This window comes from Sphingobacterium deserti (assembly GCF_000757725.1).
Taxonomy (GTDB): Bacteria; Bacteroidota; Bacteroidia; order Sphingobacteriales; family Sphingobacteriaceae; genus Sphingobacterium; species Sphingobacterium deserti.
In genome coordinates this window covers 57,672-101,567 of the sequence record NZ_JJMU01000062.1, presented here as the reverse complement: position 1 = coordinate 101,567, position 43,896 = coordinate 57,672, and the positions used below count along the sequence as shown (strand labels likewise).

General features: G+C 42.7%; 42 protein-coding genes and 1 other RNA gene (1 of these 43 cut by a window edge). 22 read left to right on the top strand and 21 right to left on the bottom strand.

The genetic code is table 11. The annotated features are described in order from the left end of the window. The first annotated feature begins 860 nt into the window (after positions 1-860). From DI53_RS16550 to DI53_RS16530, 5 genes are all read left to right on the top strand, one after another. Entirely contained in the window at positions 861-1,604 is a 744-nt protein-coding gene (locus DI53_RS16550) for a hypothetical protein (protein ID WP_037502321.1), read from the top strand. Between the two features lie 3 nt (positions 1,605-1,607). After that, the gene (locus DI53_RS16545; protein WP_037502318.1) at positions 1,608-2,864 is read left to right on the top strand and encodes a hypothetical protein; all 1,257 of its coding nucleotides are present in this window, start codon (positions 1,608-1,610) and stop codon (positions 2,862-2,864) included. Between the two features lie 81 nt (positions 2,865-2,945). Continuing rightward, a complete protein-coding gene (locus DI53_RS16540; RefSeq protein ID WP_037502313.1) occupies positions 2,946-5,354 on the top strand; it encodes a TonB-dependent receptor domain-containing protein in 2,409 nt (802 codons plus the stop codon). Positions 5,355-5,368: 14 nt separating this feature from the next. Continuing rightward, a complete protein-coding gene (locus DI53_RS16535; protein WP_052072499.1) occupies positions 5,369-6,601 on the top strand; it encodes a hypothetical protein in 1,233 nt (410 codons plus the stop codon). Between the two features lie 89 nt (positions 6,602-6,690). Further along, positions 6,691-7,833, top strand: a complete 1,143-nt coding sequence (locus DI53_RS16530; RefSeq protein ID WP_037502311.1) for a PepSY-associated TM helix domain-containing protein — start codon at positions 6,691-6,693, stop codon at positions 7,831-7,833. A 212-nt stretch (positions 7,834-8,045) separates the two neighbouring features. Here the strand turns inward: DI53_RS16530 and DI53_RS16525 are convergent, their stop codons facing one another. From DI53_RS16525 to DI53_RS16510, 4 genes are all read right to left on the bottom strand, one after another. After that, positions 8,046-8,315 carry a hypothetical protein gene (locus DI53_RS16525; RefSeq protein ID WP_037502308.1) on the bottom strand — a complete coding sequence of 90 codons (270 nt, stop codon included), beginning with the start codon at positions 8,313-8,315 and terminating at the stop codon, positions 8,046-8,048. A 319-nt stretch (positions 8,316-8,634) separates the two neighbouring features. Next, positions 8,635-9,186 carry a hypothetical protein gene (locus DI53_RS16520; RefSeq protein WP_037502305.1) on the bottom strand — a complete coding sequence of 184 codons (552 nt, stop codon included), beginning with the start codon at positions 9,184-9,186 and terminating at the stop codon, positions 8,635-8,637. A gap of 271 nt (positions 9,187-9,457) precedes the next feature. Continuing rightward, a complete protein-coding gene (locus DI53_RS16515; RefSeq protein WP_131555333.1) occupies positions 9,458-9,742 on the bottom strand; it encodes a hypothetical protein in 285 nt (94 codons plus the stop codon). Positions 9,743-9,765: 23 nt separating this feature from the next. Next, on the bottom strand, positions 9,766-10,050 hold the full coding sequence (locus DI53_RS16510) for an SH2 domain-containing protein (RefSeq protein WP_037502298.1): 285 nt from the start codon (positions 10,048-10,050) through the stop codon (positions 9,766-9,768). Positions 10,051-10,557: 507 nt separating this feature from the next. On the opposite strand from DI53_RS16510, the gene DI53_RS16505 reads away from it, so the two are divergent. The 4 genes from DI53_RS16505 to DI53_RS16490 all read left to right on the top strand — a co-directional run bounded on the left by DI53_RS16505 (position 10,558) and on the right by DI53_RS16490 (position 14,623). Next, complete coding sequence (locus tag DI53_RS16505) at positions 10,558-11,403, top strand: helix-turn-helix domain-containing protein (RefSeq protein ID WP_052072498.1); 846 nt, start codon at positions 10,558-10,560, stop codon at positions 11,401-11,403. A 183-nt stretch (positions 11,404-11,586) separates the two neighbouring features. After that, the gene (locus DI53_RS16500; RefSeq protein ID WP_037502295.1) at positions 11,587-12,642 is read left to right on the top strand and encodes an NAD(P)-dependent alcohol dehydrogenase; all 1,056 of its coding nucleotides are present in this window, start codon (positions 11,587-11,589) and stop codon (positions 12,640-12,642) included. 232 nt (positions 12,643-12,874) lie between these two features. Next, entirely contained in the window at positions 12,875-14,209 is a 1,335-nt protein-coding gene (gene gdhA / locus DI53_RS16495) for an NADP-specific glutamate dehydrogenase (protein WP_037502292.1), read from the top strand. A gap of 165 nt (positions 14,210-14,374) precedes the next feature. Next, a complete protein-coding gene (locus DI53_RS16490) occupies positions 14,375-14,623 on the top strand; it encodes a hypothetical protein (protein ID WP_037502288.1) in 249 nt (82 codons plus the stop codon). 194 nt (positions 14,624-14,817) lie between these two features. Here DI53_RS16490 and DI53_RS16485 read toward each other — a convergent pair whose 3' ends face one another. Beyond that, positions 14,818-15,504, bottom strand: a complete 687-nt coding sequence (locus tag DI53_RS16485) for an SIR2 family NAD-dependent protein deacylase (RefSeq protein WP_037502285.1) — start codon at positions 15,502-15,504, stop codon at positions 14,818-14,820. A gap of 43 nt (positions 15,505-15,547) precedes the next feature. On the opposite strand from DI53_RS16485, the gene DI53_RS16480 reads away from it, so the two are divergent. Continuing rightward, entirely contained in the window at positions 15,548-15,742 is a 195-nt protein-coding gene (locus tag DI53_RS16480) for a hypothetical protein (RefSeq protein ID WP_037502282.1), read from the top strand. 86 nt (positions 15,743-15,828) lie between these two features. Here DI53_RS16480 and DI53_RS16475 read toward each other — a convergent pair whose 3' ends face one another. Then, the gene (locus tag DI53_RS16475) at positions 15,829-16,164 is read right to left on the bottom strand and encodes a YgaP-like transmembrane domain (protein ID WP_241462455.1); all 336 of its coding nucleotides are present in this window, start codon (positions 16,162-16,164) and stop codon (positions 15,829-15,831) included. 70 nt (positions 16,165-16,234) lie between these two features. Between DI53_RS16475 and DI53_RS16470 the strand changes: the two genes are divergently transcribed. Both DI53_RS16470 and DI53_RS16465 read left to right on the top strand, forming a co-directional pair. Then, positions 16,235-17,074 (top strand): ATP cone domain-containing protein, encoded by an 840-nt coding sequence (locus DI53_RS16470; protein ID WP_037502280.1) that lies wholly within the window; start codon positions 16,235-16,237, stop codon positions 17,072-17,074. Positions 17,075-17,217: 143 nt separating this feature from the next. Further along, positions 17,218-17,406 carry an LPXTG cell wall anchor domain-containing protein gene (locus DI53_RS16465; protein ID WP_037502277.1) on the top strand — a complete coding sequence of 63 codons (189 nt, stop codon included), beginning with the start codon at positions 17,218-17,220 and terminating at the stop codon, positions 17,404-17,406. A gap of 36 nt (positions 17,407-17,442) precedes the next feature. Here DI53_RS16465 and DI53_RS16460 read toward each other — a convergent pair whose 3' ends face one another. The 5 genes from DI53_RS16460 to argS all read right to left on the bottom strand — a co-directional run bounded on the left by DI53_RS16460 (position 17,443) and on the right by argS (position 23,437). Then, positions 17,443-18,831: a sigma-54-dependent transcriptional regulator gene (locus tag DI53_RS16460; RefSeq protein ID WP_037502274.1), complete on the bottom strand. Its 1,389-nt coding sequence runs from the start codon at positions 18,829-18,831 to the stop codon at positions 17,443-17,445. 57 nt (positions 18,832-18,888) lie between these two features. After that, positions 18,889-19,270, bottom strand: an RNA gene (gene rnpB / locus DI53_RS19740) — RNase P RNA component class A. A gap of 111 nt (positions 19,271-19,381) precedes the next feature. Then, a complete protein-coding gene (locus DI53_RS16455; RefSeq protein WP_037502271.1) occupies positions 19,382-20,575 on the bottom strand; it encodes a BaiN/RdsA family NAD(P)/FAD-dependent oxidoreductase in 1,194 nt (397 codons plus the stop codon). Then, positions 20,575-21,651 (bottom strand): Gfo/Idh/MocA family oxidoreductase, encoded by a 1,077-nt coding sequence (locus DI53_RS16450; protein ID WP_037502267.1) that lies wholly within the window; start codon positions 21,649-21,651, stop codon positions 20,575-20,577. The genes DI53_RS16455 and DI53_RS16450 overlap by 1 nt, the downstream gene beginning before the upstream one ends. Before the next feature lies 1 nt (position 21,652). Further along, positions 21,653-23,437, bottom strand: coding sequence for an arginine--tRNA ligase (argS, locus tag DI53_RS16445; protein WP_037502264.1), 1,785 nt, complete (start codon positions 23,435-23,437; stop codon positions 21,653-21,655). 109 nt (positions 23,438-23,546) lie between these two features. Between argS and DI53_RS16440 the strand changes: the two genes are divergently transcribed. Next, positions 23,547-24,938, top strand: coding sequence for an arginine decarboxylase (locus DI53_RS16440; protein ID WP_037502261.1), 1,392 nt, complete (start codon positions 23,547-23,549; stop codon positions 24,936-24,938). 177 nt (positions 24,939-25,115) lie between these two features. Here DI53_RS16440 and DI53_RS16435 read toward each other — a convergent pair whose 3' ends face one another. Continuing rightward, positions 25,116-26,552 (bottom strand): dicarboxylate/amino acid:cation symporter, encoded by a 1,437-nt coding sequence (locus tag DI53_RS16435; RefSeq protein WP_037502257.1) that lies wholly within the window; start codon positions 26,550-26,552, stop codon positions 25,116-25,118. 137 nt (positions 26,553-26,689) lie between these two features. After that, entirely contained in the window at positions 26,690-27,040 is a 351-nt protein-coding gene (locus DI53_RS16430) for a 4Fe-4S dicluster domain-containing protein (protein ID WP_037502254.1), read from the bottom strand. A 138-nt stretch (positions 27,041-27,178) separates the two neighbouring features. On the opposite strand from DI53_RS16430, the gene DI53_RS16425 reads away from it, so the two are divergent. From DI53_RS16425 to DI53_RS16395, 7 genes are all read left to right on the top strand, one after another. Beyond that, complete coding sequence (locus tag DI53_RS16425; protein ID WP_037502251.1) at positions 27,179-28,192, top strand: acyl-CoA reductase; 1,014 nt, start codon at positions 27,179-27,181, stop codon at positions 28,190-28,192. A 55-nt stretch (positions 28,193-28,247) separates the two neighbouring features. Next, complete coding sequence (locus DI53_RS16420) at positions 28,248-28,451, top strand: hypothetical protein (RefSeq protein ID WP_037502366.1); 204 nt, start codon at positions 28,248-28,250, stop codon at positions 28,449-28,451. Positions 28,452-28,460: 9 nt separating this feature from the next. Further along, the gene (locus DI53_RS16415) at positions 28,461-29,141 is read left to right on the top strand and encodes a cell division ATP-binding protein FtsE (RefSeq protein ID WP_037502248.1); all 681 of its coding nucleotides are present in this window, start codon (positions 28,461-28,463) and stop codon (positions 29,139-29,141) included. Between the two features lie 142 nt (positions 29,142-29,283). Next, the gene (locus DI53_RS16410; RefSeq protein ID WP_117624906.1) at positions 29,284-29,835 is read left to right on the top strand and encodes a nucleotide exchange factor GrpE; all 552 of its coding nucleotides are present in this window, start codon (positions 29,284-29,286) and stop codon (positions 29,833-29,835) included. A gap of 5 nt (positions 29,836-29,840) precedes the next feature. Then, on the top strand, positions 29,841-30,989 hold the full coding sequence (gene dnaJ / locus DI53_RS16405) for a molecular chaperone DnaJ (protein WP_037502244.1): 1,149 nt from the start codon (positions 29,841-29,843) through the stop codon (positions 30,987-30,989). A gap of 453 nt (positions 30,990-31,442) precedes the next feature. Continuing rightward, positions 31,443-32,030: an outer membrane beta-barrel protein gene (locus DI53_RS16400; RefSeq protein ID WP_037502241.1), complete on the top strand. Its 588-nt coding sequence runs from the start codon at positions 31,443-31,445 to the stop codon at positions 32,028-32,030. Positions 32,031-32,384: 354 nt separating this feature from the next. Continuing rightward, complete coding sequence (locus DI53_RS16395) at positions 32,385-33,689, top strand: DEAD/DEAH box helicase (protein ID WP_037502238.1); 1,305 nt, start codon at positions 32,385-32,387, stop codon at positions 33,687-33,689. Here the strand turns inward: DI53_RS16395 and coaD are convergent. From coaD to DI53_RS16380, 3 genes are read right to left on the bottom strand one after another with little or no spacing between them, the layout of a single operon-like run. After that, positions 33,686-34,162, bottom strand: coding sequence for a pantetheine-phosphate adenylyltransferase (coaD, locus tag DI53_RS16390; protein WP_338056459.1), 477 nt, complete (start codon positions 34,160-34,162; stop codon positions 33,686-33,688). The two genes, DI53_RS16395 and coaD, sit on opposite strands and share 4 nt — an antisense overlap. 9 nt (positions 34,163-34,171) lie before the next feature. Further along, positions 34,172-34,708 carry a 16S rRNA (guanine(966)-N(2))-methyltransferase RsmD gene (gene rsmD, locus DI53_RS16385; protein WP_037502235.1) on the bottom strand — a complete coding sequence of 179 codons (537 nt, stop codon included), beginning with the start codon at positions 34,706-34,708 and terminating at the stop codon, positions 34,172-34,174. Further along, positions 34,696-35,487 (bottom strand): DUF3822 family protein, encoded by a 792-nt coding sequence (locus DI53_RS16380; RefSeq protein WP_037502232.1) that lies wholly within the window; start codon positions 35,485-35,487, stop codon positions 34,696-34,698. The genes rsmD and DI53_RS16380 overlap by 13 nt, the downstream gene beginning before the upstream one ends. 82 nt (positions 35,488-35,569) lie before the next feature. Here DI53_RS16380 and DI53_RS16375 point away from each other — a divergent pair, with 82 nt between their 5' ends. Further along, positions 35,570-36,994, top strand: a complete 1,425-nt coding sequence (locus tag DI53_RS16375) for an ATP-dependent DNA helicase (protein ID WP_037502229.1) — start codon at positions 35,570-35,572, stop codon at positions 36,992-36,994. Further along, a complete protein-coding gene (locus tag DI53_RS19735) occupies positions 36,984-37,535 on the top strand; it encodes a hypothetical protein (protein ID WP_052072497.1) in 552 nt (183 codons plus the stop codon). Before DI53_RS16375 ends, DI53_RS19735 begins: the two co-directional genes overlap by 11 nt. A 99-nt stretch (positions 37,536-37,634) precedes the next feature. On the opposite strand, the gene ruvB is transcribed toward DI53_RS19735, so the two are convergent. The 5 genes from ruvB to DI53_RS16345 all read right to left on the bottom strand — a co-directional run. Continuing rightward, positions 37,635-38,657, bottom strand: a complete 1,023-nt coding sequence (gene ruvB / locus DI53_RS16365) for a Holliday junction branch migration DNA helicase RuvB (protein ID WP_037502226.1) — start codon at positions 38,655-38,657, stop codon at positions 37,635-37,637. A gap of 28 nt (positions 38,658-38,685) precedes the next feature. Further along, positions 38,686-39,411, bottom strand: coding sequence for a polyprenol monophosphomannose synthase (locus tag DI53_RS16360; protein WP_037502223.1), 726 nt, complete (start codon positions 39,409-39,411; stop codon positions 38,686-38,688). A gap of 93 nt (positions 39,412-39,504) precedes the next feature. Next, positions 39,505-40,989: a peptide MFS transporter gene (locus DI53_RS16355; RefSeq protein WP_037502220.1), complete on the bottom strand. Its 1,485-nt coding sequence runs from the start codon at positions 40,987-40,989 to the stop codon at positions 39,505-39,507. A 65-nt stretch (positions 40,990-41,054) separates the two neighbouring features. Next, positions 41,055-42,824, bottom strand: a complete 1,770-nt coding sequence (locus DI53_RS16350; protein WP_037502354.1) for a peptide MFS transporter — start codon at positions 42,822-42,824, stop codon at positions 41,055-41,057. A gap of 112 nt (positions 42,825-42,936) precedes the next feature. After that, positions 42,937-43,896: the 3' portion of a peptide MFS transporter gene (locus tag DI53_RS16345; RefSeq protein ID WP_052072496.1), read on the bottom strand. It continues 612 nt past the right edge of the window; 960 of the gene's 1,572 nt are visible here — the last part of the coding sequence; its start codon lies beyond the right edge, outside the window; the stop codon is at positions 42,937-42,939.

The following is a 43,896-nucleotide window of genomic DNA, read 5'->3' as shown; positions in this document are numbered from 1 at the left end:
AAGCTTTCGAGGCGACATGTCGTTTAATAATGGTCAGAAGCAATAAATATAGAATACCTTTCGCATTACGCACTACACATTACTCAATACCAATCCTACCCCTCATCCCTTCCGCCGCATGCCGCGGCAAAGCAAATACTTTTGTAGGGCAAAAGTATTCAAAACCCCGTCGCTTGAAACCTTTGCAGGGAGGGTTTGTGCAATGGCAAATGTCTACATATTGCAAAGCTTTCGAGGCGACATTTCGTTTAATAATGGGAAGAAGCAATAAAGTATGGGAAACTTAAACTGCTCGCACTACGCGATACGCAATACTCAATACGCATTACGCAATACCTCTTCAAATGCGACATGTCGTTTAATAATGCCCCCTGCAATAACTTATCGACCAAAACTTTTCTAAATACTAAGTACTACATACTATCATCTATAAAAGGAAACATTTCGTTTAATACTGGTTAGAAGCATTAAAGTATGGGAAACTTAAACTTCTCGCACTACACAATACGCATTACTCAATACTCAATACTCAATACGCATTACGCAATACCTCTTCAAATGCGACATTTCGTTTAATAATGCCCCCTGCAATAACTTATCGACCAAAACTTTTCTAAATACTAAGTACTACATACTATCATCTATAAAAGGAAACATTTCGTTTAATACTGGTTAGAAGCAATAAAGTATGGGAAACTTAAACTGCTCGCACTACGCGATACTCAATACGCAATACTCAATACGCATTACTCAATACGCATTACTCAATACGCATTACTCAATACGCAATACCACTCCCAATGCGACATAAATACGATCTACTAAATACCAAACTTATAAATATATAGTATCTTTGTTCTGTGGATAAGTTGAAGATCAGCAAAGAACTACTGGAACGCTATGAACTTGGTCAATGTACCAAGGAGGAGGAGGCTACGGTAAGACTTTGGCTGGACGCTGATGATTTAATGCTTGAGGAATCATTAGCTATTGAAGAGGACATTGATACGACGGTTGATCCAGCCATAGCAAGCGTAGAGGCTGACAAAGATTTGGCAATTAAACAGCAACTTTGGCAAAACATCAGTAGCCATACGCTGCACGCCACACCCTTTACGCAAGCAAACGATGCCCCACCTCCCCGCTCTACAAGTCCGCGTGCACTCCGCAAGCAGCCTTTTCAGGCCGCGCAAAAATGGCTCTCCATTGCTGCTGCCGTAGCACTATTTCTTTGCATAAGCTGCTGGACACTTTTCAGCAGAAACAGCCAAGCTGGAAATTTTAAAGCGAGCAACTCCGAACAGCCGCTGATGCTTTGGGAGGAAGATGGCTTCGCGTTGACGTTGAGCCAAAATAGCTCGGCTTCAATTAACCTGCAAAGCGAGAACATCGCCGTATCTGGCGACATACTCTTCACACCTAAACGCGACTTCGTGCTGCACGATAAAAATGGTAAAACAGACTTTGATTTCCGCGAAGGCCAGGTGTATTACATATCTACCCATCCAAATACCAGCAAATTGATGGTATTCTCGCAAAAGGAACTGCAATATTTACCGCCTATCCTGCGCAAACATATTCGCAAGCAGTTTAATCTAACCTAGACTATGCGCTGTACCCGCTCCTTGCCTACCTATCTCATTTCCGTAATCGTAGTCTTTGCGCTCATTAGTCTCAGTGTTTCGTGCAATCCTTCTGGAAAAAAATTAGATCAGAAAGAAGGACAAGATATACTAGCGTCCGACACAATCAATTCCTTTGTACCTGCGTATGCATTGTTTACCAGTAAAGAAGGCAAGAACAAGTTTATTTTTATAGACAGCGGTTGGACACATATAAGCACCGCCCCGATACCTCATGCGGATTTTAACCGGGAGTATATTTTGCGGAAAGGCTACCTCTACCAAGTAAACCCTAAAACGGATTATCTGGTTCAATATCGGATCCATTCGGATGGCTTGCAGGCATTGGATTCTATTCGACTGGTAAATGATAATATAGAGCAGTACCATTGGAAAAATAACTCAGATACCCTATTGCTATGTAACGTAGTACACCAGGGACAGGAATCTGCCCGGCTGTATGAAATAGACACGAAAAACTTCTCGCTGCTTCGCGAAGTGGAATTACCTGTGCCACACGCCGTGAATGATTTCGACATCCTGAGCTTAGGCTTCCTGCAATACCGAAACGATATGTTATGGACAGCCTATGCCTATAGCAAGATGCTTGGCCACACAGCATACACAACAGTAGACACGATGTACTACCGCACACTGGATTTTTCATCGCTTCGCGTGCTTTCCGAAGAAAAAGACACCCGATCGGCCTACCCCGGAGGAATCAATACTATACAATCTTACAGCGGCTTAGCAGAAAATGGCGACTTCTATTTCATGAGCGGACCGGGAATAGCCGCCGGAAACACGATTCATCTGCCTACAGCGATATTTCGACGAAAACATGGTGCGGAAAAAGTTGATAGGCAGTACATGATCAACGTATCAAAGCAAATTTCCAATCATGCCTACGGCTTTTGGTACATAGGCAATAACCGCGCGCTTGTGCGCAGTGAGCAGGCAGATAAGTATGCTGATTTCTCTAATCATCACCTTGTGCATCAATTTGATTATTTTCTGACCGATCTGCATACGGGAAAAATGGAGAAGTTGCCGCTGCCGCTGGATAAGGGGACGCGCAAGGAAAACATGATTCATCAGGGCGACCACTTGTACATCGCCATTGATGATGCAGAAGATAGGCATAGCATATGGCGCTATAATTTAAATAGCAAAGAAGCTACTCGCTTCTTAACTCCTAAATTCCCAATCGATTACCTCCTGAGATTGGATCAAGTTCAATAAATTCCCCTTTTTTTTATCCCTTACCTTCGGGAGAGACACCTATAGGCTACTTTCTTATGTGTCATTAATCTAAATAAGTATATGTTAGGTCTTAAATGGAGACTGAGTCTCCTCCTGTGTATCGTCGTATGCGGAACATACGGTCAGGTCGCGGGCGTAAATGGGTGGGTAAAAAGTAAGGATAATCAAGCACTGGAGGGTGCTACAGTACGCGTTCGGCAGCACGAAATACGAGCTACGCGCACTGACGCCTCCGGACAATATGCTATCGCGAATTTACCCCCTGGGCAATACAGCGTCGAAGCCCAGCTAATGGGCTATAAAAGTCAGCAAAGAACTATTCGAGTTGTTGCGAATGCCCCGATCACGGTAAATTTCAACTTGGAAGAGGCTGCGGAGCATATCGAGCAGGTGGAGGTAACAGGGCAGAGTAAAACGAAAGAAATGCTACAATCTGGCTTTAACGTCAATGTCATCGAGACCAAGCAGTATGCGAACACCAATGCCGACATCAACCAAATATTGAATCGAAGCACGGGTGTTCGTGTACGGGAACAAGGCGGGCTGGGCTCCAATTATTCCTTTTCCATCAACGGAATGTCGGGCAATCACATCAAATTTTTTATCGATGGTGTGCCTATTGAAGCCTATGGCAGCGGTATGTCTTTTAATAATATTCCGGTAAATATTGTGGAGCGTATTGAAGTCTACAAAGGTGTTATTCCAGCGCATCTCACTTCGGACGCACTAGGGGGCGCCGTCAATATCATCACAAAACGCGATCGCCGCAAGTCTATTGATGCCAGCTACAGCTATGGTTCGTTTAACACCCATCGGGCTGCACTAAGTGGCAGCTACACCGATCCGAAAAAAGGGCTACATGTAAATGTAAATTCTTTCTACAATTATTCAGACAACGACTACCGCATGTATAGCAACCCGGCAGCGCGCGTGTACCTGGATGTGGTGAACCCAAGTAACTCCAACCAGTTTGATACCATCGCCTCGGCAAAGCGCTTTCACGATGCTTACCGCTCTTATATGACGCAGGTGGAAGCCGGAATATCCGGTAAACGTTGGGCGGATGTCTTTGTATTGGGCCTCACCTACAATAATGTTTATAATGAAGTACAGACAGGTGCCACGCAGCAAAAAGTATATGGCCACGTGTTTGAAACAAGCCGAAGTATCGTCCCGAGCCTGCGTTACCGCAAGGAAAATTTGTTTACAGATGGCCTGTCCGCTACAATATTTGCCAACTTTGCGAATGATCGCTCTATAGTAACGGATACCAGTTCGTACCGCGTATACCGTTGGGACGGCCGGCCGGACAACTATTTCCCGGAAGCTGGAGAGATTAACCTGACCAAATCCATACAGCATTACAACGGCTATAATAGTCTCGTACAGACAATGCTAAACTACGCGATAAACTCCAAACAAACCGTTAACCTGACGCATTCCTTTACGGGTAACCATCGTAAAAGCTATAACGAGATCGATCCTTTTAACCATACCTTTCGGCAGAACAACCGTGTTAACAGGCATGTGGCGGGATTGAATTACATGCATGATTTCTTTGACAAGAAGTGGCGTAACCAGCTTTTTAGTAAGTATTACCATTTCAGCGGGCAGGTTGAAAATGCAGACAGCTCGAACACTCGGCAGGCTAAAAGCTACCTGGGCTACGGCGCTGCTTCCAGCTACATCTTTAGTAACGGACTGGGTCTTAAAACATCGTATGAACATGCCTACCGTTTACCCACGCTGGTGGAACTTTTCGGAAATGGTGTGGATGTATACCCAAATGCCGGACTCGTGCCGGAAAGTAGCGACAATTATAACTTGGGTGTTTTCTATAACGCCGTCATGCAGGACAAACACGGAATTTATGCCAGCGCGGCAATATTTTACCGAAATGCGGACAATTACATTCACCGCACTCCGCCGGGTGTCGTTTCTGGTTCTTCAGAGAGCTTTAGCCAGTACTACAATTACGGCGGCATTCAGGTAGAAGGTGCAGAAGCAGAGATCACCTATTCCTATGGCAACCTATTGAAATTGACGGCCAACGCCAGTTATGAGAGTGCAGTAGACCGAGAGCAATATGTACGCGGTACAAACCGTGTCAAAGTGACCTACGGCAATCGTCTTCCAGATAAGCCTTGGTTATATGGAAATACCGATTTCATTATTGGTAAGAACGACCTGTTAGGCGCAGGAACCCGTTTAGAATTTAATTGGTTCATGCAATATGTGAACGAATATTCGACTACGTGGTCCAAACTCGGCGACCGTTCCACCAACTATTACATCCCCACGCAGTGGATTCAGAATGTAGGGCTTACCTATTCACTGAAGCAAGGCCTGTATAACTTCACGCTAGAATGCCGCAACCTAACTGACCAGATTGCCTACGATAATTCTAAGCTCCAGAAACCGGGGCGGTCTATCTCAATGAAATTCCGTTACAATTTAAATATTCATTAATTAACACATTTGATATGATCAAATTAGCACACACCAAAAAACGTGTATGGGCGATCGCATTGGCTTTCGCCGCTGTAAGCTTGACAGCAACCTCTTGTAAGAACGACGATGCGCCCGCAGTAGATGAGGTAGTAGATCCTGAATTTGCCGTGATCGTCGGAACTGACAACGGACGCTACATGCTACCTATTGAGAATTTGATGAGTGGCATCATCTCGCCAGTGGGCAAAGGCACAAATGTATCGGACATCTTGACATGGGAAGAAAACCTGATGCAAAAAGGCCGTGATATGTACCACGTAAACCCCGAAGCTAATAAATTTGGAAAATACCGATTCGAAGATGGCGTATTGAAAACCATCCGCGAGATACCCTTTTCTCAGCTCCCTAGTTTGTATCTAGGCTGGCATGCCTGGCTCAGCGACACAGAATTGATGTTTGGCGCACGCTCTAACAATTACTATGCTATCGTTGATGTGGAAAACATGGTGGTGACCAAAAGTGGCGAGTTTGATAAAACCGGTCTTCCAGCTAACCATAGTCGTCGTGTATTTTCGGTGATTCCCCAAGGCAACAAACTATTCTTAGCCTATGGATTGTACAACGAGGAAACAAAAGTACATTATGATAAGTCGTACACCGCAGTAATAGACTACCCAAGCCTGAGCAATTTGCAGGTGACAGGTGAAGATTCCCGATCTGCACCGCTGGGCACGGTACGTAATTCGTACTTCAGCAATTTTCACGATAATGGGTATACCTATATCCTGACGATTCCGATGCCAGTCCTCGGCGGTGGGAAAGCAGCGATGCCAACTGCTATATACCGGGTGAAAGATGGCGAAAGTAAACTTGATCCAAATTACTTCTTTAACATAAGCGCGCAGCGTGGCGGCGACAATCAATTAGGGGTAACTTACATCGGCAACGGAAAGGCTATGCTGATCAGCGCACATGACACGCAGACAAACATCAAAGAATTTAATGACTGGTGGTATGCCGCTATGTGGGAATATCTCATCATTGACGTAAACACCCAACAGGTGGTGAAAAAACTGGATTTCCCACTAGTCGGCAATTCTCGGTCCGGCGTAGTACATAATGGCAAAGCCTACATTGCCGTAAACGATCCGAAAGCAGATGGTGTGTACGTTTGGGAATATGATTCGGCAGCGGATAAACTAACGCGCGGAGCACGTATTGATGGTGCGGATGGTGATACGCCTATGCTCTATCGCCTGAAATAACATATCGTACAACTGACTTAGTATCCTCCTTCCCCGTCCATGGGCAGGAGGATATTTTTTAACACCTATCCTGAAGAGATTTTGTAAACATGAAAAAAATAATAGTAAAGATCAATGCTTGGCTTCATCTTTGGCTGGGACTGGCATCGGGAATTATTGTCGTGATACTCTCTATCACTGGCTGCGCACTCGTATTTGAAGAAGAGATTAAGTACTCTTGGCTATATAGCGTCTCACCGACGAATGGTGCTGCAAATGAATTATTACCACCTAGTGTGCTCTACCAGCGACTTAAGGCGTCACATCCGGATAGGGAAATGGAGAGCTTTTGGTATTATGGGCATGGAAAACCGGTTAAGATAAGTGTGAACCACGGCGATACGCTGCTGTTTGTGAACCCATACAATGCGCGTATTATAGCAGAAGTAGACCATGAAGATTTCTTCCATTTTATGGATGAAGGACATAGGCATTTGTGGCTTCCCCGCGATATCGGGCGGCCCATTGTAGGATGGGCGACACTGCTGTTCTTTGTGATCACCCTCTCGGGCATCGTGTTATGGTGGCCAAAACGTTGGAACAAGCGCATGGTAAAACAAAGCTTAACTATAAATTGGAAGGCAAAATGGAAACGTATCAACTACGACCTGCATAATGTATTGGGGTTTTACTCACTCATATTGGCACTCGTCATGGCTTTTACAGCAATGATGATGTCTTTCCCTTGGTTGCGGAAATCTGTTGTTGAACTAGCCGGCGGCTACCCACGACCGCCGAGACAAACGACCACAGCTGTTGAAAATAAACTCCAAGCTAAAACCGATGCACTCGTGGTTGCAGACGCTATATGGAGCAAAGTTCGCACAAAAATCGCTAGAGAAAACAAAGATGCCGTGATTGTACACATTCCTGAAGAAGACGAGGATGTAGTTTATGCTTGTACAGATATGTATCGAGGTAGCTGGCGCGATCTGCGTTTCGACCGGCATTCGATGGAATTGCTACCTTCCTCGCAAAAACCGATCGGCGAAGCTACTAACGGCGAATGGATCTCCCGTTTAAACTTCGGGCTCCACACGGGATACATCGGCGGCCTCACCACTAAGATTTTATACTTCCTGGCTAGCCTGATCTGTGCGACATTGCCTATTACTGGTTTTTACGTGTGGTGGCATAAACGTAGAAAAACGACTAAAAGCATAAAAAAGTTTAACAAAGCTGTACTGACCTGACGATGCAACCCACTAAAAAGAGCGATAATAGCATGGTTAAGAAGGTGATTATGTTTGAAAAAGGCGGCTTCAGGAAAGTATGGAAACGAAATGTTAGTAAGAGGAAATCTTCGGTTGGTCACTCCGCGTTATCCTGCCTTGATGTTCGCTAACGGTTTTGCCTTAACGCGCACTAACAACTAGCTACTTTTCACTGGAATCAAAAAGCGGAGTTAGTCTATAGCAGAAAGGCCGCTCTCAACAGGATGCTTGCGTTTCGTTTTAATTTCTTGACCTACAAAACTTTTTGCGACGAAGCCCAGCCAAAAAGCATCTTCGGCGCATACGGGTTCTTTATCTTTGCGTTTGAACTCCACAACGCTATCGAGGTCATTAAATTCGAAAGCAATATTGTGCGATGTCTTTATGCCAGCGCCAAATACACTATCATCCAACGCATCTAAAATACCACCTATAATGTCTTCGCTTCCCGTAATTTTCATACCATCCGAACACTATCAAACCGATTTGGTTTTATCAAATGCAGTATTTGTTGTAGAAAGATCCCTGGTAAGCTGCTTATATTATCCGTTGGGTGGAGAATCTTATCCAATTTAAGATGAGAAAAGGTGCAAGCTATCCAGCAGGTTGAAAGACATTCCTGGGATGCCGTGTCTCCCGATAAGCAAAAATCTAATGTCGTGTAACAAACATATAAGCATTTTACTAGTTCTAGGAAGATGGTATATGGAGCGTAAAAAATAGGAAATAGCAAATGGCGCCTAAACAGTGGCGCCATTGCTATTGAGACCAATTTGGTTCTTAATTGCCAAATGAGGCATTTATATTATGTTTGGAGGCATACTGTTCTCCAAGCCCTATCAGATTAACATATTTCTCTTCAAAAGTAGGGGCATAAGTTTGGATGATATTGTCTGACTTTTCACTAATTTCGTTCTCCGATTGCTTTTTATCACACATAGCAGCGAGTTCGAGATAGTCCTTTTTGTATACGGGCAAAACGTAATTAAAAAGCTCCAACGATTTTTGTTTAATAACTTCCCCGTCCTCATCGGGTGCTTCATTATCTTCGATCTTTTTAATAGTTTGTTCGATGTATGCTATTTTTAATTCTACAACCTGCTGTGCCTCATTTCCTTTTTTCTTACTGTCGGGCATATCGGCAAACTCAACTGTTTCAGCAAGCAGGCTTTTTGTATACCGTTCAGAACCAAACTCATGCAAAATATTGGTGTTTAAGATAGTGGTTTGAAAAAACTGATCGGGAGATGGTCGGTTGCAGCTTGTAAAAAATGCGAATACTAAAATGGTAAGGATTAATGGCAACTTAAAAATGGTGTACTTGTTCTTCATGGTAATAAATAATAAATGTTAAGGTGTTAATGTATAGCGATACTTCAGCATCAGAAGCCGTAGGAATTCTGGATTTGGCTTCAGTGTCTATCTGCTATACGGCAAGGCAAACCTTATACAAAAATCAGTCCCGTCGCCAATATTTGCATCGAAAAATCACAAAAAAATACAGCTATCGTTTAGAATGCGAAAATCCCTATCTGCAGTTCGGAGAGTCCCAACGCAATAAGGTAAGCAATTTTAAGGAAAAGCCGTATCCGAGAAGGCTTAGTTACTTCTTCAAAAAGAATATGAGAATAGCCGAAAGCAGTAAAGCCGCAAAGATGCCTATGGACACTATTAGATATAACGCGGCGCCCATTCCTGCTTGCGGATCCGCATTGTTCGCTACCTGCTGCATCGTGCTCGCCAGGTGGTATATCACGCCAAGGTTTCCCAAGAGCATAAGGATAAAAAATACGACAGAACGATGCGTTTTAACACATACCCACAGGATGGGCGTGTATACCACTAGGGTCATCAAGAGCATCAGGCAAATCAATCCTTTATTTGACATATGAAAATGTTTTCGTTATATAATTATAATGCCTCTAAAAGTAGAGCCTTACCTTCTACGGTGATTAGCGAATCTCCTTCACGCTCGTCCAACGTTGTCAGTTGCAGGTGCTCTTCGTTATCCAGCGTATATCGATAATGGTATGCAGAGTCGATTTTGTATAGCGCAAAAGCAGGTTGTGATTTTCCATTCAGCATTATACTCAGTATACGTTCTTCGTTATCGAGTTCATAAGAGCCGATGAGCTTTCCGTTGAACTTTAATCCTTCATTAAGAAATTGCAACGTGTCGGCCACAGGCAGGTCCATATACGCTTGCGTGAAAGTATCGAATTCCTTTCGTAAAATCCAACGTGTGTTTTTCTATGGAGCAGGCTGGATAGCGTCCTGAGAGAAGCGTTCTGGCTCCTTCAGTGATGTAAGATATAGGCAAAATAAAAACGGTAGTAGCAAAATGTGATGTATAACCATTCGTGTTTATTTGATAACAAATATTGCAAGTATAATGATAAATAGACTAAACCTAAATTTAAGTGTGTAAGTTTGTCTAAAACCCACATTCTACAAATGTTTAATTAAGATACTATATCCACTCTTCCAAACATATCATCGCCTTAAGTATAGGTATACTTGCCATTGGAGTTACTATCATCTGGTTTCTAATACAAAGTGTTGAAAAATAATAAGTAAATTAGACTAGCTCTTTGATCTAATTTCCTGCGGGCTCTTCGTCCTTAACAATAACAATTTTTGAGCCGCTCGGCAAACCACGTTTCCTATTCATTTGCTACATTTGCATTTTATTATACCCAAAGAATGGCGACAGCATCTAGTAATAGCCTGACGACAAACACGATAAGTCAGTCAGGTATTTTTCTCTCCTGTTTTACAGAGTACCAAAAAAAATGCTTTCATGCCGTGCCCGAGCATGTGCTGCTCTATCTGTATTCTGGTGAGCAAGTCATCGAAGATGGAAGTAAGATAACAACGATAAAAGCTGGCGAATGTGCTTTTATAAGGCGGAACCATCGTATGCTCATGCACAAGAACAATGTAGGCGAAGAGCATTACAAAGGCATATCCCTAGTGCTTAACCGCAAAGTGCTGCGCGAGATGCACAGCAGAATGAGCAAGAGCGAGATCCCAAAGAACATCGTCTTGATGGAAGACAATGTCCTTAAACTGGAATCTGGCCCGGCAATAATTAGCCTGTTTCAATCGTTATCGCCCTATTTCGATGATCAAACTAAACTCAGTGCGCATGTTGCACAATTGAAAATCCAGGAAGGTATATATGCCCTGCTAAATAATGCAGATAGCTTCTTCCCTATTTTGTTTGATTTTACGGAACCTTGGAAAATCGACATCTTGGAGTTCTTGAACGAAAGCTATATGGACGATCTCCGTATCGAACAAATTGCCGCTTACACAGGACGTAGCCTAGCTACATTCAAGCGAGATTTCAAAAAGATAAGCAACCTCAGCCCACAACGCTGGTTAATCAAAAAACGGTTAGAAGCAGCCTATTTAAAATTGAAGGAAGAAAATAAGAAAGCAAAGGAAGTCTTTGTCGAAGTGGGTTTTAAAAACTATTCACATTTTTCCACCGCTTTCAAGAAGCAATACGGCATTTCGCCCACATCCGTTAGATTTTCCGCATAACTGAGCTTTTAAACAACAGACTTTGAGCCGCAGAGCAATGTGATTATAGGCAGTTAATTGTAAGTTTGATGTTAAATAACTGCGCCCGTTGATGCTGATGAAAACAGTTCAGAAAAATAAGTGTTTCCATAATAGCGCTGTCAACGGGCAGGAACAAACAACAAAAACATAAAAACTATCCTTATGAGTACATTTTCAGTAAAAGCATTCGGGACGGATGCGGCGGAAGCAGATTTAAAGGAAATTAACATTGAACGCAGAGCAGTAACAGCCACTGACGTTGAAATTGAAATTCTGTTTTGCGGAGTCTGTCATTCAGACTTACACACCGCGCGTAACGAGTGGCATAATACCATCTACCCAAACGTTCCGGGTCATGAAATCGTCGGCCGCGTAACCAAGGTTGGTGAGAACGTAAACAAGTTTAAAGTCGGAGACCTTGCGGCCGTGGGCTGTATGGTAGACAGCTGCCGCGAGTGTGAAAGTTGCAAGGAAGGCTTAGAGCAGTATTGTGAGAAGGGCAACATTGGAACGTATAATTCACCGGATGCACATTTAGGTGTGCAAACCTTTGGCGGCTACTCGCAAACCATCGTAGTTGACGAAAGCTACACGCTGCGTGTGCCTGAAAACCTTGATCTTGCAGCTACGGCGCCGCTCCTGTGTGCAGGAATTACAACCTACTCCCCGCTACGTCACTGGAACGTTGGGCCAGGAAAAAAAGTAGGTATCGTTGGCATTGGCGGTCTAGGACATATGGGCGTGAAGCTAGCAAAAGCTATGGGTGCACATGTGGTGGTTATTACAACATCCGCTGCAAAAGTTGAGGACGCCAAACGTCTGGGCGCTGATGAAATTATCTTATCTACCGATGCAGATCAGATGCGTAAAAATGCTGGAAGCCTACACTTTATATTAGATTGTGTATCGGCATCGCACGACATCAACGCGTATTTAAGCCTATTGAAGCGAGATGGTTCCCTGACATTAGTTGGTGCGCCGGAAAACCCGCTACCTGTAGCACCATTTAGCCTCATCCCGGCACGTAAAAGCTTCTCTGGATCCATGATCGGCGGCATCAAGGAGACGCAGGAAATGTTAGATTTTTGCGGTGAGCACAACATCACTTCGGATATTGAACTTATAAATATGCAGGACATTAATAGCGCTTACGAGCGATTACTTAAAGGTGATGTCAAATACCGTTTTGTGATTGATATGGCTTCACTGAAAAATTAAGCATTCTTAAGCATTTAACTATTATTCAACAGCAATATCAAAAAGTCCCTGCTCCGCGGTAAAACCGACGGGCAGGGACTTTGTCAGTTTAGGCTTCTTGGCATTATGCTTTTACGCGTTTGATTATTGGCAAAACTTACTGCTATTTCTCATAAAGATTCTTTCAGGAAAACCCGTCAAAAATTAATACTTTAGCAAGATAAGTCTATGTCTGAACCAAAACTTTTACTATATGTCGCTTGATTTTAAAAGCTTTATTGAATACGTTGGAAAGAGAAATCCCAACGAACCCGAATTTTTACAGGCCGTAACTGAGGTAACCGAAGACGTTATCCCCTATTTAAATGAATATCATCCAGAATGGAATGATCTTAAAATATTAGAACGTATGGTTGAACCTGAACGCGTTATTTCCTTTCGTGTCAGCTGGTTGAATGACAATAACGAGGTACAGGTGAACCGTGGCTACCGCGTGCAAATGAATAGCGCTATTGGACCGTACAAAGGAGGACTGCGTTTTTCTCCTACTGTCAACCTCAGCATATTAAAGTTCTTAGCCTTCGAACAGGTTTTTAAAAACAGCTTGACAGGCATCCCTTTGGGCGGCGGCAAAGGTGGATCCGACTTTGACCCCAAAGGAAAGTCGGATGCAGAAATTATGCGTTTTTGCCAAAGTTTTATGACAGAGCTCTTTCGCCATGTGGGCTCCGAAACAGATGTTCCAGCAGGCGATATTGGAGTTGGTGAGCGCGAGATAGGCTATCTCTTTGGGCAATACAAACGTCTTCAAAATGCTTTCACTGGAGTATTAACTGGCAAAGGGAAAGCTTGGGGCGGGTCCAATATTCGTCCAGAAGCAACGGGCTATGGATTGCTCTATCTTGTGCAAGAGATATTAAAACACAACAACGATGCGCTCACCGGTAAGCAGGTTGCTATTTCCGGTGCTGGAAATGTCGCTTACTTTGCTGCGGAGAAGGCGCTGCAGCTTGGCGCAAAAGTTATTACCCTATCGAACAGTACGGGTACACTTTACGACCCAGAAGGTTTTGATAGCGATAAACTGGCACATATCAATACATTAGGGCGCGATATAAACGAGTATACTAAAAGATACGGTTCAGCTTCGTTCCACACCGATAAGAAACCATGGCATTTTGCTTGTGATATCGCACTACCTTGCGCCACGCAGAATGAGCTTGATGCGAAAGATGCCAAGTTGTTGCTCGAGCAAGGATGTATTTGTATAGCGGAGGGCGCAAACATGCCTTCTACAGCTGAAGCTATCCATATCTTTCAGGACGCGAAAGTCTACTTCGCCCCTGGCAAAGCAGCTAATGCTGGTGGTGTAGCCGTATCAGGATTAGAAATGTCACAAAACTGGATTGGCGAGCAATGGACACGCGAAGAGGTGGATAGCAAACTGCAGGGAATTATGGCACGTATCCACGAAACATGCGTGGAATATGGTAAGGAAAAAGGCCAGCATATCAACTATCTTAAAGGAGCGAATATCGGCGGATTCATTAAGGTAGCCTCCGCGATGAAAGCACAAGGGCTAGTTTAGTAATAGATCAATCAATTTTGATTCTTCGATTTTGACATCTGACTTATAACTTTTGACTTTTTAATTTGTCATTTTTGACTTTTCAATTTTGACTTTTCAATTTTGACTTTTTAATTTGTCACTTTTGACTTATTACTTTTGAATTTTTACTTTTTACTTTTTAAAATGCGCATCATAGCTGAACTTCCCCATCCCGATTGTAAAATATCCATTTTCGCCATGAATCAAAAGTTTATTATAAAATTTGAGCAGGGCACGTTAGAGCAGTCTTACAAAGTTGCAGAGACAGATGTTATCGGTGGAGTGAACGGTGTATTCGAGCTTTTAGATGATACATTCATCCAAGCTGTACTAGACAGTTTTAACGTAATGCGGGCATCATTTATAGAAGCCTATAAACGTTATGAATCTTGATTTAGTATCTATACACATAATCATCACAAGTATTTGATTAACAATAAGTAATATAAGATTAAAGAAGGGAGCAGAATAATATTCTGCTCCCTTCTTTATTGACAAACGAATCGGAAAGATTTACATGAATAAAATATTTAGATAATATTTCATAAATCACTCGTAACCAACGATAAAAATGTACATTCCGAATATTATTCTGTCAACAATTTGCGCAAAATTGCGACCCCTTCCGTAGCCGTTGCTGCTATGCGCTTGATACCGGAGTCAAAGCCTAATGCTTCTGCGTTTGGATCGATTAAGAACACCTCACAGCCCGGTCGGACTTCATACAGCAAATTTGCAGCTGGGTATACCTGCAAAGAAGTCCCAATGACGACAAATATATCGGCTTCTCTAGTCAAGCGCGCAGCCCGCTCCAAATTTGGAACAGCTTCACCAAACCATACAACATGCGGCCGCAGTTGTGAACCAAGTTCGCAAGTATCGCCTATGCTGATTGTATCAGTATCCATCTCGTATACGAAACGCGGATTGAGGGAAGATTGGGCCTTACGTATCTCGCCATGTAAATGCAATACATTTTTACTACCAGCACGTTCATGCAGATCATCTATATTCTGTGTGATGATCTGTACTTGAAAATCATTCTCCAATTCCCGAAGTGCCAAGTGTGCCGCATTCGGATTTGCTGCGATACATTGCTGCCGTCTGGTATTGTAAAATTCCAAAACCTTTTTGACGTCTTTCTTCCAACCGTCAGGAGTTGCTACCTCTTCTATATTGTACCCTTCCCAGAGTCCGCCCGAGCCCCTGAAAGTTTTCAATCCGCTTTCTGCCGATATACCGGCACCAGTAAAAACTACTAAATTTTTAGCCATAATTTTTGTATAACAACAAAGTTAATAATTTGCTACAGCAACAATGACTATTGCATCGGCGCCGCTAATATCTATAGCACGTTATCCCACGCCCTTCTTTTTCACGAAGCAGCAAGGTACATCTATTGCAGCTAAAGTAGCAAGAACGCATCACTCCCTACTACCGAATGAAAACCTAGCCAAGCGCTTCGAAAGACAGATCCTATTTTACGAAGCCCCTCCCAAATACTACTTCTAACGCAAAAAGGGCGACCATTATATATGGTCGCCACATCCTTATTCTTTCACGATTAACGCAAAACAAATGATTTCACACTACATTTACTATTTAACGAAGTGTCTGTGTTCGATGATTGTGACATCCTTTTCATCGCTCTCACCGGATGCGTCCAAAGCGCCCTTTACGGCACACTTACCCGTGATTCCGCGCGTAACTAATGCCGCTCCCAAGGTGAGACATGATACTGCAGTTAGAGGCTTCTTCAAAACACGCTTAACCGCACATCCCAAAATAAAGCCGCCGGCTACTACAGACAGGACACGTTCTGAATTCGATATTTGACCGTGCTCACAAGCTTCATCTATTTTTTCTTTAACCTTATCAATTGTTAGATCTAAAATTCCCATAGCTTTAGTTTTATTAGGATAACAGTCAGCCAATTTAAAATGTTTTACGGCATTTGTAAAACTTCCCAATTTTTCGTAAAATCGATAACGCAATTATATACACATGCAGGTAAAAAAATATTCGGGTGAGCTTGTTCCCTTCGACCCAAATAGCTTAAGGCATTCCCTATTTCGTTCCGGAGCTACTGAATCGCAAGTGGAACACGTGTATAAGGAGATCCAAAGCAAGCTTTATGACGGCATCAGTACAGGCGAATTGTATGAGATGGCCTTCGACAGCCTGAAACAGCAGAAGGGTGCGCACGCCGCACGCTACGCTTTGAAAAAAGCACTTCAAGAATTAGGTCCCGAAGGTTTCTATTTTGAGCGATGGATAGGGAAATTATTCGCGGATGATGGTTATCAAACGACCACCAGCCAAACCATTCAAGGCCGTGCGATAACGCACGAAATAGATGTCATCGCATCGAAAGGTAATGAACTCCTAGCTATTGAATGCAAATTTCGCAACGACGTGGATGCTAAGATATCTGTCACCACCCCCATGTATTTCTTATCGCGTCTGCATGATATTAAGGGGATGCGTTATACATTTTTTGGAAAGTCACAGGAAATAACGGATGGCTGGTTGGTGACGAATGCCCATTTAACACTAGATTCCAAAACGTTTGGCTCCTATTATAAATTAAACTTACTGGCCTGGGATTATCCTCCAGAAAAAAGTATTAAAGAGCGTGTTGACCATAAAGGACTTTACCCCATCACCTGCCTTACTACTTTAGCAAAACTCGATAAAGCTACACTATTAAAAAACGAATGCATATTGGTGCAAGACTTAATACACATACCAAAGTTTCTCGACCATTTGCAGGCAGATAATGAAAAACGTAAGCGAATTATGCAGGAAGCTAGTGAACTTCTCCATACAGCTATCGAACGTTAGTAACTTTATTTCACACAAAACAAGGGTCACTTTTCATCTTTCCTCGGATTTTATGAAAAGCGGTTCGCTTTTTGCACTACAATTTTGTTTACCAAACAAAAAAAGTTATATTATCGAAATTATAAATTTAAAATGATTAGGTTATGAGAAAAGCAAGTCTTTTAATATTATTTAGTTACTTATCCCTTGCTATCCAAGCACAGTCGAAGCATATTGCGTCGGTGACATCTCAGGAAACATCGCCTACCGCCGCTATCATTGTTGGAGTAGTTATATTGATTGTTATTATTATTGTTTTATACCGCAGACAAAAGCGGAAATTTAACGATTAAAAAGAAAAGCTGTGGAAATTTCCACAGCTTTTCTTTTTAATCCACTCGTTTAAGACCGAATTTCTCTATCTTATGGTATAAATGACTTCGTTGAATACCTATTTCATCGGCAGTCTTCGAAACATTCCATGCATTTTTATCAAGTTTGAAGTTTATGTATTCTTTTTCAGCATGATCTTTAAATTCTTGGAAAGACTCAAAAACATCAAATTCAAATCCACCACCTCCATTTTTAGCCTCACTTACATTACCGGCTGCTCCAGGCTGTTTCGACGGATTAGCGTAAAGACTAACATCACGATCGGTGATCTTCTTATCGCTTAAAATAACTAGACGCTCAATCATGTTACGTAGCTCACGAATATTTCCTGTCCAAGGCAAGGCTTGTAATGCCTGCATAGCCTGCACTGTAATCTCTTTGGTAGGGATGTTGTAGTCGCCACAAATTTCTTCACAAAAACTGGTCGCAATAAGTGGAATATCATCTGAACGCTCGTTTAACGAAGGTACATGTATCAGGATAACACTTAGGCGGTGGTAAAGGTCCATACGGAAATTACCGGCATCGATCTCCTTCAATAGGTCTTTATTCGTTGCTGCAATAACACGCACATTAACATCAATTTCCTTTTCGCCACCTACACGCGTGATTTTATTTTCCTGCAATGCACGCAGCACCTTAGCTTGTGCGGAAAGGCTCATGTCGCCAATCTCATCGAGAAAGAGTGTACCGTTGTTCGCTTGTTCAAATTTACCAATACGTTGTTTTACAGCCGAGGTAAATGATCCCTTTTCATGTCCGAAAAGTTCTGATTCAATAAGTTCAGAAGGAATAGCCGCACAATTCACCTCCACCAGTGGCGATGTAGAACGATTGGACTTCTCGTGCAACCAGCGTGCAACAAGCTCTTTACCAGATCCATTTTCTCCGGTCACCAAAACTCGTGCATCAGTCGGCGCGACGCGTTCGATGGTTTCTTTAATCAATCGGATACCGGAAGATGCTCCTAAAATTTCCTTCGTTTTGGAAACCTTTTTCTTTAACACCTTGGTTTCCTTAACCAGCGTACCTTTTTCCAGCGCGTTGCGCACCGTAATCAGTAAACGGTTAAGATCTAGGGGTTTTTCTAGAAAGTCATAAGCACCTCTACGGGCAGCCTCAACCGCCGTTTCGATCGTGCCATGACCTGAAATCATGATAAACGGCGTATCCGTGATCTCCTGCGCAGCAGTGAGCACTTCCATGCCGTCCATTTTGTTCATTTTGATATCGCAAAGCACCAAGTCGATTTTTTCTTTCTTTAGTACCTCCAGACCTTCAAGCCCGTTATCAACGTCCAAAACTTTGTAATCTTCATATTCTAATATATCACGCAGTGAACTCCGTATTGGACGTTCATCGTCGATAATCAGGATTGTTGTCATATATTTTTTTCTTGGTAATAGTCAAACAAAATAGTAAATAATGGAATAATTTACAAAAAAGAAGCAAACCTTGTAAGCCGGGTTCTGTATCCTTTGCAGGATTTCTATCATTTATCTAGACTTACATTCACATGTAAGCTCCATCAACCTACCCATTGCGAATACCGTCGAGACGATAGAAGACGAGCAGCCCTCACCTTCGCAACCTATTTGGTTTTTCAACACACGAGGTTTACCGTAATGCATGTCGCCATACAATACCGTGAGCTCTTACCTCACGTTTTCACCCTTACTACAGAAAACTGTAGCGGTATATTTTCTGTGGCACTTTCTGTCTCTCAAAGTTTAAGAGCCTTCCCGTTAGGAAGCGTGTTGCTCTATGTTGCCCGGACTTTCCTCTTTCCTATAATACAAGGACAGCGATAGAACCAGTTTGCTTCAGCTGCAAAGGTACTATTTTTAGTCTGAATGCCTAATTTTTTAAATGGCGTTTTGCTGGAGCTGTTTCCGCCGTATTTAGAAGATAAAACGGAGGTATTTGATATCAATATTACAGATCTTGTGCGATGGCATAGCCGGATGCCCATGCCCACTGGAAATTAAAACCACCAAGCCAGCCCGTCACGTCAACCGCCTCGCCACCGAAGTATAACCCTTTAAATTTTTTGCTTTCCAATGTCTTTGCGTCAAGCTCGTCTGTTGCAATGCCGCCCCGCATGACCTCCGCTTTATCATAGCCCTTGTCCCCGGCTGGTTTCACCTCAAAATGGTGAATGGTTTCCCAAATTAATTTGGCATCGGCTTTACTAAGTGAAGCAATCTTTAGATCAATAGGTAAAAACTTACCAAGCGCCTCCACCATCTTCTTTGTAAAATGCATTTGCAATAGCTGGCTCACGGTACGCTTGCCTCCTGCTGCTCGTTCCTCTTTGATGAGCGTATTCATATCCCGATGCGGCAAAAGATTGATGGTAAACAGTTCGCCTGCTCTCCAATAGGAAGAGAGTTGTAATATAGCGGGACCGCTCAATCCCCAGTGCGTAAAAAGAATGTTCTCTTCAAATGTAATATGCTTGTTAGAGACCCGGGAAAAAACTGCATTACCAGCTAAGGATGCGTACCAGTTGGCATCTTTTCCGGTAATAGTTAAAGGCACGAGTGCCGGGGCGGTATCTACAATACGAATATCAAATTTCCGTGCTGTACGTAGCGCGAAATCCGAGGCGCCCAGCTTTGCTACAGGCAAACCACCGGAAGCGATGACAACCTTTTTACTGACGATACGCCGCTCTCTGCCCTCATGCATCAATGTGACCACGTAGGCTCCTCCATCCTGGTCGATAGCTTTTACCTCTGCATTCAGCCAAACATCTTGTTGGGTCTCAAACATCAGCTTGGTGAAGACGGCGACAATATCCTTCGCTTTATTCGATCGGGGAAAAAGTTGTCCTAATGTTTTTTCTTCGCCGATGATGTTTCCAAAAGATTTAAAGAACTGTATGGTGTCGTCTACAGTCCATTTTGAAAATGCCGCATGAAGAAAATCGGGATTTTCTGAGACAAAGTTGTGGATGTCGGTATGAAGGTTGGTGTAATTGCATCGGCCACCGCCGGAAATAAGGATTTTTGCGCCTACTTTATCATTTTTTTCCAATAACAATGTCCGCTTACCCAACAGCCCCGCCTGCGCAGCACACATAAGTCCACAGGCGCCGCCGCCAATAATCAATCCATCATAATCCATTAATAGGCGCGTAATGTATCTTTTAAGGAGATTGCTTTCTTCTCTCTCCAGGATTCTTCTGCAGCTTCCAATACCCGGATAACATCTCTGCCCTGTTCCGCAGTAATCAGTAGCGGCGCCCCTCCGTTAAGAAATGTAGCAACATTTGCGTAAAAATCAGGACCAGAGCCAAGCTCACTTTCAACTGTCTTCTCCGCATCCTTTCCCTTATCCAGTATGGATAGACGACCGTGATTTACAGCATCTTCCCGTCCCCAGTTCGCCACCTCGTGCGGCAATATTCCGGCTCTTAGTAATTCTTCCTGTGGATCTGTGCCCGGCTTGACGAACGAACCGTTCCAGCCATAAAGAGCATAACGGGCCGTAGGTTCTTTTGCTAACATTTGTCCTTTAAGCGATACTTTGAGCTGTGGGTAGCTTAAAATAAACTCGAAATCATCAACAGCTTTCGCGCCCTCTCGCTGTTTCCGTAGATCTGCAAAAATCCACTCTGGAGCGCCAAAAAGCTGAAGCGCCTGGTCCAGTAGGTGCGCGCCGAGATCGTAATGAATGCCCGAACCCGGAAGATCTTCCTCCCGCCAAGCCCCTACTCTCAGGTAGTTTCGAAAACGATCGTAGCGGGCTTCATAGTTTACCAACGGGCCCAATACGCCAGATTGAATGACTTTTGAAACGGTTTTGAAATCGGAATGGAAGCGAGCATTATGATGTACCGTTAATAGTAGCCCCTTTTCTTTGGCTAGATCAATAAGTTCATCAGCTTCCGCACTAGTATTGGTGAATGGCTTTTCTACCACCACATGTTTACCAGCTTGCAAAGCTTGCTTAGCCAAAGCGTAATGCACATCGTTGGATGTAGCCACGACCACCAACTCCACCAAGCTGTCGTTTATGATATCCTCTGCACTTTCTACCGCAATAGCTTGCGGATAACGCGTCGCTAAGAGCTTCTTTTGCTCATCTTTCCTGGCCGTTACCTTATAAAGCTCCAGCTGTGGGTTTCCAGCAATAAACGGTGCATGAAAAACCTGCCCTCCAATCGAAAACCCGATAAGTCCAATTTTTATCTTCTTCATGTTACATTCTTTCTGGAACAGTAATCCCGAGCATGCGCATACTTTCCGAAATCACGCGCGCCGCCACGGCCGACAAGTGCAGACGAAAATTCTTAACATCGACATCTTCGGCTTTTAAGATTGTTTCCTCGTGGTAAAACTTGTTATAGAGTTTAGCAATATCATAGGCATAGTTTGCCAATTGGGCTGGCGAAAACTCCTTTGCCGAGGCTTCGATAACAGCCGGATAATTACTTAAGGCTTGCACCAATTCCTGTTCAAACGTAGATAGTGTTGCTGGCTGTCCTATAGCATTTGACATATCAAAATCAGCTTTTTTAAGCACTGATTTTATCCGCGCATGTGTATATTGTATAAATGGTCCCGTATGTCCTTGAAAATCGACAGATTCTGCCGGATCGAATAACAAGCGTTTTTTTGGATCTACCTTTAGCAGGAAATACTTCAGCGCTCCCATGCCAATGGTGTTATAAAGTTCAGCTTTCTCCTCCTCTGTCAAACCTTCCGTTTTGCCAAGTTCTTCGGTACGTGCTTTAGCCGTAGCTAGCATCTCTTCCATCAGGTCGTCCGCATCTACAACTGTACCTTCGCGAGACTTCATCTTTCCAGATGGCAGGTCCACCATGCCATAGGAAAGGTGGAAAAGGCCTTCCGCCCAAGCTTTTCCTAGCTTCTTCAAAATAAGAAAAAGCACTTTGAAATGATAATCCTGTTCGTTACCTACCACATAGATCGATTCATCCATTCCGAAATCATCGTATTTCAGCTGTGCCGTCCCCAAATCCTGCGTGATATATACGGATGTGCCATCCCCGCGCAATACCAATTTCTGATCTAAGCCTTCATCCGTAAGATCAATCCACACGGAGTTATCCTCTTTGCGAAAGAACACCCCACGATCTAGTCCATCCTGTATAATATCTTTGCCTAATAAATAGGTATTTGACTCGTAATAAAATTTATCGAAATCAACGCCCAGTTGCTTATATGTTTTTTCAAAGCCATCATATACCCAGCCGTTCATCGTTTTCCAAAGGTTAATCACTTCGGTATCTGCAGCCTCCCATTTTTGCAACATCAGTTGGGCTTCTTTGATCAATGGCGCACGCTTCTTAGCCTCTTCTTCTGTAGCACCGTCGCTTACAAGCGCTTCAATCTCTTTCTTGTATTCCTTGTCGAAAATAACGTAGTATTTCCCAACCAAGTGGTCGCCTTTCAATCCAGAGGAAGTCGGCGTCTCCCCATGGCCGAACTTTTGCCAAGCCAGCATAGACTTACAGATGTGAATACCACGGTCGTTGACGAGATTTGCTTTGATAACGTCGTAACCATAGGTCTTTAAGATTTCGGCAACGGAGAAACCTAACAAGTTGTTGCGGATATGGCCGAGGTGGAGCGGTTTATTTGTATTAGGAGAGCTATATTCCACCATCAGGCGCTTCCCATTTGCAGGGTAGATACCAAAATCAGGCTTTAATAAGGCTGTATTGACAACATCTATCCAATAGTGATCAGACAAACTGATGTTTAAAAAGCCTTTTATCACATTAAAGTAGGAAATCTCCTGAACATTGTTGCGAAGCCATTCACCTATCTCTGAACCTGTCTGCTCGGGCGATTTTTTTGAAAACCGGGTGAAGGGAAACACCACGATAGTGATATGTCCCTCGAACTCCTTCCTTGTCTCCTGCAATGTAATTTGTGCTTCGGGAACATCAGCAGCGTAAAGTTCTTTGACAGCTTTAAGGGTATCGTTTATTAACTTGTTTTGAATAGAATAAGCCATGTAATTATTTCGTAATTTTTATAACTTTCTGATAATGAATCTTAAAAATATCGTAGCTAATAGTACGGTATTCATGATGAAAGTATATCTTTGCCAAAAATAATAAAAAATGCAGAGCTATCAGGAATTTCTTGACTTAAGTGTTGGTTTTCCACAAGACGGATTCGAGATTATCGACGACGAATTGTACTTCAACGATTTGAATTTGATGGAGATGATAGAGACGTACGGCACTCCCTTACGTTTTACCTATTTACCTATTGTCAGTAAAAAAATTCAGCAAGCGAAAATTTTGTTTCAAACAGCCATTCTGAAACATAACTATCGCGGGTCATATAAATATTGTTATTGTACGAAGTCTTCACACTTTAAACACATCGTTGAAGAGGCCTTGAAAAATGGGATACATTTGGAAACCTCTTCTGCTTTTGATATGCCGATGATTGATTCCCTGGAACGCCAAGGCACGGTGACCAAGGACATCACGGTCATATGTAACGGCTTTAAAACGTACCAGTACAAGCAGTATATCATTGACATGATCCATGATGGATACAAAAACATTATTCCTGTTTTAGATAATAAGGAAGAATTCAACTTGTATGATGACGAGATTGAGCTGGAGGAACCTTGTGCTTTGGGCATTCGAATTGCTTCGGAGGAGCAACCTGATTCACAGTTCTACACATCCCGGCTAGGCATTAGGCAGGAAGACGTTATTGATTTCTATAATAATAAAGTAGCGGATAACCCTAATTTTAAAGTTAAGTTACTCCATTTCTTTATCAATTCGGGAATTTCAGATACACCTTATTATTGGAATGAGCTTGAAAAATACGTGACGCTGTATTGTAAGTTCAAAAAGGTAAATCCAGATTTGGATACGCTGGACATTGGTGGTGGTATGCCTTTTAAAGACTCACTGGTGCACGATTTTGATTATGAATATATGGTTAACGAGATTGTAAACCGTATAAAACAAATATGTGCGCACCACGAAGTCATTGAACCCGATATTATCACGGAATTTGGAAAATACACAGTAGCTGAGGCGTCTGGTATCCTGTACAAAGTTTTGGGTCGGAAACAGCAGAACGACCGCGAGAAATGGTTTATGATTGATGGTTCATTCATCACGAACCTTCCAGACGTTTGGGCGTTAAACCAAAAATACATCCTCCTTCCGATAAATAACTGGGATTCAGAATATGAACGCGTAAACTTGGGTGGAATCACCTGCGATGGGCAGGATTACTATAACCAGGAAGCACACATGAACTCGGTATTTATGCCGAAGACGCGTAAAGTACAATACCTAGGATTCTTCCATACGGGTGCTTATCAGGATGTGTTGAGTGGATACGGTGGTATACATCATTGTTTACTCCCATCCCCTAAGCATGTACTGGTGCGTCGCAATCGCGATGAGACGTTCAACTATGAGGTCTTCGGTGAAGAGCAAAATTCGAAACAGGTGATGAAGTTGTTGGGTTACCAATAGTTATTCCTGACTCGCAGATACACAAAAGCCGCTCGCTAAAACGAACGGCTTTTTTAATAAGAAGGGCGCCAACAACAATCGGCGCCCTTCTTCGGTGTATTTCTACTATATCTGGCTAGCGTAAAGCAAAAAAAGCAGCACGGTATCATCCGCACCTTCTGCAATAAATACGTGACGCTACTCCTCTTCTATTTCGCGATACGGCGCATCTTCATCAAATTCGCCCTCCCATTTGGCAACAACAACGGTAGCCAGACAATTTCCAATGACATTAACGGAGGTCCGAGCCATGTCCATCAACTCATCGATACCCAATATTGCAGCGATCACGAACGTGGGCAACCCAAATTGATCTGCAGTAGCGATCAGTACGATAAGAGAAGCTCGCGGAACGGCAGCAACGCCCTTGGATGTGATCATTAAGGTGAAAGCTATTAGCAACTGTTGACCGATTGTCAACGGTATCCCCGCCGCTTGTGCAACAAATATGGAGGCTAGGGATAGGTATAAAGATGTTCCATCCAAATTAAAGCTATAGCCCGTCGGAATAACGAACGACACAATCTTTCGTGGCACCCCAAATTTTTCCATAGCACTCATCGCTTTCGGTAGCGCGGCATCAGAACTCGTTGTTGCGAACGCGATGGAAACAGGCTCCTTAATTGCTGCAATAAAGCGCTTAACCGGTATCTTGAGAAATAGAGCGACTGGCAAAAGAACACAGGATAAGAATAGAATAAGCGCGAGGTAAAGACTTGCTAAAAGCATAAACAGATTTTTTAAAATGTCCACACCCAGATGGCCTACCGTATACGCCATTGCTGCACCGACACCGATCGGTGCAAAGAGCATGACAATATTTGTAAACTTAAACATAGCCTCGGAAAGGCTTTCCGTAAAATCGACTAAAGGCTTTCGCTTCTTTTCTTCTACCAATGCTAAAGCAATACCGAAGATGACGCCAAACACGACAATCTGTAACACTTTATTTTCGTAAGTAGCTTTGATAATGTTCTCCGGGAAGGTGTCGCGAATAAAGGCGTTGAACTTGTACACACCATGCACTTCGGGCGCAATATGTTCCATCGCTTTTTGGTCAGCGTCAACCATCGTAGCACCGGAAGGAAGCTCCTCGTGCGGCATATTTGCCACATCAACACCCACACCCGCTTTTGTAAGATTGATGACAATCAAACCGATAAAGATCGCACAGGTTGTAGCCGAAACGAAGTATAGCATTGATTTCCAAGCCATACGCCCTACTGACTTTAAGTCGGAATGCCCAGCAATACCAAACACCAAGGTAGCAAATAGAATAGGCCCTACAATCGTTTTCACTAATTTGATGAAGCCCTGAGACAAGGGTTGCATCGATCTAGCCAAATCTGGAAAATCTAAACCAACAAACACGCCCAAAATAAGGCATGTCAATATCCAGGTGGTCAGATTTTTGCGGAAAAGAGCATTTAAGGTTAAAGTGGCGGCGACTACCCATCGAACACCCATCATAAAATCCGGATTTATAGTAAACCAGTTGAATTCATAAATTAAGGTTAGTATAATGGCGATCGAAACTGTAAAAAGGGTAATAAAACCAACTTGTTTTTTTAGCATTTAGTCTTGTTTTTCGTTTCTTAAAGAAACAAAAATATAAAAATTGGCTTTTATACCAAATTGTATATCGTATTAAAACCGTTATAAAAAAAAAGCACCATCAATAGATAGTGCTTTACCATGTTATATAAGTTTCTTTATTCGGCGTGGAGCCACGCTTTTTTTGCTAGAAGCTCTTCTTCCGTTTCAACAACTTCCTCATCGTCAACACAACAGTCGACAGGACAAACTGCGGCACATTGCGGCTCATCATGAAAGCCCACACACTCCGTGCATTTGTCAGAAACAATGTAATAAACCTCGTCAGAAATAGCATCTTGATCGGCGTTCGCATCTAACGTCACGCCATCGCCAAAATCAATCACCCCTTCCAAAGCCGTGCCTTCTGAAAACTTCCAAGTCACACCAGCATCATATATCGCGTTGTTCGGGCATTCTGGCTCGCATGCCCCACAATTTATACATTCGTCAGTAATTTTAATTGCCATTTATAACCTCACAATTATAATAAATAAACTAATTTTGTCTCGTTCCTCAAGTACAATACTATACAAAGTTAGTAGTTATTCTTAAGAGACACAAAGATACTGGAAAAAAATAAGAGAACAATTCTAAATTATTCTATTTTGACAAAGAAACAACGAATCGGAGCATTTGCAGCGCTAGGAAATTTTTTGCAATCGGAAACGCAACGATTGGAAGAGGTGCTGCATGCTGCTGCGATCAAAAACCCTTGGTATACACTGCCCAACAGCAGGAAACAAATTACTGCTTTAGCTAGCAATTTAAAGGAGGACGCGCTCACAGAATGGTTAGCCTCCTACCCTGACCTAAACAGCGACAAAAGTGTCGGACTTATATTAGCGGGCAATATCCCCCTCGTCGGATTTCAAGATATCTTAGCGGTTCTTATTTCAGGATTTTCGGCCAAAATCAAACTATCATCAGATGATGCAGGTTTAACGCCATTTATTATAGACGAACTGCTCCGTATAGAGCCGCGTTTCGCCTCCAAAATAGAAGTCATCGATCGTTTGACAGACTATGATCTAATTATCGCTACCGGCAGCGATAATAGCTCTCGCTATTTCGAACATTATTTTGGAAAGAAACCCCATATTATTCGGAAGAATAGAAATGCTGTCGCAATTTTGACCGGCACGGAAAGTAAGGAAGAATTACAACGTCTTGGATACGATATTTTCGATTACTTCGGGTTAGGTTGTCGCTCCGTATCTAAGATTTTTATTCCAGAAGGATTTCAACTATCGCAGTTTTTTGAAGCTATCGAACCTTTTGAACATGTGCGTGACCATTTCAAATATGGCAATAATTACGATTATAACAAGTCAATCTATTTGATCAATGGCGATAAGCATTTTGACAATGGTTTTTTATTAGTAAAGGAAGATAGCCGAATTGCTTCGCCACTGGCGGTCTTATTTTATGAAACATACCGCAATTTGCACGATGTAGAACAGGCATTGCAGGAGCAAGCAGATAAGATTCAATGCATTGTTAGCAACGGAACAATAGAAAGCAATATTCCAACGTTCTCTTTGGGTGGAAGCCAGTGCCCGGCCTTAACAGATTACGCAGATGGTGTAGATGTACTGGAATTTCTCTTTGCACAGGCCTAGCAAATAGTACAGGATAATGAGCGCGGGTTTCACAAAATATTTTAACTTTGTTTTTATGTATGTGATAAAAGTTAAGGGAGTAGCCAAAATACCCGACTATGTGCAATTGCGGGATGAGGCTTTCACGCTTCTTGCATATTTTAGGGTGGATAGACCCGACAAATCCTTAGAAAAAATCGGATTGGGAGATAAGGCGGCATACATCATGCAAGTTGTGGATGAAATGCCATTTGGCCAAATAAAAAAAATTGACGTTTAAGCGGTAAATATGATAGAGAATACAGTTATAAAATTAAAGAACGTAGATATTTATCAACAAAAGCACCTGGTGCTTTCTCACGTAAACTTGGATATCAACCAAGGGGAATTCCTATACCTAATCGGGCAATCTGGTACAGGTAAAAGTAGTTTGCTAAAAATAATTTACGGAGATCTTTACATCGGTAACGGCGAAGGTATGGTGGCTGGCTTTGATTTAAAAAAGCTTCATGAGAATGATGTGCCATTCCTACGCCGGAAGTTGGGAATCGTTTTTCAGGACTTTCACCTTTTAAACGACCGTACTATAGAAAAGAACCTCGAGTTTGCTTTGAAAGCTACCGGATGGACGGAGCGCGGGCTTATTGAAAACCGTATGCTAGACGTACTGGAAAAAGTAGGACTACGTTCGAAATTAAGAAAGATGCCACACGAGCTCTCAGGTGGAGAACAGCAACGTGTTGTTATCGCAAGGGCATTGCTAAACAACCCCGAGATTATTTTAGCGGATGAGCCTACAGGAAATTTAGACCCGGCAACCTCCGAAGAAATTGTACTCCTTTTACGGGATATTGCCGCCTCGGGAACTGCGGTATTGATGGCAACACACGATTACCAGATCATTAAAAATATGCCGGCGCGTATTATTAAAACTGCCGACACCGCCCTATATGATCAGGTAGCAATATAAAGTTCAAACTGACATAACATCAGTCAACCGACATTTTGGTAGTTTATTTTTTGATAGACTGACAGGGTGTCGGTTTTTTATGCAATGGCGTTATTATTGATTATCGCATTTGGGTATTATCAAGAGCTACACTATTTTAGATATGATGAACGAACAGGAAAACAATATTCAAGACGAAAACGTGGAAAATCAAGATCATTTTGGATCAGAAAATGCAATAGCGGATAGTCAGACGGCGCCTAGCGAAGAAGAAAAACTTAAAGAAGAAGTGGCTTTGGCCAATGACAAATATGCAAGATTATTCGCAGAATTTGATAATTATAAAAAGAGAACCTCTAAAGAACGTGTCGAGCTTATACAATCGGCAAGTAAAGATGTTTTAAATAAGCTGCTACCTGTTTTAGATGATTTGGATCGTGCATTGTCTGCCATGCAAACTACGCAAGACATTGAATCGGTAAGACAAGGCATTGATTTGGTCAATCAGAAATTTCGTAAAACCTTGCTTCAGGAAGGTCTAAAAGAAATGGATGACATTATCGGAAAACCTTTCGACCCAGAATTCCAGGAAGCTATTACCGCTATACCATCGCCATCTGAAGATTTGAAAAATAAAGTTATCGATGTTGTGGAAAAGGGATATTTTCTGAATGATAAGGTAGTTCGTTTTGCTAAAGTAGTAATAGGTCAATAAAAGAAATGGCGAAGAGAGATTATTATGATGTATTGGGCGTTGCGAAATCAGCAGATGCCGCAGCGATAAAGTCAGCCTACCGCAAGCTGGCCATCAAGTATCACCCGGATAAAAATCCGGATGACAAAGAGGCAGAAGATAAGTTTAAGGAAGCTGCGGAAGCCTATGAGATATTAAGTAACCCCGAGAAACGCCAACGCTACGATCAGTTTGGTCACAGTGGCAATTCTGCTTCCGGCTTTGGCGGCGGCGGCATGAATATGGACGACATTTTCAGCCAGTTTGGTGATATTTTTGGTGGAGGCAGTCCGTTTGAAAGTTTCTTCGGCGGCGGGTCACGCAGCGGCGGTGGCCGACGCGTGCAGCGTGGCTCTAACCTACGGATCAAGGTTAAACTCACCTTGGAGGAAATTGCCAAAGGCGTAGAAAAGAAGGTCAAAGTTAATAAGCAAGTACACTGTCACACCTGTAGCGGTACTGGCGCGAAAGACAAATCAGCCTACCACACCTGTAATACCTGTGGTGGCTCCGGTTCTGTTCGTCGAGTGACCAATACGATCTTAGGTCAAATGCAAACTACGAGCACCTGCCCTACGTGTAATGGCGAAGGTGTAGAAATTACCTCCAAATGTACGACTTGTAAAGGCGAAGGCTTGGAGCGCGGTGAAGAAACAATATCGATCAATATCCCTGCTGGTGTTAGTGAAGGCATGCAACTTTCCATGAGTGGAAAGGGAAATGCAGCTCCACGAGGCGGGGTACCCGGCGACCTAATTATACTCGTTGAAGAAGTGCAACATGAAACGTTGAAACGCGACGGCATAAATGTAATCTACGATCTTTATATCAATTTTGCAGATGCTGCGTTAGGAACTAGCGTAGAGATTCCGACTATAGACGGCAAAGCAAAGATTAAAATCGACCCAGGAACACAAGGTGGTAAGATATTGCGCTTAAAAGGAAAAGGTGTGCCAGAAGTAAACTCATACCACAAAGGCGACCAATTGGTTTACGTCAATGTGTGGACACCAAAGGCCGTTTCACCGGAAGAACGATCTCTTTTAGAGAAGCTAAAAGACTCTGCAAACTTCAAGCCTCAACCCGGCAAAAGCGAAAAGTCGTTTTTTGAACGTATCAAAGAATATTTCGAATAATTTCACTATTTTAATAAGTTAAAAGCCCGACTTTGTTGGGCTTTTTTCTTTTTATATTCACTTATTTTTCTCAATGCTTGTATACGTAACTTTTCAATCGTACCGAAACCCCGATGCTTGCAAAAACGCTATAACAACGGATTTTTTTAAACTAAGATTGACAGGATCAAGGTGCCAAATTATCCACTAAGCTGACATAGCAAGACATTTTTTCCACAAAAAAAGCTAACCAACAGTCGACGAGCGCTTTACTACCATGACATTGACTTTTTATCAACTTCCATTTGAATAGGTACTTGGGTTAATTTGCTATGAAAACAATTGTGATGCAATGGTTTGTGCAAACAAACATTTGGATGACACAGCTCCACAATGGATGGCACAAACATTGAACATACTGAACACATAAGACGAAAAGTCAAACTTTATTAACAAATTTTAATTACAAGTAACATGAAAAAATTATTCTTAACATTAACTGCAGTAACTGCTTTAACAGTCGCTTCCCACGCACAAACTGAACAAGGTAAATTCCTTATCGGTGGACAAGTGGGATTTCAAACAAGCAAACAAAAAGATGCCGATAGCAAGTTTAACTCATTTTCCATAAACCCGACCGCGGGTTATTTTGTCAGCGACAATTGGGCGGTCGGAACGGGCATTGGCTACAGCTGGAGCAACCGAGACAATGGCATGGACCAAGAGTTTAAGACCAATTGGTTTAACGTATCGCCTTTCGTAAGAAACTACATCGGCGAAGGTCAATTTAAATTTTTCTCACAGTTGTCTGTTCCCATGGCTTGGGGGAAACAAACTGTTGAAACATTAGCTGGAACAACAGAAACAAAATTGGAACATTATGGTGTGGAATTGGCGCCAGGTTTCGCATTCTTTCCTGCTAGCAATGTAGGGATCGAATTGAAGGTGCGTGGTCTGTATTTCGAATCGCAAAAAGACAAAACAAACGACCTGACAAATAATACGTTTGGCTTAGATGTAAACTCCCTAGCGCCAACACTTGGGGTACAATTCTACTTTTAAACCTTTCAAATAATCTTCAAAAGCGTTCTCTACATAGGGAACGCTTTTTTTATGGCATGGCATAGCACAGAATTAAAGATCCCCACTAAAGAACCGTGCTTTAGTATTTTTTTTTAATTTTTAATTCTCTGCTTTTAAATTTTGACTTTTCATTTTTGACTTTTGACTTTCTACTTCTGACTTTTCACTTTTCCCTTTTGACTTCTCCCTTTTTAATTTTTACTTTTTAATTTTTACTTTTCAATTCCCTGCTTCTCCCTTTTGACTTTTGACTTTCTACTTCTGACTTTTGACTTCTCACTTTTTAATTTTTACTTTTTAATTTTTACTTTTTAATTTTCCTACTTTTGCGCCATGGAACTTCAGCATATACTACAGCGTTTGCAAATTTCGGAGTTAAACGAAATGCAGAAAGCTGTCCTCGATAATTACGATTCGTCAAAGGATTTTATCTTACATTCGCCTACAGGAACTGGAAAAACCCTAGCCTTTACTCTATTGCTCGGTAAACACTTGCAGGCGGATACAAATGGTACACAGGCATTTATTGTAGTTCCCACGCGCGAATTGGCCTTACAAATCGAGCAAGTTGTTCGAAAAGTACATCAAGGATTTAAAACGACTTGCGTCTACGGCGGCAACGATACCAAAACGGAGCGCAATAAATTGCGTGAAGCCCCTTCCATATTGATCGGAACACCAGGACGTATCACTTACCATTTAGAACGCGGCCACATCAACACCCAGCACGTCCATAGCTTAGTGCTGGACGAGTTCGATAAATCGCTGGAATTTGGCTTTCATGGGCAAATGGTTACTATCATCCAACAGCTTACGCAGCTAAGACATCGTGTCCTTACATCGGCAACAAAGATGGACGAGATTCCCGACTTTACTGGAATTACAGAATATACCACGGTAGATTTTTCTGATAACAGCAGCTCCGTGCCGAATCTACAGATGCGCAAGGTTATTGCAACAGCACAGCATAAGCTAAAAGCGCTATTCCAATTATTGTGTACAAACGGCGATAAAAAAACGATTATCTTCTGTAACCACCGCGACGCGGTAGATCACATTAGTAATCTGCTGGAAGACCGCGAACTAATTCACGATGTATTTCATGGCGGACTGGAACAGTCTGACAGGGAGCTCGCGCTTTTAAAGTTCAGGAATAACTCGAATCGCATACTTATAACGACCGATTTGGCCGCACGTGGCTTGGATATCCCCGAAGTAGACGTTATCATACATTATCAGCTACCATATAAAGAAGACGCCTTCATCCATCGAAACGGGAGGACCGCACGTATGCAAGCTTCGGGTGAAGTATTTATTATTCTAAAGCCAGATGAGGACTATCCCTATATCGATTCCAGCTGCACAGAACTTAAACTTTCGGACGATTTACCACTGCCTCCTGACGCGCCTTTTGCGACGTTATACATCACAGGAGGAAAAAAAGACAAAATAAATAAAGTAGACATTGTAGGATTTATGTTCTCACTACCCGATGTCGAGAAAGATGATATTGGACTTATCGAAGTAAAAGAAAAGGAATCATTTGCGGCCGTTAAACGCAGCTCTGTCCTGAACATCATTAAAAATGCGGCAAACGGGAAAATTAAGGGTAAAAAAGTTAAGATCGGACGTACCTAGTCATTTCTATATAAGAAAGCTGAGACGTCAGCCGGCACAAGATTTGAAATATCACCGCCATGCTGAAATATATCGCGAACTATGGTAGACGAAATATGAGCTAATCCTGATTTTGCCATCAGGAAAAAGGTCTCTACATGGGGCGCCATAATCAAATTGTTTTGCGCAATGGCGTTTTCGAATTCAAAGTCGTTGGTGTTACGTAATCCCCTCAACAGGTAAGTGGAGCGCACTTGGTCACAGAACTGCACTGTAAGCCCCTTGAATTGCTGCACCTCTACCCGATCTTCTGCTGCGAAAATAGCTGAAATGACATCTTCACGTTCTTGATAGCTCATCAAGCCTTGTTTCGCACTATTAACCCCAATGCCAATGACGACTTTGTCAAATAGTGATAAACTTCGGTTCACCAAATCGAGGTGCGCAAGCGTAAAAGGATCAAACGATCCGGCGAAAACAGCTATTTTCATCATCGTGCCGCATTAAGTATGTCTATAAAAACTGAAAGACGAATATCCATATTTCCTTATTTCCAAAAATTGAGGTATATCGTCCATCTTCCGTGTCGAGGGGTGTTCAATAACAAGAAGTCCTTCCGGTTTGAGCAGCCCATTCTCTAAAATTAAGGTAGCCAGTTGGGGTAGCTTGGGTAAATCATAAGGAGGGTCAGCAAAAATAAAATCATATTGCTTGTTACATGCTAAAATATACTTCAACACATCTGCTTTACGGGTGTTGATACGTTCAGTATCAAGTCTAATGGCCGTTTCCTTAATGTATTGTAAACATTTAAAATGGATGTCAATTGCGTCTACATCCAACACACCTCTTGATACCAACTCAAAACTAATATTTCCAGTCCCAGCAAAGAGATCTAGACAGTTACAGTCAGCGAGCACCAACTTGTTCTCCAAAATATTGAAAAGTGCTTCTTTGGCAATGTCGGTAGTTGGCCGCACGGGCAGGTTTGCCGGTGGGCTTAATCGCAAACCTCCGTATTGTCCTCCTACGATACGCATAATGGACGTTCAGCAATGATGTGTAAAGACGCTACTTTTGCCTGTACTGCGGTATCTTCCGCATACAAGGCGGATGTGCCCTGCAAAAAAATCAGCTCACTGCCGTAGTTGCGGGCCACATCAACAAATGGATGAGCTGTATGAACACCTGATATAAAAACCTTTTCGAACGGTTTGGTTACGCCCAATGAATTTCGAACGTTCAGAATAAAATATTGTAAGTCAACGGCCGTCTCTACATCAAAGTCATTATACAGCTGCAATTCGCTTTCTTGAAATACATAGATTTCCACTTTCTTATTTTTAACATGCAGTCCCAGCACCGGGGTATTTCCCAGCGCCTGCTGCTGAACCAAAGTCAAGATTACTTGAAAGTCAGCGAATAACTTTGCCTGCGGAAATATAGCTGTCCATCGTTTATAGAGTAAGCGATCATATTGATATAAAGCTGTGATTCCCAGCGAAGGTACAGCATATTCTTGCAGCATGCCTTTACTATCTTGGAAAGCCTGGTAGTGTAGCATATGATGGCGGCTATAAACTTCAGAGGGCACTAACGTAAAACTCTCCAAGGGTAGGCTGACAGATACATCGGCAAACGGCAAACCTAATAATTTAAGTGCTGCCGAATCGGGCGATTCTGAAGGGTAATTATAGAATGCTACAACTTCTTGTTTTTCATCCACTATCATCATCGTATCTTCTAGAAAATCTGATTTGATTAACAAACGATATTGTGGAATATAATGTAGATGAAAATGTGGTGCCGTGTACTTCATATAATATGTGCCTGTCGCCTCGATTGATAAACAAAATTAGCTTTTCCAATTGAATTGACCAACCTTTTGGATAACTTTGATTATGCATATTCAAAACCTGCTTATCAAGCAATTCGTTTGGCAACCTACCGGACAACAACTGGAGCTCTTTTCACTTTTAGAAGAGTTTTTGTCAACGTTCAGGCCATCCACTTGTTTCGTGCTAAAAGGGTATGCTGGAACGGGAAAGACGACAACAATCAGCGCCTTGGTTAACGTGTTACCCACTTTGAATAAACGCTCTGTGTTATTGGCCCCCACGGGTCGTGCTGCGAAAGTCATGTCGCATTATTCGGGACGGAAAGCATATACCATCCACAAAAAAATATACCGCAAAAAGTCGGCCGCAACTATAGAAATGGATTTTGTCTTGGCAGATAACCAGCATGAAAATACGCTGTTTATTGTAGATGAGGCATCGATGATCGCTGATGATGGACTTCAGTTTTTTTCCCGAAGCCTTTTGGACGACCTCATTCGCTATGTGCAATCTGGAGCGAATTGCTCCCTGATGTTTGTCGGCGATAGCGCCCAGTTACCGCCGGTAGGCATGTTGGAAAGTCCGGCATTAGATGCAAACTATATTACTGCCAATTACCAACTACACACCTTTCACTACGAATTGCGCGAAGTCGTCCGCCAACGTCAAGATTCCGGGATATTATTCAACGCCACGAGAGTCCGTGATGATATAGATCTCGAACAGCAGCAGGAAAGTTTGCCATTTCCCCAATTTCATACCAAGGGCTTTTCTGATATCTTCCGTATGAATGGCGATCGTCTTATCGAGGGGCTGCATTACAGCTATGATAAATTTGATGTAGAAAATTCCATCGTCATCTGTCGATCAAACCGTTCTGCAAACCTTTACAATCAACATATCCGCAACCAGATATTGTTTCGCGATGAGGAGATCACCGGTGGCGATCTGATTATGGTCGTGCGTAACAACTATTACTGGCTGCAGCAGCACGATGAAAAAAACACCGGATTTATTGCAAACGGCGATTTGGCAAAAATCCGTAAAGTCAGCAATGTACATGAACAACACGGCTTTCGATTTGCAGATATTGCACTGGAATTTTTAGATGACGACGAGTTAGACCCTATCCTTTGCAGGGTGCTGTTGGACAGTCTGCATGTAGATTCTCCCAATATGCCGCACGAGCAGCAACAGATTTTATACAATTCCATCGCGCAGGATTATATGGACATTCCGGCGAAGAAAGATCGTTTGGAAGCAATAAAAAAAGACCCTTACTACAATGCGCTGCAAATAAAGTTTGCCTATGCCATTACCTGCCATAAGGCTCAAGGTGGCCAGTGGCCTTGCGTATTTGTAGACCAAGGGTTCCTCAACGACGAGATGCTGAACACAGAATTCCTACGCTGGCTTTACACGGCAATCACACGTGCCACAAAGCAGCTTTTCTTAGTGAACTTCAATCCTAAATTTTATGGCGAATAACGAGAAAGCCATCCTTCACTTTCTTAGACATGACATTCGCGCATTTGATGCAAAGATGTTTGGGTTGGAATTTATAACTGCGCATGGTCTATCACCGACTTTGCTATTACAATACGCTTACCATGACGATGCGCAAGTCGCCTTTCGTGCTTCTTGGCTCTTAGAGCACACCGCCATCAAAGCTCCGCAAATTATACAGCCCATATACGCCGACTTTATGGAGCAGCTACCGTCACGGAAAAACTGGAGCTGTATCCGCAGCTTCTCGAAGATTGGCATGATCGTAACAAAGCCACCACGCCAGTGGACAAGCGAAAACGAGATATATGATGAAATCTGGATCGAACAATGTTTTGATTGGATCATATCCCCGGATTGCCCGGTAGCGGTGCTGGTAAACGGTCTGGATATCTTATACTACCTAAGTCTGGAACAGCGGTGGATACAGGAAGAGCTTGCCGCACAGATCCGACATTTGCTAAAGACACCCACCGCTGCCCTATCGAGCCGCGCAAATCGTATTCTAAAGCGTATGCAATAACGCGGGATAACGATGGTAGCCAGCAACAGCGGCAAGTTTTAGCTTATGGAGTGAAAATTGATCAGCAAGGAGCTACCGATTTATTCTATTTTTAGATCGCTAAAATAAGGTGTTTCCCTTATTCAAGTTTATCTTACCTAGATGCTTGTAGGCTGTTTCCGTACATTCCCTTCCGCGAGACGTACGCATTAAGTACCCCTCCTGAATTAAAAAAGGCTCGTAAACCTCTTCTATTGTGCCTTCATCCTCACCGACAGCGGTAGCAATGGTTTTTAGACCAACCGGACCACCCTTAAACTTATCGATAATAGTCAATAGAATGCGGTTATCCATCTCGTCCAAACCGTTTTCATCTACATTTAATGCAGTAAGCGCGTACTGTGCGATAGCTCTGTCAACGGCACCGTTCCCTTTAATTTGTGCAAAATCCCGAGTTCTTCGAAGCAGGGCATTGGCGATCCGCGGAGTGCCTCTGCTTCTACGGGCAATTTCGTAAGCTCCTTCATCGCTAATAGGCGTATTCAAAATACTAGCCGATCGTAATACGATAGTGGTCAACAACTTAGCATCGTAATACTGTAGTCTTGCATTAATACCGAAACGCGCGCGTAGTGGTGCGGTCAACAACCCCGATCGAGTGGTCGCACCTATCAATGTAAATGGGTTAAGTGAGATTTGAACAGAGCGGGCGTTAGGCCCAGTTTCCAGCATGATATCAATTTTGAAATCTTCCATTGCCGAATACAAATATTCCTCCACCAAGGGGCTTAACCGATGGATCTCGTCAATAAAAAGCACATCACCTTCTTCCAGGTTTGTCAACAGGCCTGCAAGATCTCCCGGTTTATCCAAAACAGGTCCAGACGTAATTTTTATATTAACGCCCATCTCGTTAGCAATGATATTTGAAAGCGTCGTCTTCCCTAATCCTGGAGGACCATGTAACAACACGTGATCTAAAGCCTCGCCCCGAAGTTTAGCAGCTTTAACGAAAATAGATAGATTTTCAAGGATTTTAGCCTGACCGGTGAAATCTTCAAATGCCTGCGGCCGCAATGCACGTTCAATATCCTTATCAACGGGCGTTAAACGTTCTGCATTAGGGTCAAGATTTTCATTCATCATACTTCTTTAACAAAGGTAAAGTTACCTAATTGTATTTTTTAAACCAACTTTCGATTTTCAATTGGATCACACCAAAAAATGCTTCCCGAAATATTCGCGTACTCATTTTGGAAACACCCTCTGTCCTATCCGTAAAAATTATAGGCACTTCCACCACCTTGAATTTATACAAAATAGCTTTGAATTTCATCTCGATCTGAAATGCATAGCCCACAAACTTAATCCCATCCAACGGAATTTTCTCTAATACCTTTCTCGAGAAGCATACGAAACCGGCCGTGGCATCTTGTACATCAATACCTGTAATAAAACGCACGTAAACGGAGGCAAAATAAGACATCAATACTCGACTCATGGGCCAGTTTACAACGTTCACGCCTTTTATGTAACGAGAGCCAACAGCCATATCAGCTCCCAGCAAACAAGCTTCTCGCAATCGAATTAAATCTTCAGGATTATGGCTGAAATCGGCATCCATTTCAAAAATATAGTCGTAGTGCCGCCCAAGCGCCCATTTGAAGCCGTGAATGTATGCCGTGCCTAAACCCAGCTTCCCGCTTCGCTCTTCAATATAAAGACGTCCGCCAAATTCTTTCTGCAACGCTTTTACGATATTTCCTGTCCCGTCCGGGGAACCATCATCCACAATGAGAATATCAAAGGGTACAGCCAAGGAAAATACTTTCCGAATAATCTTTTCGATGTTTTCCTTCTCGTTATATGTAGGGATTATGACTAAACTGTCAGACACGCGTTTTCAGAATTTTAAATTCACTAAATATACAAAAACTAAGGTGCTTTCTACTGTTTTATTGAAAGCGCCCCCTAATGTTAGGGTCTACAATTAACTTACGCCGTGCATCAGCCGTTTCACAAACGGCGACAGCACGATCAAAATAATGCCCGCTATAAACGAATACCAGGCTAGCTGCTCGTATCCTGCAGTGTAACCAATCAATTTATCCATTAGCGATGCCCCCTCATCGGGTGACGACATACCTGCACCAAGCAAGCCTGCCACATATTGCCCATACGCGCTGGCCAAAAACCAAAGCCCCATCATCATCCCACCCAGGTGTCTTGGCGATAATTTGGTAATCATCGATAAACCGATCGGTGATAAGCATAACTCTCCTAATGTGACGGCAAGATACGCTAGCGTAAAAACGCCCAATGACGTTTTTCCGGATTCATCGGCAAAAAAGCGAGTTCCGAAGAATACGTAATATCCAACGCCTAACAGCAAAAAACCTAGTCCGAACTTGATAACCGTATTGGGCTCCAACTTTTTCTTAGCTAAAGCTAACCATAGCAAGCCCAAGATTGGACTAAATACAATAACGAATAAGGAGTTGGCGCCGTTATTCACTACGTTAGGATCGATATTGAAAAAAAGTAGATTGGTATGCAGATTATCTTTGGCGAATAGCGCCAAGGAACCTCCTGCTTGCTCAAAAATTGCAAAAAACAGTATGGAGAATAGAATCAGTACCAATGCGGCTATAAGTTTTTGACGCACTTTTGCATCGGCTTCACGGAATATTTGGTAAAGGAAATATCCCAATGCCAGTGGCCCGATAGTGTACATAAAAAGATCGGTATACCGCGTGTTGTTCACCATAATAAAAATGAGTGGGATACAAACCAGCGCACCCAGGTATACCAACACCTCCCAGGTAGTTTTCTTTGCCGCAGGCAGATGGGCTATGGGGCTATTACCGATTGGCCCCAGTTGTTTTTTTGTTGCCAAAAAGATAATGATGCCAATAAACATCACGATGGCTGCCGCCAGGAAGGCAAGATTCCAAGAATGCTCCTTTCCTAACCATACGCATAGCGCGCCGCCCAAGAGCGCACCCACATTAATCCCCGAGTAAAAAATACCGAAACCAGCGTCGCGGCGTGAATCGCCCTCCTTGTATAGATCGCCTACCATAGACGATATATTAGGCTTGAAAAAGCCTGTTCCAATAATGGTTAACGCAATACCAAAATAAAAGAAATCATGTGGATTTATCGCGATCAGGCCATTTCCTAATATCATTAAGATTGCGCCAAACGTTAACGAACGCTTGAAACCCAATATCTTGTCGGCGAAAATACCGCCCACAAATGTGAATGCGTATACAAATGCTTGTATAGCACCATATTTTAAATTTGCATCCTTCTCGGAAAGCAAGAGCTGATCAACCATAAAAATGGCCAATACACCCCGCATACCGTAGAAGCAGAAACGCTCCCACATTTCTACAAGGAAAAGATACCAAAGTTGTTTCGGATATTTTCCTTCGAAATTTTGGATATCATCCAAAGTAACTTGTTTTGACATGATCGGTAATGATTTAGAATAGCGACGGCCAACCTTTTCATTTGAAAGCTGGCCGTCCCGAATATTTATTTAATCCCGTGCATTAAACGCTTGATGAGCGGGTTTAACACCATCACGAGCAGACCCGCTGCCGCGGGAATTATTGTAAACAGGAAAAAGAAGTGGCTAAGTGAATAGTTTTCTTGAATAGTTTCTACCTGCCCCCCTAAGATCGCTGCAAGTTTTTGCGCAATGGCAATAGCCAAATACCACATACCAAACATAAATGCCAACATCCGCGCAGGCACGAGTTTCGATACATACGACAGTCCCACGGGTGATATAAAGAGCTCACCTAAGGTGTGGAAGAGATAGGTTAAGACCAAAAATATCATGGAGATCTTTGCTCCACTGCTCGCACCAAGCGCACCGAAACCAAGGATCAGGAAACCTATCGCTACTAGAATGAGGCCGTAACCGTATTTCATAGCGGCCGTTGGGTTAAACTTCGATTCCCAAATTTTAGATACGGAAGATGCTAACGCAATAATGAAGAATGAATTTAGAATGGAGAACCAGGATACTTTAATCGCAGATTTTTCGGCGGAAAACTCGCTATATAGCATCCATATCCCTGCGGCCCATATCAAAATGAAACATATAAAAAGAATGATATTTGACCAGGCTATTTTCTTCCAAGTTACCATTGCAAGCTTTATCAATACCCATGAGATGATAATTAACGGAACAATAGTCAGCAAGGTATTCATCACGTTGAATGCCAATAAGCTGTTTCCTGTCAATTCGCGATCTACATAGTCGCGGGCCACAAGAACGAGCGAGGTAGCACCTTGCTCAAAGCTCATAAAAAAGAAAATAAGAAAGAACCCTAACAAAATGACGCCATACATGCGATCGCGTACAACTTTTGCATACCGTTGTATACGCATCACAATAAGCACAAGAAACAAAAGTAAAGCACCGATCACCATGATGTTTTGCCCTCGGAAACTAGCCGTATCAAGAAAAGCGAAAACATCTAGCACATTGTTTTTGGAGAGCGGATCATTGAACGCGTACAGCAGCCCTACGATACCAACGACAATCATCAGAATGATGTCTAACCCCGTAAAATTATTATGCTTTGTCTCCCCCACTTCCAGATTATCTGCAGCGGTAGTTTGATCTTTATTTTTCTTCTTATCCAGCATGCCTAATCTTCCCAAAAGCGGGCCAGCAAGCCAAAACTGAAAAGTCCCGAGCAGCATAAATATACCGGCCAGACCGAAGCCCCAATGCCAGCCTATCGTTTCTGCCAAATAGCCACAAAGCATCATGCCGAAGAATGCGCCAGCGTTTACGCCCATGTAGAAGATGGTATAGGCACCATCTTTCTTCTCGGGCAACAGCTTGTACATTTCGCCGAGAATTGCCGGCATATTGGGCTTAAAAAAACCTGTACCGATGACGAGGCATGCTAATCCGACAAAAAACAAGATAGGTGAATCAAAGGCCATAGCGGCATGCCCTAACGTCATAATGGCGGCACCGATGATTACGGCAGCGCGCGATCCAATATATTTATCAGCAATGACGCCACCAAAAATTGGCGTGATGTAAAGCAGCATGGCGTAGGTTCCATAAAGCGCACCTGCCTGCTCAGCTGTCCATCCCCAGCCGGGATTTGCTCCTAAAACGGAAGCGGTTAAAAATTGGATCAACAACACGCGCATCCCGTAAAACGAGAAGCGCTCCCACATTTCGGTAAAAAAAAGAACGAAAAGACCGGCCGGATGGCCTAATACCCGTTCTCCACTTGCGTGGTTATCAAGTGAAACCGAAGAATTCTCTGTCATACGCATTTATTTGATTGCCAAAAATAAGGAAATGAATTAAAATATCGGTTTGCGCAAACAAAAAATGCTCGTAACATCTTTACGAGCATTTTTTGTGGTAATCTTTTTTTGCTTAGTTAATCCCGTGCATCATCTTGCGCAATAGCGGACTAAATACCAGCAGCAGAATGGCCGCGCCGATAGGTAATCCGGCTATGATTAAGAAAAATGTAGACATGGAATACATCTCGGTGATCTTATCAATCAATCCGCCGCTCAATCCCGCCAGCTTATTCGCGATAGCCGACGCCAGAAACCAAAAACCGAAAATTAATCCTATAAATTTTTGAGGAGATAGCTTGCTCATGTAGGATAAGCCTACCGGAGAAACACAAAGCTCGCCTGTAGTATGGAAAAAATAAGCTAAAACAAGCCATATCATGCTTACGGAAGCGGTGGTGGCACCTGAGGGGATTTGTAAACTTCCATATGATAACGCCAGAAAGCCTACGCCTACCAACGCAAGTCCCAGGGCAAACTTTACCGGACCCGAAGGGTTCCAAACTTTTTCCCAAAACCTACTGAATGAGGAAGCCAAAGTGACAATGAAGAAAGCATTCAGAATCTGGAACCAAGCTACCGTCACTTCCGTAACATCTGAGGTAAACTCGCGGTGTATCTTCCAAATTCCCAACAGCATAATCGAGAAAAAAGATACTAAAGTAAAGATTATAGTTAATGGATATTGATTGATAATCTTAGCCGCCAAGCGGGTTAGCACATAGGTGACTACAAGGATAGGCAATATGGTTAAGGCTGCATCCACCCATTTGAAGGTTGTTCCTGCAGTACCTTCCAGCACCCGTTGCGTATAATTTTTAGCAAAAATTGTCATGGAGCCACCAGCCTGCTCGAATGCCAAAAAGAAAAACACACTTGCTACAACCAATACAGCAACGACGATCAATCGATCACGCACTACCTTCGCTGGAATAGCTACTGCATCCACACTATCTGGCAAATTTATGGCTTTCTTGGGTGAATCGCCGATAACGCCGAATATGCGCTGACCAAAATAAAACTGTAACATCCC

What these genes read in the sequence shown, in the direction of transcription:
- DI53_RS16545 (WP_037502318.1), top strand. Translation starts at nt 1,608, where the DNA reads ATGCGCTGTACCCGCTCCTTGCCTACCTATCTCATTTCCGTAATCGTA.
- DI53_RS16540 (WP_037502313.1), top strand. Translation starts at nt 2,946, where the DNA reads ATGTTAGGTCTTAAATGGAGACTGAGTCTCCTCCTGTGTATCGTCGTA.
- DI53_RS16535 (WP_052072499.1), top strand. Translation starts at nt 5,369, where the DNA reads ATGATCAAATTAGCACACACCAAAAAACGTGTATGGGCGATCGCATTG.
- DI53_RS16530 (WP_037502311.1), top strand. Translation starts at nt 6,691, where the DNA reads ATGAAAAAAATAATAGTAAAGATCAATGCTTGGCTTCATCTTTGGCTG.
- DI53_RS16525 (WP_037502308.1), bottom strand. Translation starts at nt 8,315, where the DNA reads ATGAAAATTACGGGAAGCGAAGACATTATAGGTGGTATTTTAGATGCG.
- DI53_RS16520 (WP_037502305.1), bottom strand. Translation starts at nt 9,186, where the DNA reads ATGAAGAACAAGTACACCATTTTTAAGTTGCCATTAATCCTTACCATT.
- DI53_RS16515 (WP_131555333.1), bottom strand. Translation starts at nt 9,742, where the DNA reads ATGTCAAATAAAGGATTGATTTGCCTGATGCTCTTGATGACCCTAGTG.
- DI53_RS16510 (WP_037502298.1), bottom strand. Translation starts at nt 10,050, where the DNA reads ATGGACCTGCCTGTGGCCGACACGTTGCAATTTCTTAATGAAGGATTA.
- DI53_RS16505 (WP_052072498.1), top strand. Translation starts at nt 10,558, where the DNA reads ATGGCGACAGCATCTAGTAATAGCCTGACGACAAACACGATAAGTCAG.
- DI53_RS16500 (WP_037502295.1), top strand. Translation starts at nt 11,587, where the DNA reads ATGAGTACATTTTCAGTAAAAGCATTCGGGACGGATGCGGCGGAAGCA.
- gdhA (WP_037502292.1), top strand. Translation starts at nt 12,875, where the DNA reads ATGTCGCTTGATTTTAAAAGCTTTATTGAATACGTTGGAAAGAGAAAT.
- DI53_RS16490 (WP_037502288.1), top strand. Translation starts at nt 14,375, where the DNA reads ATGCGCATCATAGCTGAACTTCCCCATCCCGATTGTAAAATATCCATT.
- DI53_RS16485 (WP_037502285.1), bottom strand. Translation starts at nt 15,504, where the DNA reads ATGGCTAAAAATTTAGTAGTTTTTACTGGTGCCGGTATATCGGCAGAA.
- DI53_RS16480 (WP_037502282.1), top strand. Translation starts at nt 15,548, where the DNA reads ATGACTATTGCATCGGCGCCGCTAATATCTATAGCACGTTATCCCACG.
- DI53_RS16470 (WP_037502280.1), top strand. Translation starts at nt 16,235, where the DNA reads ATGCAGGTAAAAAAATATTCGGGTGAGCTTGTTCCCTTCGACCCAAAT.
- DI53_RS16465 (WP_037502277.1), top strand. Translation starts at nt 17,218, where the DNA reads ATGAGAAAAGCAAGTCTTTTAATATTATTTAGTTACTTATCCCTTGCT.
- DI53_RS16460 (WP_037502274.1), bottom strand. Translation starts at nt 18,831, where the DNA reads ATGACAACAATCCTGATTATCGACGATGAACGTCCAATACGGAGTTCA.
- DI53_RS16455 (WP_037502271.1), bottom strand. Translation starts at nt 20,575, where the DNA reads ATGGATTATGATGGATTGATTATTGGCGGCGGCGCCTGTGGACTTATG.
- DI53_RS16450 (WP_037502267.1), bottom strand. Translation starts at nt 21,651, where the DNA reads ATGAAGAAGATAAAAATTGGACTTATCGGGTTTTCGATTGGAGGGCAG.
- argS (WP_037502264.1), bottom strand. Translation starts at nt 23,437, where the DNA reads ATGGCTTATTCTATTCAAAACAAGTTAATAAACGATACCCTTAAAGCT.
- DI53_RS16440 (WP_037502261.1), top strand. Translation starts at nt 23,547, where the DNA reads ATGCAGAGCTATCAGGAATTTCTTGACTTAAGTGTTGGTTTTCCACAA.
- DI53_RS16435 (WP_037502257.1), bottom strand. Translation starts at nt 26,552, where the DNA reads ATGCTAAAAAAACAAGTTGGTTTTATTACCCTTTTTACAGTTTCGATC.
- DI53_RS16430 (WP_037502254.1), bottom strand. Translation starts at nt 27,040, where the DNA reads ATGGCAATTAAAATTACTGACGAATGTATAAATTGTGGGGCATGCGAG.
- DI53_RS16420 (WP_037502366.1), top strand. Translation starts at nt 28,248, where the DNA reads ATGTATGTGATAAAAGTTAAGGGAGTAGCCAAAATACCCGACTATGTG.
- DI53_RS16415 (WP_037502248.1), top strand. Translation starts at nt 28,461, where the DNA reads ATGATAGAGAATACAGTTATAAAATTAAAGAACGTAGATATTTATCAA.
- DI53_RS16410 (WP_117624906.1), top strand. Translation starts at nt 29,284, where the DNA reads ATGATGAACGAACAGGAAAACAATATTCAAGACGAAAACGTGGAAAAT.
- dnaJ (WP_037502244.1), top strand. Translation starts at nt 29,841, where the DNA reads ATGGCGAAGAGAGATTATTATGATGTATTGGGCGTTGCGAAATCAGCA.
- DI53_RS16400 (WP_037502241.1), top strand. Translation starts at nt 31,443, where the DNA reads ATGAAAAAATTATTCTTAACATTAACTGCAGTAACTGCTTTAACAGTC.
- DI53_RS16395 (WP_037502238.1), top strand. Translation starts at nt 32,385, where the DNA reads ATGGAACTTCAGCATATACTACAGCGTTTGCAAATTTCGGAGTTAAAC.
- coaD (WP_338056459.1), bottom strand. Translation starts at nt 34,162, where the DNA reads ATGATGAAAATAGCTGTTTTCGCCGGATCGTTTGATCCTTTTACGCTT.
- rsmD (WP_037502235.1), bottom strand. Translation starts at nt 34,708, where the DNA reads ATGCGTATCGTAGGAGGACAATACGGAGGTTTGCGATTAAGCCCACCG.
- DI53_RS16380 (WP_037502232.1), bottom strand. Translation starts at nt 35,487, where the DNA reads ATGAAGTACACGGCACCACATTTTCATCTACATTATATTCCACAATAT.
- DI53_RS16375 (WP_037502229.1), top strand. Translation starts at nt 35,570, where the DNA reads ATGCATATTCAAAACCTGCTTATCAAGCAATTCGTTTGGCAACCTACC.
- DI53_RS19735 (WP_052072497.1), top strand. Translation starts at nt 36,984, where the DNA reads ATGGCGAATAACGAGAAAGCCATCCTTCACTTTCTTAGACATGACATT.
- ruvB (WP_037502226.1), bottom strand. Translation starts at nt 38,657, where the DNA reads ATGAATGAAAATCTTGACCCTAATGCAGAACGTTTAACGCCCGTTGAT.
- DI53_RS16355 (WP_037502220.1), bottom strand. Translation starts at nt 40,989, where the DNA reads ATGTCAAAACAAGTTACTTTGGATGATATCCAAAATTTCGAAGGAAAA.
- DI53_RS16350 (WP_037502354.1), bottom strand. Translation starts at nt 42,824, where the DNA reads ATGACAGAGAATTCTTCGGTTTCACTTGATAACCACGCAAGTGGAGAA.